Source organism: Variovorax sp. 22077, assembly GCF_052044195.1.
In the GTDB taxonomy this organism is placed as follows: Bacteria; Pseudomonadota; Gammaproteobacteria; order Burkholderiales; family Burkholderiaceae_C; genus Variovorax; species Variovorax atrisoli.
In genome coordinates this window covers 54,272-110,659 of sequence record NZ_JBQEQC010000012.1, presented here as the reverse complement: position 1 = coordinate 110,659, position 56,388 = coordinate 54,272, and the positions used below count along the sequence as shown (strand labels likewise).

Genomic DNA, 56,388 nt, shown 5'->3' with positions numbered 1-56,388 from the left:
TCGACCAGCTCGGCGGCGTGAAGACCGACATCCCGGTCACCATCCGCAAGCCCGATGGCACCGAGGAGCTGGCCCCGCCCGCGATGCGCGTGATCGACAAGGTCCGCCACGTCAAGGACATCCAGCTGGCCGACTTCCAGTACCTCAAGAGCCAGGTGTCCGCAGGCAACACGCCGAAGGTGACCATCCCCTCGCCGACCATGCTGCACTTCCGCGGCGGCCGCGCCGGCATCAGCAAGGACGCCTACCCCGAGCTCGACCCGGCCTTCTACGACGACGTGGCCAAGGCGTACGGCGACGAACTGCGCTCCCTGGCCGCCGCCGGCTGCACCTACGTGCAGATGGACGACACCAACCTCGCCTACCTGTGCGACGAGCACATGCGCGAAGCCGCCCGCAAGCGCGGCGACGACCCCAACGAGCTGCCCCACCGCTATGCCGCCTTCATCAACAAGGTGGTGGCGCAGAAGCCGCCGGGCATGCTGCTGGCCATGCACCTGTGCCGCGGCAACTTCAAGAGCACGCACGCCGCCGCCGGCAACTACGAGCCCGTGGCGGAAGCGCTGCTCAAGGAGATGGACCTCGACGCCTACTTCATGGAATACGACGACGCCCGCTCTGGCGATTTCAAGCCGCTGCGCTACCTGCCCAAGGGCAAGACCGTGGTGCTCGGCCTCGTGACCACCAAGTTCGGCGAGATGGAAGACAAGGACGAGCTCAAGCGCCGCATCGAGGACGCCGCCAAGTACGCCTCGCTCGACCAGCTCGCGCTGTCGCCGCAGTGCGGCTTCTCCAGCACCGTGCACGGCAACAACATCGCGGTGGAAGCGCAGCGCAACAAGCTGCGCCTGGTGGTCGAGACGGCGCAGGAGGTCTGGGGCTCGACCTGACCCGCCGTTTCTGTTGAAGTCGGGGGCATGAAAAGACTCACCCCCAGGCTTCGCGCACTTCGTGTCGCTTCGCCCACCCCCTCACCGGGGGCAACACCGGTGGCCCGGCAAAGCCGGTTCCACGGTGTTCCTCGAACAGGCCGGCAGGACTTCATGCGCAGCGGGTCAAGCGACGCAATGGAGGAAGCGCAATGACGCGAATCTATTCAGGCCCCCTCAGCATGTTCGGCGCCAAGGTCGAGATCGCGGCACGCGAGAAAGGCGTGCCGTTCGAGCTGGTCATGGTGCCCTTCATCGAAGGCGACCACTACGAGCCCAAGCACCCCGAGGTGCTTCGGGTCAATCCCGTCAAGCAGCAGGTGCCGGTGCTGGTCGACGACGAGGTCTCGCTCTTCGACTCGACGCAGATCTTCGAGTACCTGGAAGACCGCTATCCCAGCCCCGCGCTGTGGCCCCGGGGCATCGCGGAACGGGCCCGCGCGCGGCAGCTGGAGCAGAAGTCGGACGAGGTCTTCTTCCCGAACGTGATCAAGCTCTTCGGCCTGCAGGAGGCCATGCAGAGCGCCCCCGCGATCGCGGCCTGCGCCGGCTGCGCCCGCTTCTACGAAGAGATGGAAGGCCTGCTCGCCACGCGCGAGTACCTTGCGGGCCCCTACTCGTTCGCCGACATCGCCTTCTACATGGCCTGCATCTTCGCGGACCGCAAGGGCGCGGGCATGACCGATGCCACGCCCCGGCTGCTCGCATGGCGCACGCGCGTGGGCGACAGGCCCGCCGTGCGCGCGGTGGTCGAGCCGATGATGCGTTTCCTCGCCTCGCAGGGACGCGGCGTCCCCGCCTTCCTGCAACGCTGAAGGGCCACTGGGCGCGGCGCGTCCGTCGCTCAGGCATCATCGGTTCATGCCGACCAAAGAGTTCGACTGGCTGCCCACTCCCTCGCAGCACTTTCTCGTCGTCACTTTCGCCCTGCTGGTCTATGTGCTGACCACGCGCGCGCGCCGAGAGCAGCGCGCCCCCACCACCGCCATCGCCTGGGTCATGGGGCTGGTGCTGATGCCCTATTTCATCCTGCCGATGTACCTGCTGTTCGGCCAGCGCAAGCTGCGCCCGGCGGGCTCGCCGCGGCCGCCGCGCTCGGTGCCGCCGGGCCATTGGGCGGCCGACCTGATCGAGAGCTTCGGCCTCGCGCCGCCGGGGCCCTGCGCGATCCGCATGCATGCCGACGGCGAGGCCGCGCGCCAGGCGCTGATGGAGGTGATCGATGGCGCCCGCGAACGCATCGACGTATGCACCTTCATCATCGGCGACGACGTGCTGGGCCACTCGGTGCTCGAGCGGCTCGCGCAGCGCGCGCGAGAAGGCATCAAGGTGCGGGTGCTGCTCGACGGCTTCGGCGCGCTGTCGCTGCCGCGCCATCACTTCGACCGGCTGCGCTCGGCGGGCGGCGAAGTGGCGGTGTTCCGGCCCTTCTTCAGCCTGCGCCGCATGGGCCCGCGCAACCTGCGCAACCACCGCAAGTTCACCATCGCCGACGACGGCTGGCTGTGGTCGGGCGGACGCAACCTCGCGGGCGAGTACTTCACCGGCAACGACAGGCACCCGCAGGCCTGGCTCGATCTCTCCTTCGACCTGCGCGGCAGCGTGGCGGCCGCCGCGGCGCGCCAGTTCGACCACGACTGGGCCTCGGTGCGCAGCCGCAAGCCCCGCGCCATCACCGCGCCCGACGCGGAAGGCCCTGGCAGCGCCATGGCCCAGTTCCTGCCGAGCGGCCCCGACCAGACGGAGGACACGGCGCATGCGCTGCTGATCGACGCCTGCTTCCGCGCCGAGCACCGCATCCTCGCCATCACGCCCTACTTCGTGCCCGGCGACGGCCTGCGAGACGCCCTACGGCTGGCCGCGCGCCGCGGCGTGCAGGTGACCATCGCGATGCCCGCGCGCTCCAACCACCGGCTGGCCGACTTCGTGCGCGCACGCGCGATGCGCGACCTGGCGCGAGCGGGCGTGAGCTTTCGCATGCTGCCCTTCATGGCGCACGCCAAGGCGGTGGTGGTGGACGAGGAGCTCGCCATGTGCGGATCGATCAACCTCGACCTGCGCAGCCTGCTGCTCAACCACGAGGCTGCGGTCGTGTTCTACGGGCAGGACCACATCGACTGGCTGGCCGAGTGGATCGAGACCACCGCATCGGCCGGCGAGCCCTATCGCGCGCGGCGGCCGGGGCTGCTGCGCGACGTGGCCGAGGGGCTGCTGCTCACTGTTGCTTTCCAGCTCTAGGCGCCCGGTGCCAGTGCAGGTCTGTAATCCAGGATGTACAGATGCAACAGAATTGAAACCAATTGAACAAGCACACTAAAATACCTACCGGTTTCGGGGATTGACAAGCCTTCCCGCCTGACCGGCTCACCCCGGAATGGACGCTGACGGATCTCCCGGCACCCCCTGCCTGGCGGGGTAGCCCGCTCGGATGCGGCTTTTCACGAGGCCGACCCGGGCGCCGTTCGTTGGAGTCTTGCGCCCCGATCCCGGGGAAAACCGATGCGAGCTTTCTTCTCGCTGCGTGCCCTGGCGAATCTGGCAAATCCGGCGTTGCTGCTCTGGACAACGCTTTTCGCGCTTTCCGGAATGCCGGGTACCGCTTTCGCCGCCCTGGACGAGATCGGCCGCGCTCCCCCCAGCACCCACCGCCTGAAGTTCATCGTCGACCCCGAGCTGGCCGCCGACATCGGCCCGGCCGAAGCCGCCCGCCGGCTCGCGCAGTACGTGGCCGACGTCAACACCGTCTTCACGCGCGAGACGGTGCGCAGCTTCTCCTTCGACCCGGCCGCCGACCTGCAGCTGACAGCGCCCGCCAATGCGCCGCAGTGCAGCTACAACGGCCTGGTCAATGGCGAGGTGGTGGTCTGCGTCTCGAAATCCACGCGCGGCTACAGCCACGGCGGGCTCTCCACCAGCTGGACCTTTCCGCAGAAGGGCGTGGCCTGGAACCTGAACTGGATCGCCATCCACGACCCGCTGCGCCTGTCGCGCGCACCCACGCCGGGCGCGCCCGAGTCCACCGAGAAGGACTACCTCGCCCGCCAGCTCAAGACCCTGCTGCACGAGCTGGAGCATGTGTTCGGCGCGGGCTCCGGCGAGTACTACAACAGCGTCGCCGTGGCCGACACCACCGGCGTCGCACCCGTCACCGACCTCGCGCTCGCCAGCGACGGCGACCGCTACTGGTGGAGCCGCCAGCACTGGCGGCTCGACCCGCTGCTGGGCACCGTCTTCGAACAGCGCCGCGACCCGGCCGCCAACCGCGTGGCAACGCTGGAGATGATCCGCTTCACCGAAGGCACGCGGGCCAACATCAATACCGACTGGACCGACTGGCCCAAGCTCGGCAGTTCGAAGTTCATGGCGGGCACCACCGCCACCCAGGTGCGCGTGACCGACCGCGACACCGGCGCCGCCCTGGCCGGCGCGCAGGTCTCGGTGTGGCGCAACCCGGGACTCGGCAAGCCGCTGGTGATGCTGTCGACCGGCGTGGCCGACGCCTCGGGCCGCTACCAGTTCGACTGGGACTGCGGCTTCAGCTGCTTCGCCGTCGGCAAGACCACGCTGCTGGTGAAGGCGCGCGCAGCCAACCGTGCGCCCGGCGCGACCTGGTTCACCATCTTCGACGCCTTCGACCAGAAGGCGGTGCAGGGGCAGCCGATGTTCACCATCGACCTCGCGCTCGGCAGCCCCGACGCGACGCCGCCCACCGTGTCGGTGGCGGCCCCTTCGATGGCCACGGTGGGACAGCTCACCGTCATCGCGCCGGCGGTGGTCGACAACGTGGGCATCGTCGGCGTGAAGGTCGTCGGCCGCGACAGCATTCCGATCTGCACCTTCACCGCCCCGCCCTTCACCTGCAGCTGGACGCCCGGCGCCCCCGGCATGCAGACCATCCGCGTGATCGCGCTCGATGCGGCCGGCAACACGGCAGTGGCCGCGGCCAACGTGATCGTCAACCCGCCCTCGGACACCGTGCCGCCGGCGGTGGCCCTGACGGTGCCGGCGAGCGTGCCAGCGGGCACGGCTGCGCGGCTCGCCGCCAATGCATCCGACAACGCCGGCGTGGCCGAGGTGAAGTTCATCGTCGATGGCAGGACGGCCTGCGCCCTGCACGCCGCCCCTTACGTGTGCGCCTGGACGCCGAAGCGGCCCGGCGGGGCGAACGTCGAAGTTCGCGCGACGGACGCGGCGGGCAACGTGGCCAGCACGTCTGCCGCCATGCGCATCGAGGGTCTGCGTCCGGAAGACCTCTAGGCCATGGGCGGCGGCCGCCCGCTCGGTCGGCAGCTGCCGGTCGTTGCCTGCGTCAGTACCTGTTGGTGAAGCTCGCGTTACCCAGCCCGGTGCCGATGGTCAGCACGCCCCAGTGGCGCACGTCGCGCATGAAGGGCAGCTCGCTCAGGCCCTGCACCACTGCGTCGTTGTGCATCAGTACCAGCGTCGGGCCGGAGCCCATCATCGGCATGCGGCGCCACAGCTGGCTGGGCAGGTGGAAGGCATGGCCTTCCCAGTCGCCCGGCAGGTTCTGCGCGCCTCGCGCGATGGAGCCATCGGGCCGGATGAGGCCCGGACAGCCGATGCCGATGAAAGGAGCGAGCCGGATCTTCTTGCGCTCGCTGTAGAGGATCATGTCCTGCAGCATGTAGGCGATGTGATCGACCATGCCGCCGCGGTTGGGGCCCTCGTCGGCATGGCGCCACTTCTCGCGCCGCACCACCTTCGCGAGCGAGAAGTCGGGTGCCTTGCGGTGGCGCGTCTTCACGATGCCGCAGCGCACGTTGGTGCCGCCGATGTCGACCGCCAGGATCGCGTCGTGCCCCTTCAGCATGGCCGGCGGCACCAGGTGCACCCAGCCGATCAGGCCGCCGTCGTCCACGTCGTGCGACAGGCGCGCGATCTGCACGTGCAGGCCCATCTCCTCGAGGATGGCGCCGGTCTGCAGGATGGCGCGCTCGCCCACGTCGCTCTCGGGAAAGCCGCCGCCGATGACGATGCGCTCGACCTTCTTCCACGAGGGCTGGCGCATGAAGCGCTGGATCACGAAGGCCAGTTCCTGCGCGAATTCCTCGATGGCCACGTGCATCAGGTCGGTGGCTTCCGACGCCTTCTTCTCGCTCAGCGCGCGGTCGAGCACCTTCTTCGAGAGGTCGCGCGAGTGCGAACTCCCCAGCGGATCCTTGCCGTTCTTGCGGCGGCGCTTGCGCCAGCGTTCCAGCAGCTCGCGGAAGGCGGTCTGGCTGGCCTGGTCGCCGACGAAGCCGTCCTTGTCGCGCAACTGGAGGCTGTAGCCGTCCACCTGCAGGCCGGGCAGTTCGCGCAGGCCATGGACGTTGGGGCCGGGGAGGTTGTCGTCGCTCGCGGGTGGGGTCTTTTTCTTCATCGCTGGCCACTTTGGCCCCGGACGGCCGCCGGCCCCATCGGCACCGCACGCCAGGGTTTGTAGGAGATCGACGGGTACGCGCGACGAGGCGTTGTCTATACACTGGCCCGGATGCACCTGCCCCGCAGCTTACGCATCTTCGCGCGCGCCGCCCTGCTCATCGCCCTCGCGTGGCTTGCCGTCTGCGGCGCCGCGCGGGCGGCAGACGAGACGCTGCGCGTCGGCTCCAAGCGCTTCACCGAGTCGTACATCCTGGCCGAGTTGCTGGCGCAGACTGCCGCACCGCACACGGCCACGCCGCCGGTGGTTCGCCAAGGGCTGGGCAACACGGCCATCGTCTACGAGGCCCTGCGCTCGGGCGCCATCGACCTCTACGCCGAATACACCGGCACCATCGCACAGGAAATCCTCAAGGGCACACCCGCGGGCACGCGAGAGGAGATGAACGCCGCACTCGCGCCGATGGGCCTGGGCGTTGCGATTCCGCTGGGCTTCAACGACGGCTACGCGCTCGCGGTGCGCGCCGCCGATGCCGACCGGCTGGGCCTGCGCACGCTGAGCGACCTGGCGAAGCACCCCGAGCTGAAGTTCGGCCTCTCGAACGAATTCATCGGCCGTGCCGACGGCTGGAAGGGCCTGGCCGGGCGCTACGGCTTCACGCAGGCGCCCACCGGCCTCGACCACGGCCTGGCCTACGACGCGGTGGCCGCCAAGCAGATCGACGTGATCGACATCTACACCACCGACGCCAAGATCGACCACCTGGGCCTGCGCGTGCTGGAGGACGACAGGAAGTACTTCCCGCGCTACGACGCCGTGGTGCTCTACAAGCTCGACCTGCCCAGACGGCTGCCCAAGGCCTGGGCCGCGCTGCAGGCGCTGGAGGGCAAGGTCGACGAGCACGCCATGATCGCGATGAATGCGCGCGCCGAACTGCAAGGCGTGCCCTTCGACCAGATCGCACGCGACTTCATCTCCAGCACCTCCAGGGGCTCGGCAAATGCGCAGCCGCCGGAGGCACGCCGCGGCTTCGTCGCCAAGCTGTTCGGCCCCGACCTGTGGAAGCTCGCGCGGCAGCACCTGCTGCTGGTGGCGCTGTCGGTGGGCATCGCGATTCTCGTGGGCGTGCCGATCGCGATCCTGGTGTTTCCGCACGTGCGGCTGCGTGCCGTGGTGCTGGGCTTCGCGAGCCTGCTGCAGACCGTGCCCTCGCTGGCGCTGCTGGCCGTCCTGATCTCGATGCTGGGCGCCATCGGCGCGCTGCCGGCGCTGATCGCGCTCACCCTCTACTCGCTGCTGCCGATCATGCGCAACACGGTGACGGGCCTGGCCGAAGTGCCCAACGGCCTGCGCCTCGCCGGCACGGCCCTAGGCATGACACCGCCGCAGAGCCTTCGCCTGGTGCTGCTGCCGCTCGCGCTGCCCACCCTGCTGGCCGGCGTGCGCACCGCCACCGCGATCGCCATCGGCACCGCCACCATCGCCGCCTTCATCGGCGCAGGCGGCTTCGGAGAACGCATCGTCACGGGCCTGGCCCTCAACGACCGCGAACTGCTGGTGGCAGGCGCACTGCCGGCCGCGGCATTGGCGCTGTTGAGCGAAGGCGTCTTCGAACTCATCGAATACCTGATGCGCAGGCGCCGCCGGGCACCACCCTCTTCATCGCCGCCTTGATGCGGGAGCGGACAGCCGAACGCAGAGGAACCCCGAAACATCTCTTCGGGTATTCCTTCCGCGCCCTCTTCGTCCGGCAGCCCGTTACCGATACGCTGAAGCTCAGGCCAGCGTGTAGGCCGTCTTCACCGTCGTGAAGAACTCCTGCGCATAGCGGCCCTGCTCGCGCGGACCGTAGCTCGAGCCCTTGCGGCCGCCGAAAGGCACGTGGTAGTCCACGCCCGCCGTCGGCAGGTTGACCATCACCATGCCGGCCTGGCTGTGGCGCTTGAAGTGCGTGGCGTACTTCAGCGAGGTGGTGGCGATGCCGGCCGAGAGGCCGAACTCAGTGTCGTTGGCCGTGGCCAGTGCCTCCTCGTAGTTCTTCACGCGGATCACGCTGGCCACCGGGCCGAAGATCTCTTCCTTGTTGATGCGCATGGTGGCGGCCGATTCGCTGAAGAGGGCCGGCGACATGTAGTAGCCGTCGGTTTCCAGCTTCAGCAGCTCGCCGCCGGCCGCCAGCGTCGCGCCTTCGCTCTTGCCGATGGCGACGTATTCCATGTCCTGGTCGAGCTGCGACTTCGACGAGACCGGGCCCATGTCGGTGCCCTGCGCGAGCGCGTCACCCACCTTGATCTTCGCCATGCGTTCCTTCATGGCGTCGATGAACTTCGGATAGATGCCTTCGGTGACGATCAGCCGGCTCGACGCGGTGCAGCGCTGGCCGGTCGAGTAGAAGGCGCTCTGCACGCTCAGCTCCACGGCCTGTGCGAGGTCGGCATCGTCAAGAATCACCTGCGGGTTCTTGCCGCCCATCTCGAGCTGCACCTTCTTGTGGTTGGTGACGCACTGCACCGCGATGTTGCGGCCCACGCCCACCGAGCCGGTGAAGCTGATCGCGTGGATGCCCGGGTGGTTGACCAGCGCATTGCCGATCACGCTGCCGCGCCCCATCACCAGGTTGAACACGCCGGCCGGAATGCCCGAGCGGCTGATGATCTCCGCGATCGCCCAGGCGCTACCCGGCACGAGGTCGGCGGGCTTGAGCACTACGCAGTTGCCGAAGGCCAGCGCGGGCGCGATCTTCCAGGCCGGGATGGCGATCGGGAAGTTCCACGGCGTGATGAGACCGACCACGCCCACCGGCTCGCGCGTGATCTCCACGCCGATGTTCGGCCGCACCGAAGGCAGAACCTCGCCCGACAGGCGCAGGCACTCGCCCGCGAAGAACTTGAAGATGTAGCCCGCGCGCGCGGCCTCGCCGATGCCCTCGGCCTTGGTCTTGCCCTCTTCCCGCGAGAGCAGCGTGCCCAGTTCTTCCTTGCGCGCGAGGATCTCGTTGCCGATCTTGTCGAGCGCATCTGAGCGCGCCTGCACGCTGCCGGTGGCCCAGGCCGGGAAGGCTGCGGTGGCGGCGGCTACGGCCGCATCGACGTGCGAGGCATCGCCCTGCGTGTACCGGCCGATCACGTCGGACAGGTTGCTCGGATTGACGTTGGGGCTGTAGCCGGCGCCTGCACGCCATTCGCCGCCGATGAGGTTGTCGAAGTTCTGCATGTTGGGTCCTTTTTCAATACGGTTCGAAGAATCGCCAGTCATTACGGGAATACCGCGGAACCGGCTTTGCCGGGCCGCAGGTATTGCCCCCTGCAAGGGGGTTGGCGGCCACACGGAGTGGGCAAGCCTGGGGGTGATTCTCTACCTCACCATGCAGGGCTTCTTGTTGTCGAAGGTCCACCCCGGGATGAGGTACTGCATGGCCTGCGCATCGTTGCGCGCGCCCAGTCCGTGCTTCAGGTACAGCTGGTGCGCCTTCTCGACCTCGTCCATGTCGAGTTCCACGCCCAGGCCGCCGCGCGTGGGCACCTTCACGAAGCCGTCCTCGATGCGCAGCGGCGCCTTCGTCAGGCGCTGGCCGTCCTGCCAGATCCAGTGCGTGTCGATGGCCGTCACCTTGCCGGGGGCCGCGGCGGCCACGTGGGTGAACATCGCGAGCGACACGTCGAAGTGGTTGTTGGAGTGAGAACCCCAGGTCAGGCCCCAGGCCTGGCACAGCTGCGCCACGCGCACCGAGCCCTGCAAGGTCCAGAAATGCGGATCGGCCAGCGGGATGTCGACCGACTGCAGCGAGAGGCTGTGCACCATCTCGCGCCAGTCGGTGGCGACCATGTTGGTGGCGGTGGGCAGGCCGGTGGCGCGGCGGAACTCGGCCATCACCTCGCGGCCGGAGAACACGCCCTCGGCGCCGCATGGGTCCTCGGCGTACGCCATCACTCCATGCAGGTCGCGGCACAGGCGGATCGCGTCCTGCAGCAGCCAGCCGCCGTTGGGGTCGAGCGTGACGCGGGCCTTCGGAAAGCGCTCGTGCAGCGCACGGATCGCCTCGACCTCTTCCTCGCCGCGCAGCACGCCGCCCTTGAGCTTGAAGTCGGTGAAGCCGTAGCGCGCATGCGTGGCCTCGGCCAGGCGCACGATGGCCTCGGGCGTCATCGCCTCCTCGTGGCGCAGGCGGAACCAGTCGTTGTCGGCGCCGGGGTCGCTTTCGTACGGCAGATCGGTCTTGCTGCGGTCGCCCACGTAGAAGAGGTAGCCGAGCATCTGCACCGCATCGCGCTGCTGGCCCTCGCCGAGCAGGGCCGCCACGGGCACTTCGAGGAACTGGCCCAGCAGGTCGAGCAGCGCGGCCTCGACGGCCGTGACCGCGTGGATGGTCACGCGCAGGTCGAAGGTCTGCAGGCCGCGCCCGCCGCTGTCGCGGCCGGCGAAGGCGCTGCGCATGCTGTTGAGGACCGCGTTGTGCCGGCCGATCGGCTGGCCGACGATGAGCTCGCGCGCGTCCTCCAGCGTCTGGCGGATCTTCTCGCCGCCGGGCACTTCGCCCACGCCGGTGTGGCCGGCGCTGTCGGTCAGGATCAGCAGGTTGCGCGTGAAGAACGGCCCGTGGGCGCCGCTCAGGTTCATCAGCATGCTGTCGTGGCCCGCGACCGGGACCACGCGCATGCCGGTGACGACGGGAGCGCCCGAAGGCGACGAAGTGGAATCTGAAAGCGTCATCTTTTAATCAATCCAAAACCGGGCCGGTCCTTTCGGGGAACACCGAGGAACCGGCTTTGCCGGGCCTCAGGTGTTGCCCCCCGGCGAGGGGGTTGGCGAAGCGACACGAAGTGCGCGAAGCCTGGGGGAGAGCCAGTTATTCAGCGGTGATGTGGCGGGCGTCGATCAATGTCTTCCAACGCGTCCATTCGCGCAACTGGAAGGCGGTGAATTCCTCCGGCGTGCTGGCGACGATCTCCAGGCCCTGGTCGAGCATGCGCTTCTTCGTCTCCGGGTCCTGCATGGCGGCGACGACCGCGTCGCTCAGCTTCTTCTTCACGGCGGGCGGCAGGCCCTTGGGCGCGGCCATGCCCTGCCATGAATAGACCTCGGCGCCCTTCACGCCGGCCTCGGCCAGCGTGGGCACGTCGGGCAGCACCGGCGAGCGCTTGTCGCCCGTGACGGCGATGGCGCGCAGCTTGCCGCCGCGGATGTGCGGCAGCACCGCATTCACGTTCTGGAACGAGAAGTCGACCTGGTTGCCCAGCAGGTCGTTGATCGCGGGCGCACCGCCCTTGTAGGGCACGTGCACGCCTTCGGTCTTCGTCTGCTGCCAGAAGAGCTCGGCCGAGAGATGGTCGGACGAGCCGTTGCCCGAGCTCGCGAACGAGACCTTGCCCGGCGTCTTGCGCAGCAGCGCCAGCACGTCGTCCACCGTGCGCTCCGGCCGCGCGACATTCGCGACGAGCACGTTGGGTGCCTGCACGGGCACGCTGATGTAGTCGAAGTCTTTCGTCGCGTCGTAGGACACGCTCTTCTGCAGGTGCGGCGTGACGACGAAGGCGCCGAGCGAGGACACCAGCAGCGTGTAGCCATCGGGCGCTGCGCGCTTCACCTGGCCGGTGCCGATGGTGCCGGTGGCGCCGGGCCGGTTGTCGACGACGAAGCTGCCGCCGAGCTTCGTCTGCAGCTGCAGCGCGATGGTGCGGGCGACCATGTCGGTGGAACCGCCGGCAGGGAACGGCACGATGATCGTCACTGGCCTCTGCTGGGGCCACGCATCCGCTTGCGCGACGGCGGCCTGGGGCAGCAGCACGGCCGCGGCGGACGCGAAGGCCGCCGCAAGAAGGCTTCGCCTTTGCATGCGCGTCATCCGGTCAGATCCTCACGGCCTGCCGGGCCAGCAGCTTCCAGCTGCCGCCCTGCTTCTGCCAGACGCCGAGGATCTTCAGCGCCACCTTGCCGGGCTTGCCCGAGTCGTTGGTGTCGGCCGTGAGCGTGTGGCGCACGATGGCGGTGTTGCCGTCGACCACCTTGATGGCCTGGTCGGTGATGGCGATGGTCACGAAGTCGGACTTGCCGTCGAGCAGGTCGGCGATGAAGCTGGCCTTGGTGTCGACCTTGCCGCCCGAGTGGCCGTAGCTGAGGTCGTCGGCCACCAGCGCGCCCAAGGCCGGCGCGGTGGGATCGATCATCGCGATGCGCAGCCGCTCGGCGGCCGCGGCCACCTCGGGCGCTGCCGACGCGGCATTGCCCGCGGGCATCACCGAGCAGGCCGAGAAAAGGGCCGCCGAAGCGGCGATCAGGAAGAGCTTCTTGAGGAACATGGCGTCTTGTCTCCGTTGTTGTGATGGGTCTTGCGCCAGGAGCCGGCTTACTGGGGGCCGAGCGCGTCGATCAGCGCCTTGAGCTTTTCCATCTCCTCGGGCGTGAGGTCGGTGAGCGGTGCGCGCACGGGGCCGGCGTCGTGGCCGACGATCCTTGCGCCGGCCTTCACGATGCTCACCGCGTAGCCCGGCACGCGGTTGCGCAGCTCGAGGTAGGGCATGAAGAAGTTCTTCAGCAGGCGGTGCTGCGTCGGCAGGTCGTCGGCGGCGACGGCCTTGTAGAAGTCCATGGCGGTCTTCGGAATGAAGTTGAAGACGGCCGACGAATACACCGGCGTGCCCATCGCCTTGTAGGCGGCGGCGTAGACCTCCGCGGTGGGCAGGCCGCCCAGGTAGGCGAAGCGGTCGCCCATCTTCTGGTAGATGGCGACCATGGCCTCGATGTCGCCCACGCCGTCCTTGAAGCCGACGAGGTTGGGGTTGCGTTCGGCCAGTGCGGCCAGCGTGTCGGGCTTGAGGCGGCTGGTGGCGCGGTTGTAGACGATCACGCCGAACTTCACGCTCCTGCACACGGCCTCGACGTGCGCGGCCAGGCCTTCCTGGCCGGCTTCGGTGAGGTAGTGCGGCAGCAGCAGGATGCCGTGCGCGCCGGCCTTCTCTGCGGCCTGCGCGCACTGGATGGCGAAGCGCGTGGGGCCGCCTGCGCCCGCGATGATCGGCACCACGCCGCGGCAGGTGTCCACTGCCGTCTGGATGATTCCCGGGTACTCGTCGCCGGTCAGCGAGAAGAACTCACCGGTGCCGCCGGCCGCGAACAGCGCGCTCGCGCCGTAGGGGGCGAGCCATTCGAGGCGCTGCTGGTAGCCCTTCTTGTTGAAGTCGCCGTTGCTGTCGAAGTCGGTCAACGGGAACGAGAGCAGGCCGGAGCCCATGATGGTCTTGAGTTCTTGCGGGTTCATCGGGAAGAGTCCAGTGAAGATGAGGAAAAGGAGAAGGAAATGCTGCGGGCGATGCGGCCGCCGCCGGGCCGCCCCAAGGCGAGCCGCGCCTCCTCCTCGGGGGGTGGCGAATTGCACGGAGCGCAGCGAGTGAAAAGCCGGGGGTCGGGCATGACTAGTCGAGCCTGACGTTGGCTTCCTTGATGACCTGGGCCCAGCGCGCTCGCTCCTTGGCGAAGAACTGGTCCTGTTCGGGCGCGGTCATGGTCACGACCTCGGCGCCCTGGCCGGCGAGGCGGGCGCGGATGTCGGCGGTGCGGATGATGCGCACCAGCTCGCGATTGAGCCGATTGACGATCGCGTCAGGCACGCCGCGCGCGGCGACCATGCCCTGCCAGGTGCCCGACTCGTAGCCGGGGGCGCCCTGCTCCGCGATGGTCGGCACGCTGCCGATCAGCGGCATGCGGGTGGCCTTGGACACGGCGATCAGCTTGAGCTTGCCGGCCTGCACCTGCGGGTAGGTGGCGAGCATGCCGTTCATCAGCACCTGCGTCTGGCCCGACACGGTGTCGAGCACGGCCTGCACGCCACCCTTGTAGGGCACGTACTCCCACTTGGCGCCGATGCGGCGCTGCAGCTCGATGCCCGCGAGATGCGCGGTGCTGCCGCTGGCGGTGACGGCGAAGTTGAGATCGCTTTTCTTCGAGAGCTCGACCAGCTCCTTCAGCGTGCCGGCCTGAACCGACGGGTGCACCACCAGCAGGTGCGGCGAGTAGGCCAGCATGGCCACGCCGCGCAGGTCCTTCGACGGGTCGAAAGGCAGCTTGGGATACAGCGACGGGCTGATGGCCAGCGCGCCGAGGTCGCACAGCATCAGCGTGTAGCCGTCGGCCGGCGCCTTGGCCAGCAGGTCGGCGCCGAGGTTGCCGTTGGCGCCGGCCTTGTTGTCGATGACGACGGGCTGCCCGAGCGCCTCCGACAGCGGCTGGCTGATGGCGCGCGCAATGATGTCGGAAGAGCCGCCCGGCGGGTACGGAACGATGATGCGGATCGGCTTCGAGGGCCAGTTGCCTGTGCCGCCCTGCGCGCCTGCCGCGGCCTGCGCGAAGGAGCGCGCCGGCAAGCTGGCGGCCAGCGTGGTGGCGAGCGCGGCGCCGAGTGCGCCGCGTCGGGAGATGGTCATGCTGCCTCCTGTTGTTCGATGGTCGTCACTGCTTGCGCGCGATGAGCCGCACAAGTTATCAGTCATCGTACAACTAGGCAGACAACTTGTCCAGCAGGCCGGACAAGAAAAATGTCAGTGGGAGGAGGCGCCGTCGGACGATGGCGGGGACGCATCGCCCCCAGCAGTGGCGGCGGCATCGGCCTTCGCCTTCTGCTGCGCGGCCTCCTGCGCCATGCGCAGCCGCTCGCGGCTGTTGGTCAGGTGGATGCGCATGGCGGCGCGCGCCGATTCGGCGTCGCGCCGCGCGATGGCAGCGTAGATCTCTTCGTGCTCGCGATTGACGCGGCTCAGGTAAGGCGCCCCGCCCTCGTGCGTGCGGATGGCGCTGATGCGGGTGCGCGGGATGAGCGTGGTGCCCAGGTGCCGCATGATGTCCGCGAAGTAAGGATTGCCGGTCGACTCGGCGATCTGCAGGTGGAAGCGGAAGTCCGGCCCCACCGTGTCGCCCGCCACCACCACGTTGCGCTCGAAGTCGTCGAGCGCCTGCCGCATGGCGACCAGCTGTTCGTCGGTACGGCGGCTGGCGGCGAGGCCGGCAGACTCAGTCTCCAGGCTGATGCGCAGCTCCAGCACGGCGAGCACGTCGACGGAGGCGGCGATCTCGCCCGGATCGAGGCGGAACACCCCGCCCGTTCGCGGCTGCAGCACGAAGGTGCCCACGCCGTGCAGCGTCTCGACCAGCCCCGCGGCCTGCAGCTTCGACAGCGCCTCGCGCACCACGGTGCGGCTCACGCCATAGGCCTGCATGATGGCCGACTCGGTCGGCAGCTTGTCGCCAGGGCGCAGCGCCTGGCTGCGGATCTTCTCGCCCAGGTCTTCCACCAGCCCGTGCGCGAGTCCGCGCGCACGCTGCCGCGGACGCCCCACGAAAGACGGCGCCGAAGAAGCGGCCTCCGCCGGAGCGTCCGACACCAAGGGATTACCCGCAGTCGTCTGAACCATGGCCACGATGATAATCTCCAAACTAGTTGTACGACAACCGATAACCTATCACTCAACTCCCAAGCGTCGCGGGCGAATCCGCCGGCGGCCTGCGGTTTCCACGGCACCGAAATGCAGCGCCTTTTCGACCTCACGACCGACCTTGCTTGCACGGCATCGTACCGGCCGCTCCAGCGAAACCGCCGCAACGCTCACCCCTCGGAAACCATGACTCCTGCATGCAAGGACGAGCAGCCATGACAGACAACAACAAGATGAACCGCCTCCTGCTGACCGGCGCGGCCGGCGGCCTCGGCAAGGTGCTGCGCGAACGGCTCAAGCCGTATGCGAACGTGCTGCGGCTGTCGGACATCGCCGCGCTGGCGCCGGCTGCCGATGCGCACGAGGAAGTCGTGCCCTGCGACCTCGCCGACAAGGCCGCGGTGCACGCGCTGGTGGAAGGCTGCGACGCCATCGTCCACCTGGGCGGCGTGTCGGTGGAGCGGCCGTTCGAGGAGATCCTCGAGGCCAACATCAAGGGCGTGTTCCACATCTACGAGGCCGCGCGCCGCCATGGTGTGAAGCGCGTGGTGTTCGCGAGCTCCAACCACGTGATCGGCTTCTACAAGCAGAGCGAACGCATCGATGCCCACGCCGCGCGCCGGCCCGACGGCTACTACGGCCTGTCGAAGTCCTTCGGCGAGGACGTGGCGCAGTTCTACTTCGACCGCTGGGGCATCGAGACGGTGAGCATCCGCATCGGCTCGTCTTTCCCCGAGCCGGCCAACCGCCGGATGATGAGCACCTGGCTGAGCTACCGCGACCTGACTTCGCTGATCGAGAAGTCGCTCTTCACGCCCGACGTGAAGCACACCGTGGTCTACGGCATGTCGAACAACCGCGACGTGTGGTGGGACAACAGTGCGGCCGCGCACCTGGGCTTCGTGGCGCAGGACAGCTCCGAAGTGTTCCGCGACAAGGTCGAGCAGCAGCCCCCCGTCGCGCCCACCGACCCCAACGCCATCTACCAGGGCGGCGCCTTCACGGCACAGGGTCCGTTCGGTGATTCAGGCAATGCGCGCTGAGCTCGTCCTCGACGCACGCAACGGCACCGGCGAGAGCCCGGTGTGGCATGCCGCCGAGCAGGCGCTGTACTGGGTCGACATTCCCGCGCGTGCGCTGAACCGCTGGCACGCGAGCGAAGGCCACGCGCAGTGGAAGGCCGACGAGATGATCGCCTGCATCGCGCCGCGCGCCGACGCGCCCGGCGAGTGGATCGCCGGCATGGAAAGCGGCCTCTTCTCGCTGAAGCCGCAGGCCGACGGCACGCTGGCCGCCGCCGCGCTCGCCCGCGTCGAACACGCGGCGCCCGCCATGCGCTTCAACGACGGACGCTGCGACCGCCAGGGCCGCTTCTGGGCCGGCACCATGCTGCTCGACATGGCCGCAGGCGCGCGCGTCGGCCGCCTCTACAGCTACGGCAAGGGCGACCGCGGTGCCGCCCTTCGCCTCGACGACCTCATCGTGCCCAACGGCCTGGCCTTCAGCCCCGACGGCCGCACCATGTACCTCTCCGATTCGCACCCCACGGTGCAGGCCGTCTGGGCCTTCGACTACGACACCGCCACCGGCACGCCGAGCAACCGGCGACTCTTCGTCGACATGACGCCCCTGCCCGGCCGACCCGACGGCGCCGCGATCGACACAGACGGCTGCTACTGGATCTGCGGCAACGACGCGGGCCTGGTGCACCGCTTCACGCCCGATGGCCGGCTCGACCGATCTCTCGAAGTGCCGGTGAAGAAGCCCGCGATGTGCGCCTTCGGCGGCGCGGGCCTCGACACCCTGTTCGTCACCTCGATCCGCCCCGGCGGCATCGACCTGTCGGACCAGCCGCTCGCCGGGGGCGTCTTCGCGCTGCGGCCCGGCGCGCAGGGCGTCGCGGAACCGGCCTTCGGCAGCTGAACCCCTTTCAACAACCACCAAGCAAGAGGACGAGACAAATGAAATTCGCCAAGAAGACCCTGATCGCAATTTCCGCGTGCGCAGCAGCCGCGCTGACCACCATGGCTGCACACGCCACCGAGTTCCGTTCGGCCGACATCCACCCCGACGACTACCCCACCGTGACCGCGGTGAAGTTCATGAGCGAGCGCCTGAAGGCGCTGTCGGGCGGCAAGCACAGCATCAAGGTGTTCAACAACAGTGCGCTCGGCAGCGAGAAGGACACGATCGAGCAGACCAAGATCGGCGCGCTGCAGATGGTGCGCGTGAACATCGCGCCGATGAACAACATCTGCCCCGAGACGCAGGTGCCGACCATGCCCTTCCTGTTCCGCTCGGTCGACCACCTGCACAAGGTGCTCGACGGCCCGATCGGCGAGGAGATCCTGAAGTCGTGCGAGAAGCAGGGCTTCGTCGGCCTGGCCTACTACGACAGCGGCGCGCGCTCGATGTTCACCGCCAAGAAGCCGGTGCGCAGCTTCGCCGACATGAAGGGCCTGAAGGTGCGCGTGCAGCAGTCCGACCTGTGGGTGTCGATGCTCGAGGCCATGGGCGCCAACGCCACGCCGATGCCGATGGGCGAGGTGTACACGGGCCTGAAGACCGGTCTGATCGACGCCGCCGAGAACAACTACCCCACCTATGAGAGCGCCCGCGCCTTCGAGGTGGCCAAGTACTACAGCAAGACCGAGCACTCGATGGCGCCCGAGATGCTGCTGTTCTCCAAGCGCGCGTGGGACAAGCTCTCGGCCGAGGAGCAAGGCTGGATCCGCCAGGCCGCCAAGGAGTCGGTGCCCTACATGCGCAAGCAGTGGGAAGAGCGCGAAGTGAAGTCGCTGGCCACCGTGAAGGCCGGCGGCGCCGAGATCATCGAGGTGGACAAGGCGCCGTTCCAGGCGGCGATGAAGCCGGTGTACGACAAGTTCATCACGGACGCGAAGCTGAAGGACCTGGTCAAGCGCGTCCAGGACACGAAGTGAGCGAGCCGCGCTGCTGAACCAACTCCTTCCCCCTCTGGGGGAAGGCCGGGATGGGGGCACGACGGCGCTGGCATAGGGACGCCGCTAGCCCCCACCCCTGCCCTCCCCCAGAGGGGGAGGGAGAAAACAGAGAAGAAACTTCATGTACACCAAACTTTGCCGCACCCTCGCGCGTGCTTGCATGTGGTTGGGCATCCTCGGCCTCGTCGCGGTGATCTGCGCCGTGAGCTGGCAGGTGTTCGGCCGCTATGTGCTCAACAACACCCCCACCTGGGCCGAAAGCCTCGCACTGCTGCTGGTGCTCTACGTCACCATGCTCGGCGTGGCCGTGGGCGTGCGCGACGCGGGCCACATCGGGCTCGAATCCTTCCTCGTGCTCGCGCCGGACTGGCTGCGGCTGAAGATGGAATACCTCATCCACGCGCTGATCCTGCTGTTCGGCATTGCCATGGCCTGGAACTGCGCCTCGCTCGCCGAATCGGTGTGGGACTACAGATTGCCCACGCTCTGGATCTCCGAGGGCTGGAAGTACGTGCCCGCCGCCGCATCGGGCGTCCTCATCGTGATGTTCTCCATCGAACACATCATCGCGCTCGCCCAGGGCCGCGAAGTCGAACCTGCCTGGGGCTGAACCGCACCATGACGATCCCTCTGCTCATTCTCTGCCTCTCGTTCACGCTCTTCCTCCTGCTGGGCGTGCCGGTGGCTTTCTCCATCGGCCTGTCGGCCCTGGCCACGCTGCTGTATGAAGGCCTGCCGCTGGCGGTCGGCTTCCAGCAGATGACCTCGGGCATGGGCATCTTCTCGTTCCTCGCCATCCCGTTCTTCATCTTCGCCGGCGAGCTGATGCTCTACGGCGGCATCGCGGACCGCATCGTCAACCTGGCGCGCGACCTGGTGGGCCACGTGCGCGGCGGCCTGGGCATGTCGAACGTGGTGGCCTGCACGCTGTTCGGCGGCGTATCGGGTTCGCCCGTGGCGGACGTCTCGGCCATGGGCGCCGTGATGATCCCGATGATGAAGAAGGAGGGCTATCACGCCGACTACGCGGTCAACGTGACGACCCACGCGGCTCTGGTGGGCGCCCTGATGCCGACCAGCCACAACCTCATCATCTATTCGCTCGCGGCGGGCGGAAAGGTGTCGATCGCAGCGCTGATCCTGGCCGCGCTGCTGCCGGCCGCGGTGCTCACCCTCAGCAACCTCGCGGCCGCCTACCTGGTGGCGGTGAAGCGCGGCTACCCCGCGGGCACCTTCCCCGGCTGGGCCATCGTGGGCCGCTCGTTCGCGGCGGCGCTGCCGGGCCTGTTCGTGGTGCTGCTGATCCTGGGCGGCATCCTGTCGGGCATCTTCACCGCCACCGAATCGGCGGCGGTGGCGGTGCTCTACGCCCTGGCGCTCACCATCTTCGTCTACCGCACGCTGAAGTGGGAGCACTTCATCAAGGCCGCATCGAAGGCGGTGCGCACCACCGGCGTGATCCTGCTGCTGATCGGCATCTCCAGCACCTTCGGCTACCTCATCAGCCTGTACGGCGTGGCCGAGCTCACGGGCCAGATGCTGTCGCAGGTGACGAGCACGCCATGGGTGATCTTCCTGCTCATCAACATCATCCTGTTCGTGCTGGGCACCTTCCTGGACATGGCGGCCACCATCCTGCTGTGCACGCCGATCTTCCTGCCCATCGCCCAGCAATACGGCATGACCTCGGTGCAGTTCGGCATCGTGATGCTCATCAACTGCGCGCTGGGCCTGAACACGCCGCCCGTGGGCACGACGCAGTTCGTGGGCTGCGCGATCGGCGGGGTGTCGGTGGGAACGGTGATGCGCACCATCTGGCCGTTCTACGGAGCGCTGATCTTCGCGCTGGCGGTGGTCACCTTCGTACCCGCGTTCTCCACATGGCTTCCCAGCATGTTCATGGTGGTGAAGTGACGTACACCCCCAGTCTTCGCGCACTTCGTGTCGCGTGCGCCTTCCCCCCTGCAGGGGCAACACCTGCGGCCGGCAAGGCCGGTTCCGCGGTGTTCCACGAGAAGACCGCGATCCTCTTTGCCGTCCTTGAAACCTGATATGTCCGACGCCGCAAGACCTCCGCTCTACATCCGCATCCACGCGGCCGACAACGTGGCCATCGTCGCCAACGACGGCGGGCTGAAGGCCGGCGCGGAGTTCGCCGACGGCCTGCGGCTGGTGGACAACGTGCCCCAGGGCCACAAGGTCGCGCTGGTCGACCTGGCCGAAGGCGAGGCCATCCGCCGCTACGACGTGGTGATCGGCTACGCGCTGAAGGCGTTGCCGCGCGGCAGCTGGGTGCACGAGCGCGTGATGCGCATGCCGACCGCGCCCGAGCTCGACGGCCTGCCCATCGCCACGGTCAAGCCCCCTGCCCTGCCTCCGCTGGACGGCTACACCTTCGAGGGCTACCGCAACGCCGACGGCTCGGTGGGCACGCGCAACATCCTGGCCATCACGCAGACGGTGCAGTGCGTGGCGGGCGTCACCGAGTTCGCCGTGCAGCGCATCAAGGCCGAGCTGTTGCCGAAGTACCCGAACGTCGACGACGTGGTGGCGCTGGAACACACCTACGGCTGCGGCGTGGCCATCGACGCGCCGGACGCCATCGTGCCGATCCGCACGCTGCGCAACATCAGCCTCAACCCGAACTTCGGCGGCGAGGTGATGGTGGTGAGCCTGGGCTGCGAGAAGCTGCAGCCCGAGCGGCTGCTGCCGCCAGGGAGCATTCCGATCGCCGACCAGCGCGCGGGCACCGCCCCCGACGCCGCGCTCGACGTGGTCTGCCTGCAGGACGACGCCCACGTCGGCTTCATGTCGATGATCGATTCGGTCATGCGCCAGGCCGAGGAGCACCTCGCCCGGCTCGACGCGCGCAAACGCGAGACCGTGCCCGCCAGCGAACTGGTGGTGGGCGTGCAGTGCGGCGGCAGCGATGCCTTCTCGGGCGTCACCGCCAACCCTGCCGTGGGCTTCTGCACCGACCTGCTGGTGCGCGCGGGCGCCACCGTGATGTTCTCCGAGACCACCGAGGTGCGCGACGGCATCGACCAGCTCACCTCGCGCGCATCCACGCCCGAGGTGGCCGAGGCCATGATCCGCGAGATGGCCTGGTACGACGCCTACCTGAAGAAGGGCATGGTCGACCGCAGCGCCAACACCACGCCGGGCAACAAGAAGGGCGGGCTCTCCAACATCGTCGAGAAGGCGATGGGCTCCATCGTCAAGTCGGGCTCCGCCCCGATCAGCGGCGTGCTCGCGCCCGGCGAGAAGGCCGCGCAGAAGGGCCTGATCTACACCGCCACCCCCGCCAGCGACTTCATCTGCGGCACGCTGCAGCTGGCCGCCGGCATCAACCTGCATGTCTTCACCACCGGCCGCGGCACGCCCTACGGACTGGCCGAGGTGCCGGTGATCAAGGTCGCCACGCGCAGCGACCTCGCGCGCCGCTGGCACGACCTGATGGACGTGAACGCAGGCCGCATCGCCGACGGCGAGGCCAGCATCGAGGACGTGGGCTGGGAACTCTTCCGGCTGATGCTCGACGTGGCCAGCGGCCGCAGGAAGACCTGGGCCGAGCACTGGAAGCTGCACAACGCGCTGGTGCTGTTCAATCCCGCGCCGGTGACCTGAGCAGGGACGAGCGCGACGCGCGGGTTCACGTCTCTATCTCTGATCCCTTTTTCAGAACAGTCTCTTCATCAATGGAGTCCCACATGGAAGACCTCAAGGACAAGACAGCCCTCGTCACAGGCGCCAGCACCGGCATAGGCGCGGCGGTGGCCATCGCCTTTGCCGCGCGCGGCATGCGCGTGGCGGTGCACTACAACAGCTCCGCCGACGCGGCGAACCAGGTGGTCGACACCATCCTCGCGGCTGGCGGCACCGCCTTTGCGCTGAAGGCCGACGTGCGCGACACGGGCGCGATCCGCGAGTGCGTGAAGCAGGCTTCGTCGCAGTTCGGCGGCCGCATCGACGTGCTGGTGAACAACGCGGGCAGCCTGGTCAGGCGCGTGCCGATCGCGGAGTTCGACGACGCGCTATTCGACGAAGTGCTGCACATCAACGCGCGCTCGGTGCTCGCGTTCTGCCGCGAGGTGGTTCCGTTGATGCGCAAGAGCGGCGGCGGCAACATCATCAACGTGACCTCGGTCGCGGCGCGCACCGGCGGCGGGCCTTCGGCCTACCTGTACGCAGGCTCGAAGGGCTTCGTGAGCACGGCGACGCACGGGCTGGCGAAGGAGCTGGTGGGCGATCGCATCCGCGTGAACGCGGTGGCACCGGGCGTCATCCAGACCCCCTTCCAGGACCGCTTCTCCACGCCCGCGATGCTGGAGAACTTCCGCGCCAGCATTCCGATGGGCCGGCTCGGCGAGCCCGAGGAATGCGTGGGCGCGTTCCTCTATCTCGCCTCGGAACAGCTCTCGGGCTACGTCACCGGACAGGTGATCGAGGTGAATGGCGGGCAGTACATGCCCTGAGCCTCCGGCGCCCTCCCTTATTCGGCAATCAACGCAAACCACGACGGAGACAAAGAAGATGACGATCCCATTCCTGCGCAAGCTGGCGGCCCTCGCGGGCGCGGCCTGCATCGCCTTCGGTGCTGCAGCCCCCGCGGCCCATGCCGCCGGCAACGACTACCCCAACCATGTGGTCGAGCTGGTCGTTCCCTACCAGCCCGGCGGCGGCACCGACGCGCTCGCGCGCGCCTTCGCCGACGCGAGCCGCAAGTACATGTCCGAGAGCATCGTGATCGTGAACCGCCCCGGCGCGGGCGGCGCCATCGGCTGGAACGAGGTGATCCACGCCAAGCCCGACGGCTACAAGCTCGCGGTGCTCACGGTCGAGCTGCTCACGCTGCCGCACCTGGGCCTGGCGAAGTTCAACTACGACGACTTCCAGCCCATCGCGCAGCTCAACGCCGACCCGGCCGCCATCACGGTGAAGGCCGACTCGCCCTACAACACCATCGAGGAATTCGTCGCCGCCGCAAAGAAGAAGCCGGGCGAGATGGGCGTGGGCAATTCGGGCACGGGCTCGATCTGGCACCTGGCCGCCTCGGCACTCGAAGACAAGACCGGCGCCAAGTTCAACCACATCCCGTTCCAGGGCGCAAACCCCGCCGTGCTGGCGCTGCTGGGCGGCCACGTCGAGGCGGTGGCCGTGAGCCCGGCCGAGGTTTCCACCTACGTGCAGGCCGGCAAGCTCAAGATGCTGATGGTGATGGCCGACAAGCGCCTGCCCGCCTTCGACAAGGTGCCCACTGCGAAGGAGCGCGGCATCGACATCTCGATCGGCACCTGGCGCGGCCTCGGCGCGCCGAAGAACACGCCGCCCGAAGTGATGGCCAAGCTGCGCGACATCGCCGCCAAGACCGCGAAGGAGCCGGCGCTGCGCGAGGTGATGGACAAGCAGAACCTGGGCTACGTCTACACCGACGGCGCCGCCTTCAAGGAAACGCTGGCGAAGGACAACGAGTACTTCAAGCAGCTCATCACCAAGCTGGGCATCAAGCCCTGAGGGAGGCATCGCATGCAACGCCGCACACTCATCCGCACCGCCCTCGCCTCTTCGGTCGCCGCAGCGCTTCCGGCTGCCTTCGCGCAAGGCAGCGGCAACTGGCCCACCGGCAAGCCCATCACCTATCTCGTGCCCTTTCCGGCGGGCGGCACCACCGACGTGCTGGGCCGGCTGATCGGGCAGAAGCTGGGGCCGGCGCTGGGCACCACGGTGATCATCGACAACAAGGGCGGCGCCGGCGGAAGCGTGGGCTCCGAGATCGGCGCGCGGGCCGCGCCCGACGGCTTCACGCTGGTGGGCGGCACGATCAGCTCGCACGCGATCAACATCAGCCTGTATCCCAAGCTCGGCTACGACCCGCAGAAATCGTTCGCGCCGGTGACGCTGATCGGCACCAACCCGGTGGTGCTGGTGGTGAACCAGGCCAGCCCCTGCAAGACGCTGAAGGACGTGATCGAAGCCAGCAAGGCCAAGGCCGGCGGGCTCTCGTCGGCCTCGGCCGGCACGGGCACCTCGCAGCACCTGGCGCTGGAACTGCTGGCCTACAAGTCGGGCGTGAAATTCACGCACATCCCGTACAAGGGCAGCGGCCCGGCGATCCAGGACGTGATCGGAGGGCAGGTCGACATGATGTTCGACACCACCGTGGTGGCCGGCCCGCACATCCAGAGCGGCAAGCTGCGCGCGATCGCCGTCACCTCGGCGAAGCGGCTGGCCTCGATGCCCGACGTGCCGACGGTGGCGGAGTCGGGCGTGCCGGGGCTGCAGGACTTCGAGGTGGTGTCGTGGCAGGCGATCTTCGTGCCCGCGAACACGCCGGCGCCGGTGGTCGACCGGCTGCACGCCGAGATCCGCAAGATCCTCGCGACGCCCGAGATGCAGGACAAGCTCAAGGGTTTCGGCATGGAGCCGGCCGACCTGAGCACCACGCAGATCGCGGCCTTCCAGAAGGCCGAGGTCGAAAAGTGGGCGCAGGTGATCAAGGCGGCGGGCATCAAGCCCGACTGACCGGCTGATCGGCGGGGGCGGCCGCGGATGGCCGGGAACCAAGGGAAGCTTCCTACGCCCCGGGCGAAAAGCCCTTTATAGAATGCCCCTCCGATCCGCTTTCCAGATCACTGCCACGTGTCCGACCGCTCCGCCGTACTGCCCCAATACCTGTTTCCCAAGCAGGCCCTGACCAATTTCGCCGGCTGGGTTGCGGGCAAGGAGCGGGGCGCCGTCACGACGTGGATCATCCGGCGCTTCGTGGCCAAGTACGGCGTGGACATGGGCGAGGCGCTCGAGTCGGACATCAGCCACTACAAGAGCTTCAACCAGTTCTTCACGCGCGAGCTCAAGCCCGGCGCCCGGCCGATCGCCCAGGCCGACCTCGTGTGCCCGGTGGACGGCGCGATCAGCCAGTTCGGCGCCATCGAGGGCGACCAGATCTTCCAGGCCAAGGGCCACAACTACACGACCACCGCACTGGTGGGCGGCGACGCCACGCTGGCTGCCAAGTTCGCGCACGGCAGCTTCGCCACGCTCTACCTGAGCCCGCGCGACTACCACCGCATCCACATGCCCTGCGACGGGCGGCTGGTGCGCATGATCCACGTGCCGGGCGACCTGTTCTCGGTGAACCCGACGACGGCGCGCGGCGTGCCCGGCCTCTTCGCGCGCAACGAGCGCGTGGTGTGCGTCTTCGAATCGGCGCGCGGGCCCTTCGTGCTGGTGCTGGTGGGCGCCACCATCGTCGGCAGCATGGCCACCGTCTGGCACGGCGTGGTCAACCCGCCGCGCGTGGGCGAGCTGCGCGAGTGGCACTACGCCGATCAGCAGATCGACATCCGCAAGGGCGACGAGATGGGCCGGTTCTTGCTGGGCTCCACCGTCGTCATGCTCTTCCCGGCGCCTGCGCTGGCCTTCAACCCGCAATGGGCGCCGGGCCGCGCGATCCGGCTGGGCGAAGCCATGGCCGACTACACCAATTTGTGAGGCTTTGTCTCACAACCCGCATCCAGCTTGTACTTACAGCTACAAAACTAGTAGCATTCTCATCGATTGCGATATAGTCGCCGGCCAACGAGACGGTTCATAACCAACCACAAGAACGCGAGGCATCGCCCTGCCCCCGCCAGGTCGACGGCCCGCCCAGCTTCGAGGAGATGATGTCGATGAGTACCAAGGAAAACGCAGCCATCAGCCAGCTGCTCGCCCTGCTCGAAGCCCGCTACGCACTGCGTGTGCTCTGGGCCCTGCGCGACGGCCACGCGCAGACCTTCCGCCTGCTGCAGGACAGCGTCGGCGGCATCACTCCCAACACGCTCAACACCCGCATCAAGGAACTGCGCGAGGCCGGTCTCGTCGGCCACGGCAGCGACGGCTACAGCCTCACGCTCAGCGGGCAGGACCTGCTCAAGCGCCTGTCCGACCTGCAGGCCTTCGCCGGCAAATGGCAGCTCGGCCAGCAGAAGAAGGCTGCGGCGACTGCGCCTGCCGTGCCCGCCGCCGCGGCCCCGACCGCTCCCGCCGCGCCGGTCTCGGCCCCGGCTCCCCCGGTTTCGGATCCCTCCGCGGACCCCCTCGCATCGCCCGCTTCCACGCCCGCACCGTCCGGCGACGACACCAGCCACGGCTGACCGCGCCCCGGAGCCGCCTGCCGGGCATCGGTAAACTCCGCTCCTTCGATCCACGGATCTCACATTCGACGCAAGGAACGCTCCCCATGCCCACCACCCCCTCCGGCCTGCAATACGAAGACACCGAAGTCGGCACCGGCGCCGAAGCCAAGGCCGGCCATCACGTGCACGTGCACTACACCGGCTGGCTCTACAACGATGGCGTGCAGGGCGCCAAGTTCGACTCCAGCCGCGACCGCAACGACCCCTTCGCGTTCTCGCTGGGCGCCGGCCAGGTCATCAAGGGCTGGGACGAAGGCGTTGCCGGCATGAAGATCGGCGGCAAGCGCACGCTGATCATTCCCGCGTCGCTGGGTTACGGCGCGCGCGGCGCGGGCGGCGTGATCCCCCCGAACGCCACACTGAAGTTCGACGTCGAACTGCTCGACGCCCACTGAGCCCTCTGCCGACGCGGCGACAAGGCCCGGTTTCGGGCCTTTTTTGTGTCCCGAAGGCCGTTTCGACCCCATTTTTTCGCTTGAAAAGCCTCTGGCCAGCCCCAAGTGGCTGGCTATCGTTTGTTTTCCGGCGCCTGCCGGTTCTTTGAAAAATGTCTGACCCGCAACAATCCGCACAGAACTCTCAAATGCTGCAAGGCGAGCCAAGTCCCGAAGAACTGGAGGCGGCGCATGCCGCCAACGAGGCCGAGGCGCTCGACGCCCTGGCCGCCGCGCAGGCCGAACTCGCCGCGCTGCAGGCCAAGAATGCCGAACTGGCCGATCAGTACCTGCGCGCCCAGGCAGACGTGCAGAACGCCCGCCGCCGCGCCGACGAAGAAGTCAGCAAGGCCCGCAAGTTCGCCGTCGAGGCCTTCGCCGAAAGCCTGCTGCCCGTGACCGACAGCCTGGAAGCCGGCCTGGCCGTCAAGGACGCCACGCCAGAGCAGATCCGCGAAGGCGCCGAGGCCACGCTGCGCCAGCTCAAGAGCGCGCTCGAACGCAACAAGGTGATCGAGGTGGCGCCCGCCCCCGGCACCAAGTTCGATCCGCACCAGCACCAGGCCATCTCGATGGTGCCCGCCGACCAGGAACCCAACACGGTGGTGAGCGTGCTGCAGAAGGGCTACACCATCAACGACCGCGTGCTGCGCCCCGCTCTGGTCACCGTCAGCGCGCCCAAGTGACGCCGGACGCTCTGCAGTACACAAGATTCCCACAGGAAATCCCCGTTTCGTCCCTTGAATCGCAACGGGTTATCCACACGTTCATAACAACATAACTTTCAGGCTTTCAGGAGTAAGAACATGGCAAAGATCATCGGCATCGACCTCGGCACCACCAACTCGTGCGTGTCGATCATGGAAGGCAACACCACGCGTGTGATCGAGAACTCGGAAGGTGCGCGCACCACGCCGTCGATCGTCGCGTACCAGGAAGACGGTGAAGTGCTGGTCGGTGCCTCGGCCAAGCGCCAGGCCGTGACCAACCCCAAGAACACGCTGTACGCGATCAAGCGCCTGATCGGCCGCAAGTTCGAGGAAAAGGAAGTCCAGAAGGACATCGACCTGATGCCCTACACCATCGCCAAGGCCGACAACGGCGACGCGTGGGTGGAAGTGCGCGGCAAGAAGATCGCCCCGCAGCAGGTCAGCGCCGACATCCTGCGCAAGATGAAGAAGACCGCCGAAGACTACCTCGGCGAAACCGTCAGCGAAGCCGTGATCACGGTGCCCGCCTACTTCAACGACGCCCAGCGCCAGGCCACCAAGGATGCCGGCCGCATCGCGGGCCTCGACGTCAAGCGCATCATCAACGAGCCCACCGCCGCTGCCCTGGCCTTCGGCCTGGACAAGCAGGACAAGGCCGACCGCAAGATCGCCGTGTATGACCTCGGCGGCGGTACCTTCGACGTGTCGATCATCGAAATTGCCGACGTGGACGGCGAGAAGCAGTTCGAAGTGCTGTCGACCAACGGCGACACCTTCCTGGGCGGCGAAGACTTCGACCAGCGCATCATCGACTACATCATCGGCGAGTTCAAGAAGGAACAGGGCGTCGACCTGAGCAAGGACGTGCTGGCCCTGCAGCGCCTGAAGGAAGCCGCCGAGAAGGCCAAGATCGAGCTGTCGAACAGCGCGCAGACCGACATCAACCTGCCCTACATCACGGCCGATGCATCGGGTCCGAAGCACCTGAACATCAAGCTGACCCGCGCCAAGCTGGAAAGCCTGGTCGACGAGCTGATCGAGCGCACCATCGCTCCCTGCCGCCTGGCCATCAAGGACGCCGGCATCAGCGTGGGCGACATCAACGACGTGATCTTGGTCGGCGGCATGACCCGCATGCCCAAGGTGCAGGAGAAGGTGAAGGAATTCTTCGGCAAGGATCCGCGCAAGGACGTGAACCCCGACGAGGCCGTGGCCGTCGGCGCCGCCATCCAGGGCCAGGTGCTCTCGGGCGACCGCAAGGACGTCCTGCTGCTGGACGTGACCCCGCTGTCGCTGGGCATCGAGACCATGGGCGGCGTCATGACCAAGATGATCGCCAAGAACACCACGATCCCGACCAAGTTCGCACAGACCTTCTCGACCGCCGAGGACAACCAGCCGGCCGTGACCATCAAGGTGTTCCAGGGTGAACGCGACATCGCCGCGGGCAACAAGCTGCTGGGCGAATTCAATCTCGAAGGCATTCCGCCGGCAGCGCGCGGCACGCCGCAGATCGAGGTGAGCTTCGACATCGACGCCAACGGCATCCTGCACGTCGGCGCGAAGGACAAGGGCACCGGCAAGGAGAACAAGATCACCATCAAGGCGAGCTCGGGCCTGTCGGAAGACGAGATCCAGAAGATGGTGAAGGACGCCGAGCTCAACGCCGCCGACGACAAGAAGAAGCTCGAGATCGTGCAGGCGCGCAACCAGGGCGAAGCCATGGTCCACAGCGTGAAGAAGTCGCTGGGCGAACACGGCGCAAGCCTCGAGGCCCCGGAGAAGGACGCGATCGAGACCGCGATCAAGAACCTGGAAGAAGCCCTCAAGGGCGACGACAAGGCCGCGATCGAGGAAAAGACCAACGCCCTGATGACCGCGAGCCAGAAGCTCGGCGAGAAGATGTACGCCGAATCGCAGGCCGCGGCCGGCGCCTCGGCAGCAGCCGGCGCGGCTGGCGCGGAAGCTGCATCGCACGCACAGGCTGACGACAACGTGGTCGACGCCGAAGTGAAGGAAGTCAAGAAGGGCTGATCTCCAGCCCGCCGACCAAGGCTGGAACACCTGAGAGGGTGCTCCAGCCTTTCTCGCTTCAGTCACCCGAGCTCCCGCCGCTTCTCCTGATCTCCCGATCGACCTGCCATGGCCACCAAACGCGACTATTACGAAACCCTGGGCGTCCCCAAGAACGCCAGCGAGGAAGAAATCAAGAAGGCTTATCGCAAGCTCGCGATGAAGCACCACCCGGACCGCAACCACGGCGACACCGCGAAGGAGGCCGAGGCCAAGTTCAAGGAGGTCAAGGAAGCCTATGAAATGCTTTCCGACGGCCAGAAGCGCGCGGCCTACGACCAGTACGGCCACGCCGGCGTCGACCCGAACATGCGCGGCCCGGGCGCCGAAGGCTTCGGCGGCTTCGCGGAAGCCTTCGGCGACATCTTCGGCGACGTGTTCGGAGGCGGCGGCCGCCGCGGCGGCGGCCGGCAGGTCTTCCGCGGCAGCGACCTGAGCTACGCGATGGAGATCACCCTCGAGGAAGCGGCCGAGGGCAAGACCACCGAGATCCGCATCCCGACCTGGGACGAGTGCGAGACCTGCCACGGCTCGGGCGCGAAGCCCGGCACCAAGCCCATCACATGCACCACCTGCCACGGCGCGGGCGCGGTGCAGATGCGCCAGGGCTTCTTCAGCGTGCAGCAGACCTGCCCCACCTGCCACGGCAGCGGCAAGATCATTCCCGAGCCCTGCACCGCATGCCACGGCCAGGGCAAGATCAAGCGCAACAAGACGCTCGAAGTGAAGATCCGCGCGGGCATCGACGACGGCCAGCGCATGCGCGTGACCGGCAGCGGCGAGCCTGGCGTGAACGGCGGCCCACCGGGCGACCTGTACATAGAGATCCGCCTGAAGAAGCACGACATCTTCGAGCGCGACGGCGACAACCTGCACTGCGTGGTGCCGGTGAGCGTGACCACTGCCGCGCTCGGCGGCGAGATCAATGTGCCCACGCTCAAGGGTGCGGCGGCCATCGACATTCCCGAGGGCACGCAAAGCGGCAAGCAGTTCCGCCTGCGCGGCAAGGGCATCAAGGGCGTGAACTCGAGCTACCCGGGTGATCTGTACTGCCATGTGCGCGTCGAGACGCCGGTGAAGCTCACCGAGTACCAGCGCAAGCTGCTGAAGGACCTCGACGAGTCGCTCAAGAAGGGCGGCGAGAAGCACAGCCCCACCGACAAGGGCTGGTTCGACAAGGCGAAGGAATTCTTCAGCTGATCGTCCTGCACACGCCGGGCCTGCCGCTGCGCAGGAGACCGGCGCCGTGCTTCGGGCCGGCCGCAATGGCCGGCCTCGGCATGCTCAAGCCCTGCTGAAAGGCTGGCCCCTGTCCACTTGAGGTTGAACAGCGAACCGGGGCCGCTTCGCTGAACACGGGGCTGGAGAGCAGCCTCCCCGCTATCCCCACCTATCTCTGGAGCAGACCGGCCACCTTGAACTGGTGCACGGCCACTGCACCCCTGGTTGCACCGATGCGGTGCATCTGCACCAGGAGGAACACGCCGACCCCGCCCCGGGCGCGATACCGACACCGACTCACGCGAGCCACCTATCCGAAGGTGGCTCAGGGTTTGCTTTTATATTTTTTTGGGTTGAGCAATAAACCGAACGGCAGATCGCGCGTTATTGCAACAGGAACGCCTGTTTTTTGAGCCTCGCCGCTCAATAGGCGATTTTTTCCCGGAGAAAAGGCAAAAACGGACGACGGCCATTCGGCATAGGTGTTTTCACCCGGAGAGAATGAAGAAAGCGAGCCTTTGAATTTACCTGAAATCTGGAAATTTGTTCCTTGATTTTGGTGGAACTTTACTTGGCAGCGTGGTTCTGAATTAACAAATGATTTGCCGGGTTCAATCTTTGCTTTATGCTGATTGTTAGCAGATTGTTGTAGGGGAGTTTTCCACGGCATGCAGCCATGGGCAGGCACACCTTTAAATGTTGCGCAAGCCTTTGCTGCACGCTATCGGGCCAAAAGCCCAACGACCTGAAGGAGGCGTGACCATGGATGTGATCAGCAACTTTGCCGCCCGCTACGAGCGAACCCGCGAGGAAGTCATCTCGCTGCAGGATTACCTGGACATCTGCAAGCGGGATCCCATGGCCTATGCCACTGCCTCCGAGCGCATGCTCAAGGCCATCGGCGAGCCCCAGCTGGTCGACACCCGCAACGACCCCCGCCTGTCGCGGATCTTCGCGAACAAGGTCATCAAGATCTATCCGGCATTCAAGGAGTTCTATGGCATGGAAGATGCCATAGAGCAGGTGGTGTCCTATTTCCGCCACGCAGCCCAGGGGCTGGAGGAAAAGAAGCAGATCCTTTACCTGCTGGGCCCGGTGGGCGGCGGCAAGAGTTCGATCGCGGAACGCCTGAAGCAGCTCATGGAGCACGTTCCCTTCTACGCCATCCAGGGTTCGCCGGTCAACGAATCGCCGCTGGGCCTCTTCGATGCGGTCGAGGACGGCGAGATCCTTGAAAAGGAATACGGCATCCCGAGCCGCTACCTGAATCGAATTCTTTCTCCCTGGGCCGTCAAGCGGCTTGAGGAGTACGGCGGCGACATCCGCCAGTTCAAGGTCGTCAAGCGCTATCCGTCGGTACTGCGGCAGATCGCGGTCGCCAAGACCGAACCGGGCGACGAGAACAACCAGGACATCTCCTCGCTGGTCGGCAAGGTCGACATCCGCAAGCTCGAAACCTACGCCCAGGACGACCCCGACGCCTACTCCTACTCCGGCGGCCTGTGCCTGGCCAACCAGGGCCTGCTGGAGTTCGTGGAAATGTTCAAGGCGCCGATCAAGGTGCTGCACCCCCTGCTGACCGCCACGCAGGAAGGCAACTTCAAGGGCACGGAGGGCTTCGGCGCCATCCCCTTCGACGGCATCGTGCTCGCCCACAGCAACGAGAGCGAGTGGAAGGCCTTCCGCAACAACAAGAACAACGAGGCTTTCCTCGACCGGATCTACATCGTGAAGGTGCCCTACTGCCTGCGCGTCTCGGAGGAGATCAAGATCTACGAGAAGCTGGTGCGCAATTCCTCGCTGGCCCACGCCCCCTGCGCCCCGGGAACGCTGCGCATGATGGCCCAGCTCTCGGTGCTCACGCGCCTGAAGGAGCCCGAGAACTCCAGCACCTTCAGCAAGATGCAGGTCTACGACGGCGAGAACCTCAAGGACACCGACCCGAAGGCCAAGTCGATCCAGGAGTACCGCGACTACGCGGGCGTCGACGAGGGCATGAGCGGCGTTTCGACGCGCTTCGCCTTCAAGATCATCTCCAAGGTCTTCAACTTCGACAGCTCCGAGGTCGCCGCCAACCCGGTGCACCTGATGTACGTGCTCGAGCAGCAGATCGAGCGCGAGCAGTTCCAGCCGGAAGTCGAGCAGAAGTACATCAGCTACATCAAGGAGCTGCTGGCGCCGCGGTACGCCGAGTTCATCGGCAAGGAGATCCAGACCGCCTACCTAGAGAGCTACAGCGAGTACGGCCAGAACATCTTCGACCGCTACGTCACCTACGCCGACTACTGGATCCAGGATCAGGAGTTCCGCGACGTGGACACCGGCGAAGTCTTCGACCGCGCCTCGCTCAACGCCGAACTCGAGAAGATCGAGCGGCCCGCCGGCATCGGCAACCCGAAGGACTTCCGCAACGAGATCGTCAACTTCGTGCTGCGCGCTCGGGCCGGAAACGCGGGACGCAACCCGGCGTGGACCAGCTACGAGAAGCTGCGCTCGGTGATCGAGAAGAAGATGTTCTCCAACACCGAGGAGCTGCTGCCGGTGATCAGCTTCAACACCAAGAGCAGCGCCGACGAGCAGAAGAAGCACGAGGACTTCGTGACCCGCATGGTCGAGAAGGGCTATACGTCGAAGCAGGTGCGCCTGCTCTGCGAGTGGTATCTGCGTGTGCGCAAGAGCTCGTGATATGGCACACCCCCAGGCTCCGCGCACTTCGTGTCGCTTTTCCACCCCCTTGCAGGGGGCAACGCCAGCGGCCCGGCAAGGCCGGTTCCGCGGCGTTTCACGAAGGGACGCGGCCTGATCCGTCACCAAGGGAGCAGACACATCGTGGCCATCCTGCAGCAGATCATCGACCGCCGCCTGTCGGGCAAGAACAAGTCCATCGGCAACCGTGAGCGCTTCCTCAGGCGCTACAAGGGGCAGATCCAGGAGGCGGTGAGGCGCGCCGTCAGCGGCCGCAACATTCGCGAGCTGGAGCAGGGCGAAGATGTGACGCTGCCGCGCCACGACGTGTCCGAGCCCGTGTTCGGCCACGCTCGCGGTGGTGACCGCGAGTACGTGCATCCCGGCAACCAGGAGTACCTCAAGGGCGACCGCATCAAGCGGCCCGAAGGCGGCGGTGGAAGCGGCTCCGGCAGCGGAGAGGCCAGCGACAGCGGAGAAGGCGAGGACGACTTCGTCTTCCGCCTCACGCGCGAGGAGTTCATGCGCGTCTTCTTCGACGACCTCGCGCTGCCGCACCTCATCCGCACGCAGATCGCCGACGTGCCGGAATGGAAGAGCCACCGCGCCGGCTTCACCAGCGACGGCTCCCCCAACAACCTGCACGTGGTGCGCTCGATGCGCGGCGCCCTCGCCCGCCGCATCGCGCTGGGCGGAGAGCCGCGCAAGGAACTCAAGCGCCTGGAGGCCCACCTCGATAGCCTGCAGCGGCATCCTCAGGCCGACCAGCCCTTCATCCAGAAGGAGATCCGCGAGACCGAAGAGCGCATCGCCGAAGTGCGGCGCTCCATGCGGCACGTGCCCTACATCGATCCCATCGACCTGCGCTACCGCAACCGCGTGAAGACGCCCGTGCCCAGCGCCAAGGCCGTGATGTTCTGCCTGATGGACGTGTCGGGCTCGATGGACGAGGCGCGCAAGGACATGGCCAAGCGCTTCTTCATGCTGCTGTACATGTTCCTCACGCGGCACTACGAGAAGATCGACCTGGTCTTCCTGCGCCACCACACGCAGGCGCAGGAGGTGAGCGAGGAGGAGTTCTTCCATGCCACCGAGACCGGCGGCACGGTCGTATCGAGTGCGCTCGTGCTGATGGACGAGATCATCAAGGCGCGCTACCCCAGCGGCGAATGGAACGTCTACGGCGCGCAGGCCAGCGACGGCGACAACTGGCACCAGGACAGCGGCCGCTGCCGCGAGCTGCTGGTCGAGAACATCCTGCCGGCGGTGCGCTACTACGCCTACGTGCAGGTGGCCGAGACCGAACAGAACCTGTGGCAGGAATACCAGCAGCTCGAGGGCGTGGAGCCCAACTTCGCCATGCGCAAGGTGTCCGAGGCGCAGGACATCTACCCGGTCTTCCGCGACCTGTTCAAGAAGGAAGGTGTGACGTCATGAACAACACCATCTCCGCTCCTCCCCCCGCCACCAGCCTGCCGCGGCTGGAGCGCCTGCCCAGCCCTTCGGACTGGACCTTCGAGCTGATCGAGACCTACCACTCCGAGATCGCGAAGACCGCCCGGAGCTACGGCCTGGACGTGTACGCGAACCAGCTCGAGATCATCACCGCCGAGCAGATGATGGATGCCTACGCCAGCGTGGGCATGCCCATGATCTACCGCCACTGGTCGTACGGGAAGCAGTTCATCGCCACCGAGAAGAACTACCGCCGCGGGCACATGGGCCTGGCCTACGAGATCGTCATCAACTCCGATCCGTGCATCGCCTACCTGATGGAGGAGAACACCATGGCCATGCAGGCCCTGGTGATCGCCCACGCGGCCTACGGACACAACAGCTTCTTCAAGGGCAACTACCTGTTCCGGATGTGGACGGACGCCTCGTCCATCATCGACTACCTTGTCTACGCGCGGCACTACATCGCCGAGTGCGAGGAGCGCCACGGCCTCGATGCAGTCGAGGAGTTGCTCGATTCCTGCCATGCGCTGATGAACTACGGCGTCGACCGCTATCGCCGTCCGCAGAAGCGTTCGCTGGCGCAGGAGGCCGCCCAGCGCGCCGAGCGCGAGCGCCACATGCAGCAGCAGGTGAACGACCTCTGGCGCACGCTGCCGCGCAGGAGCGAGCAGGCGGCCGAGGCCGATGCCGCCAGGCGCTTCCCGGCGGAGCCACAGGAGAACCTGCTCTACTTCATCGAGAAGAACGCCGCGCTGCTGGAGCCGTGGCAGCGCGAGGTGGTGCGCATCGTGCGCAAGATCGCACAGTACTTCTACCCGCAGCGCCAGACCCAGGTCATGAACGAGGGCTGGGCCACCTTCTGGCACTACACGCTGCTCAACACCATGTACGACCGCGGCCAGCTCGCCGACGGCTTCATGATGGAATGGCTGAGTTCGCACACGGGCGTGATCTTCCAGCCGCCGGTGGGCCACCGCGCCTACAGCGGCATCAACCCCTATGCGCTGGGCTTCGCGATGTACACCGACCTGCGCCGCATCTGCGAGAAGCCGACGGAGGAAGACCGCCGCTGGTTCCCCGATTTCGCAGGCACCGACTGGCTGCGCACGCTCGACTATGCGATGCGCAACTTCAAGGACGAGAGCTTCATCGGCCAGTTCCTGAGCCCGAAGACGATGCGCGACTTCCGTCTCTTCGCGATCCGCGACTTCCAGAGCGAATCGGAGCTGGAGGTGTCGGCCATCCACGACGACAGCGGCTACCACGCGCTGCGCGAGTCGCTGTCACGCCAGTACGACATGGGCAGCCGCGAGCCGGACATCCAGGTATGGAACGTGGCCATGCGCGGCGACCGCTCGCTGACGCTTCGGCACACGCAGCGCAACAACCTGCCGCTGCACGACACGGCCGAAGAAGTGCTCAAGCACGTCGCGCGGCTCTGGGGCTTCGACGTGCATCTGGAGAGCATCGACAGCCAGGGCCGCATCAGCCGCAGCTGGAAGGCCTCGGCGCCGAAGCAGCTGTATTAGGCCAACCCCCAGGCTTCGCGCACTTCGTGTCGCGCGCGCCTTCCCCCTTGCAGGGGGCAGCAACACCTGCGGCCCGGCAAAGCCGGTTCCGCGGTGTTCCACGAAAAATTCCCGCTCAGGAGACCAACGCCGCAATAGCGAGGGTGTAGCCCTTCACGCCGAGCCCCACGATGATGCCCTTGGCTGCGGGCGAGATGTACGAGTGGTGGCGGAATTCCTCGCGCGCATGCACGTTCGAGATGTGCAGTTCGATCAGCGGCACGCTCGCGCCCTTGATGGCGTCGTGCAGCGCGATCGAGGTGTGGGTGTAGGCGCCGGGGTTCATCACCACGCCGATCATGTTGCCTGCCGCAACCTCGCGGCCGGCCTCCTGGATCCAGTCGATCAGCACGCCTTCGTGGTTCGACTGGCGGCATTCGATCTCCACGCCGTGCTTCGCACCCGTTTCCTTGCACAGGCGCTCGACGTCGGCCAGCGTGTCGCGTCCGTACTGTTCGGGCTCGCGCGTGCCGAGCAGGTTGAGGTTGGGGCCGTTGAGGACGAGGATCTTCTTCATGATGGTTGACGGAATCTGGCAAACGGACGCCGATTATGTTCTCGCGGCCGTCCTGCGCCCGCGCGCGGCGGTCGAGCCGACGTAGTAGTTGTACGAATCGATGTCGACCACGCAGCGCGCCATCAGTTCGACGAAGGAGCGCAGCTTCTGCCCCATGTAGCGCTGCCGCTGGTAGGCGCAGTAGATGCGCCGCGGCTCCGGCTGCCACTGCGGCAGCACCGGCGCGAGCACGCCCTGCTCCAGCTCGGGCCGCACGAAGAAGGCCGGCAGCAGCGCGATGCCCAGGCCGTCGATGCAGAAGGTCTTCATCACCCAGTGGTCGTTGGTTTCGAAGGCCGGCTCTGGCCTGAAGGCGAAGCTGGCAGTGCCCGATACCAGCAGCACCTGCGAGCGCCCGGCCGATTCCTTCATCACGATGGACTGGTGCGCCTCCAGTTCGTCGGGCGACGACGGCATGCCGTGCCGCGCGAGGTACTGCGGACTCGCGTACAGCCCGTAGTTCAGCCGCCCCAGCAACCGCGCCACGAGGTTCGGCGCATCGGGCGGCTCGGAGCACACGTAGCAATCGACGTCGGCGATGCGCGGCGCGTGGAAGCCGTTGGCCACGTCGAGCTGGCAGCGCACGTCCGGATGTGCCTCCAGGAACAGCTTGACCACGTGGCAGACGAAGGAGGTGCTGAACTGCGTGTCCGACAGCAGCGAGAGGCTGCCCGACACGCCCGTCGTCAGCGCATGGATCTCGGTGCTGGCCTCCTCGAGCCGGCCCTTCACCTCGTCGAGCAGCCCTTCGCCGCGTGCGAGAAAGGCGTGCCCGGCCTCGGTGAGCGAGATGCGGCGCGGGCTGCGCAGCAGCAGCTGCGCGCCCAGCAGCTCCTCCAGCCGCGTGAGCTGCCGGCTCAGGGTGGCCTTGGAGACGCCGGAGAGGCTCTCCGCCTTCGTCAGGCTGCCGCTGCGGGCGATCAGCACGAAAGCCTCGACCAGGGCGAGATCGATACGGCTCATGCGGTCCAGCGTTGCAGGAATGAAAAGCAGCGTCTCTTCATGTGACTTTCATCGGTGCGGCGGAAACGGTACGGTATCACCGGCGAACAGTTCGCTCCCCACGATCCATCCATGAACACTCCACAAGACACGGCCGCGTGGCACCCCGTCGCGCGCTCGGCCGACCTGCGCCCGGGCGCCAACATCGTCGCCGGCTTCGCCGAAGGCCTGGAACTCGCCCTCTGGCGCGCGGCCGACGGCACCGCCCAGGCCTGGGAGAACCGCTGCCCCCACCGGAGCGTGCGCTTCACGCTCGGACAGGTCGTCGACAACCGACTGGCCTGCGCGTACCACGGCTGGCAATACCAGGCGGGCAGCGGGCAGTGCACCAGCATTCCGGCGCACCCCGCCATGCAGGCGCCGCGCAACGTATGCGCGAAGACCTTCGGCACGGCGGAGGTGGCCGGGATGCTGTGGGTGAACCTTGCGCCCGAGGCTCACCCGGTTCCAGACGAACTGCGCGATGCCGTCCCTGGCGGCTGGCATTTCTGCCGCACGCTGACCGTGCGCGCGCCCGCCGCCACTGCGCGGGCGGCGCTCGTGCAGCACGGCATGGCGGCCGCCTCGCCAGGCTGGCGCGGCCGGCTCGGCGGCGCGGAAACCCTCACGCTCGTCCTCGACGCCCAGCCCGGCCTCACCTTCATCCACCTGTGGACCGAGGCGGCGCCCGGCTCGGCCGCCATGAAGGCCCTGCACGCGGCAGCCCGCCAGTTGCGCACCGACATCGAAGCCCTGTCCTGCGGCTGAAGAAAGAGAGATCCATGCCCTTCGCCACCAACGATCCCAACATGCTCGACGACTGGCTGGTCGTCGGCCCCGCGCCGGCGCCATCGGCCCCGCGCACCACCCGCCTGCTCGGCGAGACCGTGCAGTTGTCGACCGGCGCCGACGGCACGCCAAGCTGCAGGCTCGGTGACATGCCGCTCACTGTGCAGGGACGCTACGGCTATCTCTGGGTCTGCCCGAGCGGCCGCCCGGCCCGGCCGCTCTTCGACTTTCCCGAATACGACGAACCGGGCCGCCGCCGCGTCGACTGCGGCGGCATCGGCGTGGCGGTGTCGGGCCTGCGCGTGATCGAGAATTTCCTGGACATGGCGCACTTTCCGTTCGTGCATGCCGACTACCTCGGCAAGGTGCCGCACACCGAGGTGGCGCAGTACCAGGTGCAGGTGGAACCCGCCACCGGCGAGATCTGGGCCACCGACTGCCGCTTCTGGCAGCCGCGCGCCTCGGCCGCCCACGATTCTTCGGGCAGCGAGGTCATCTACAAGTACCGCGTGATGCAGCCCTTCTCGGCCATGCTCTACAAGAGCAGCTTCCGCGCGGGGGAGCTCGATGCGATCGGCATCTTCCTGCAGCCCGTCGACGAGGAACACGTGATCGCCCATACCCTGCTGGCCTGCTACGACGACCACTCCACCGACGCCGAGCTCATCGCCTTCCAGCACACCATCTTCGGGCAGGACAAGCCCATCCTGGAGAACCACGCCTTCAAGCGCATGCCGCTCGAAGGCCGCGCCGAGACGCCCACACGCGGCGACACCTCCTCCGTCACCTACCGGCGATGGCTGCGCGAGCGCGGCATGCGCTTCGGCGTGAGGGCTGCGGCATGACGACAGCAACGCTGAAGCTCTACGACTACCCGCTCTCGGGCAACTGCTTCAAGGTGCGGCAGATGCTGGCCTGGCTGGGCATGGCGTACCAGACGGTGCCGGTCGATTTCTTTCCAGGCCGCGAGCACAAGTCGGCCGCGTTCCTCGCCGACGTCAATCCGCTGGGCCAGCTGCCGGTGATCGACGACGCCGGCTTCGTGCTGCGCGACGCGCAGGCCATCCTGGTCTATCTCGCGAGCCGCTACGACGCAGGAGGCCGCTGGTATCCCGACAAGCCGAGCCTGCGCGGCGAAGTCGCCCAGTGGCTCGCCACCGCCGACGAGATCACCCGCACCGCCTCGGCCGCGCGGCTGCACGACGCCCTGGGCTATCACCACCTCGACATCGATGCCTGCCGCGCGGGCGCGCGCGCCGTGTTCCGCGTGCTGGACGACCACCTCGCCGAACGCGCCACCGAAGGCCTGCACTGGCTCGCGTCGGCGCCCGATGCGACCATTGCCGACCTCGCCTGCTTTCCCTACGTGGCGCTCGCGGGCGAAGGCGGCATCTCGCTCGACGAGTTTCCCGCGTTGCGAAACTGGGTCTGGGATTTCCGCCACCTGCCCGGGTTCATCGGCATGTCGGGTATCTTCCCTGCTGGCCCTGCCTGAGAATCCTCTTCCATCCCCCCGCTTCCGAGATCGAACATCATGAAGACCAAAGCCGCCGTCGCCTGGAAATCCGGCGCCCCGCTCACCATCGAAACCGTGGACCTCGAAGGCCCGAAATTCGGCGAAGTGCTCGTCGAGATCAAGGCCACCGGCATCTGCCACACCGACTACTACACCCTCTCGGGCGCCGACCCCGAGGGCATCTTCCCCGCCATCCTGGGCCATGAGGGCGCAGGCATCGTGGTGGACGTCGGCCCCGGCGTCACCACCCTGAAGAAGGGCGACCACGTCATTCCGCTGTACACGCCCGAATGCCGCCAGTGCAAGTTCTGCCTGAGCCGCAAGACCAACCTGTGCCAGCTCATCCGCGGCACGCAGGGCAAGGGCCTGATGCCCGACGGCACGAGCCGCTTCAGCCTCGACGGCAAGCCCATCGCCCACTACATGGGCACCAGCACCTTCAGCAACTACACCGTCGCGCCCGAGATCTCGCTGGCCAAGATCCGCGAGGACGCGCCCTTCGACAAGGTCTGCTACATCGGCTGCGGCGTGACCACCGGCATCGGCGCGGTGATCTTCACCGCCAAGGTGGAAGCCGGCGCCAACGTGGTGGTGTTCGGCCTCGGCGGCATCGGCCTGAACGTGATCCAGGGCGCCAAGATGGTGGGCGCCGACAAGATCATCGGCATCGACCTGAACCCCGCTCGCGAGGAGATGGCGCGCAAGTTCGGCATGACGCACTTCCTGAACCCGAAGGACCACGAGAACATCGTCGACGCGATCGTGCAGCTGACCGACGGCGGCGCGGACTACAGCTTCGAGTGCATCGGCAACACCAAGGTGATGCGCCAGGCGCTGGAGTGCACGCACAAGGGCTGGGGCCGCAGCATCATCATCGGCGTGGCCGAGGCCGGCGCCGAGATCAGCACCCGCCCGTTCCAGCTGGTCACCGGCCGCAAGTGGGAAGGCTCGGCCTTCGGCGGCGCGCGCGGGCGCACCGACGTGCCGAAGATCGTCGACTGGTACATGGAAGGAAAGATCGACATCGACAGCCTGATCACGCACACCATGCCGCTGGAGAAGATCAACGACGGCTTCGACCTCATGAAGCGCGGCGAGTCGATCCGCGGCGTGGTGATCTACTAACCCCCCAGGCTTCGCGCACTTCGTGTCGCTGCGCCAACCCCCTTGCAGGGGGCAACACCTGCGGCCCGGCGAAGCCGGTTCCGCGGTAGCCTCGGGCTCACCCCCAGGCTTCGCGCACTTCGTGTCGCTGCGCCAACCCCCTTGCAGGGGGCAACACCTGCGGCCCGGCGAAGCCGGTTCCGCGGTAGCCTCGGGCTCACCCCCAGGCTTCGCGCACTTCGTGTCGCTGCGCCAACCCCCTTGCAGGGGGCAACACCTGCGGCCCGGCGAAGCCGGTTCCGCGGTGTTCCTGGCAAAGGCATCTACTCATTCACTGGAGATGATCTCGTGACGGAAAGAATGGAACCCCTGCGCAGGATCGAGGCGGGCGTCCTCGAAGTGGCCTACTACGAAGCCGGCCCCGCCGACGGTCCGCCTGTGCTGCTGATGCACGGCTTTCCGTACGACATCCACACCTATGCCGAGGTCGCGCCGATGCTGGCCGACGCGGGCTGCCGGGTGATCGTGCCGTACCTGCGCGGCTACGGTCCCACCCGCTTCCTGAGCGAGGCGACACCGCGCTCGGGCGAGCAGGCTGCGCTGGGCGCCGACCTGCTTGCGCTGCTCGACGCGCTGAAGATCGAGCGTGCCGTGCTCGCCGGCTACGACTGGGGCGGCCGTGCGGCCTGCGTGGTCGCGGCGCTGTGGCCCGAGCGCTGCGCGGGGCTGGTGTCCCTCAACAGCTACAACATCCAGAACATCGCCAAGGCGATGGAGCCCGACACGCCCGAAAACGAGCACAGCCTCTGGTACCAGTACTACTTCCACAGCGAGCGCGGGCGCGCCGGCCTGCAGAAGGACCGCAGGGCGTTCACGAAGCTGCTGTGGAAGCTCTGGTCACCCACCTGGAAGTTCGACGACGCCACCTTCGAGCGCAGCGCCGCCGCCTTCGACCATCCCGACTTCGTGGACGTGGTGATCCAGTCGTACCGGCACCGCTTCGGCCTGGTGCCGGGTGATCCGGCGTACGCCGACATCGAGCGCCGCCTCGCGGCCCAGCCCACGATCACCGCGCCCGCCATCACCTTCGACGGCATCGACGACGGCGTGCGCCCGCCGGCCGATGCCTCCGCCCACGCCCACCGCTTCGGCGGCCCGCGCTCGCACCGGCTCGTGCCGGGCGCCGGCCACAACCTGCCGCAAGAAGCGCCCCGCACCTTCGCCGACGCCGTGCTCGAGCTCGTGCCGGCGCTGCGCGCCAACGACAAGAAACCTCAATGACCGACAACACCCCCAAGCTGCTCTCCGAGCACCGCGCCTTCGGCGGCCTGCAGCGCTTCGTCGAGCACCGTTCGCTCGAGATCGGCCTGCCGATGCGCTTCTCGGTCTACCTGCCGCCGCAGTCCGCGCACGAGCGCGTGCCGGCCCTGCTCTACCTCGCAGGCCTGACCTGCAACGAGGAGACCTTCGCCATCAAGGCCGGCGCGCAGCGCATGGCGGCCAGCCTGGGCATCGCGCTGATCGCACCCGACACCAGCCCGCGCGGCCCGGAAGTGGAAAGCATCCCGGGCGCCAAGGACAGCTGGGACTTCGGCATCGGCGCCGGCTTCTATCTCGACGCGCTGGCCGAACCGTGGGCCACGCACTGGCGCATGGAAAGCTGGATCGTGCAGGAGCTGCTGCCGCTGGTGGCCCGGCACTTTCCGATCGACGGCGAGCGCATCGGCATCTTCGGCCACTCGATGGGCGGCCACGGGGCGCTGACGCTGGCGCTGCGGCATCCGGGGCGCTTCAGGTCGCTGTCGGCCTTCGCGCCGATCTGCGCGCCCACCCAGTGCCCATGGGGCGAGAAGGCCTTCGCGGGCTACCTGGGCGAGCCCGGCGCCGACCGCGCGCAGTGGCTGGCGCACGATGCCAGCGCGCTCATGAAGTCGCAGGTCACGGCGCCCTACCCGCAGGGCATCCTCATCGACCAGGGGCTGGACGACAAATTCCTGGCCGAGCAGCTGCACCCCGAGATCTTCGAGGCCGCCTGCTTCGCCGCCGGCCAGCCGCTCACGCTGCGCCGTCACGCGGGCTACGACCACGGCTACTACTTCATCCAGAGCTTCATGGCCGACCACATCGCCCACCACGCGCAGACCTTGCGCGCCTGAGCGTTCGCAGGCCGCCTCATCGACCGCGGCGCCACCGCGCCGTATGATGAAACGCATCATGTCCGCCGCCCAGATTCCGGCTTTCCACCTGCGGTCGCGCAAAGGCGGCGCCGAGGAGAACATGGTGCTGGCAGGCATCTGGCGCCGCGCATGGATCGCGGCCAACCGCGACGTCGCGCACGTCGAGCCCATCGCCCACTGGCTGCATCGCGTGCACACCGAGTTCGGCCCGCCCGCCGAAGTGGTGGTGGCCGAGCGCGAAGGCCAGGTGCTGGCCTTCATGGTGCTGCTGGCTCGGCGCGAGTACGTGGCCCAGCTCTTCGTCGAGCCCCACCTGCGCAACCAGGGCCTGGGCAAGGCGCTGCTCGACGAAGCCTGCGTGCGCATTCCCAACGGCTGGCGGCTGCACGTGGCGGCCACCAACACATCGGCCCAGCGCTTCTACGAACGCTACGGGCTGGAGCGCGGCGCGGCCGACCGCCACCCCACCAGCGGGCGCGAACGCATCGCCTACCATTGGTCGCCCTCGCGCCCGCCATGGCGCATCGGCTGACGACAGGCCTCGGCCCCTCTCTCATTCCTCGCAGCACCATGCGCATCGACCACATCGCACTCTGGACCACTGACCTCGAACGCTGCAAGCGCTTCTACGTCGACTACTTCGGCGCCACCGCCGGCGCCGGCTACGTCAACCCAACCAAGGGCTTCGCCTCCTGCTTCCTGAGCCTGGGCGACGGCGCGCGCATCGAGGCCATGACCACCAGCACGCTCGCGCCCGTGCCGGCCGAACCCGGCGCCCAGCGCATGGGCTGGACGCACCTCGCGATCAGCGTGGGCTCCGACGCCGCCGTGGACGCGCTCACGCAGCGTCTGAAGGCCGACGGCTACCCGCTGCTCGACGGCCCGCGCCGCACCGGCGACGGCTACTACGAGAGCGTGGTGCTCGACCCGGATGGCAACCGCATCGAGATCACTGCATGAGCGCCGCGCCGTGTCGTCCCAGGCAAGTTCGCGCCATGGTGCGAAGCACGGAGGTACTCCGATGAGCGAGTTCGTCCAAAGCCTGCACGAAGTCTTCGAGCGCCTCGGCCGCATCGAGACGAAGCGCATGTTCGGCGGCCACGGCGTCTGGCACGAGGGCCGGATGATCGCGCTGGTCGCCGACGAGACGCTCTACCTCAAGTCCGACGCGGAAAGCGCCGTGCACTTCGACAGGCTGAACCTGCAGCCCTTCACCTACATGCGCCAGGGCAAGGCGATGCCGATGTCCTACCGGCTCGCCCCGGCCGACCTCTTCGAGGATCGCGAGGAGGCCGCGCGCTGGGGCCGGCTGGCCTACGAGGCGGCGCTGCGCTCGGGCCAGCCACCCAAGCCGAAAAAGCCCCGCAAGCCGGCTGCAAGGAAGGCCGCAGCCAAGAAGACAGCAGCGAAGAAAGCCCCCGTGAAGAAAAAGAAACCGACGGCGAAAGCGGCCTCCCGGTGAACGAGCGCCGCACCCATCCCACGCTCCCGCCCCTGCTCGAGCGCGAACAGATCGCGCTGCTCGATCCCTTCGAAAGCCTGACCACGGCGAACATCGTGGTCGTCTCCACGCTGCAGGAAGCGGAGCGCGCCGCCGCCACGCTGCTGGCGGCCGGCATCGCGGGCTTCGACACCGAATCGAAACCCACCTTCGCGAAGAACGAGGTGTCGGGCGGGCCGCACGTGGTGCAGTTCGCCACGCGCGATGCGGCCTGGCTGTTCCAGCTGCACCGCACCGAGTGCAACCCGGTAGTGGCCGCGCTGATCGCCTCGACCGAGCTGCGCAAGGTCGGCTTCGGCCTGTCGGGCGACCTCACGCTGATCCGCAACCGGCTGAACCTCGAGCCGAAGGCCGTGTTCGACATCGACGACGAGTTCCGCCGCCGCGGCTACCGCAGGTCGGTGGGCGTGAAGGCGGCGGTGGCGCTGGTGTTCGGCCGCCGCTTCGTCAAGTCGCGCAAGGCGACCACCTCGAACTGGGCCAACCGGCAGCTCACCGAGGCACAGGTCCGCTATGCGGCGAACGACGCCTGGGCGTCGATCCGGGTGTACGACGCGCTCTTCGGCGCCGGCTGATCCGGGGGGCTCAGTCGCGCCCGGCCTCGATGATCGCCTGCGCCAGCCGCTTGGGGTTCGAGAAGAACATCTCGTGGCTGCCCGGGCACTCCACCAGACGGAACAGGCCCAGCCGCTCCGACAGGCGCGGATGCCACGGCAGGCCGTGCGGCATCGCGGTGTCCTGCTGGCAGTTCAGGTACGACTTGCCCAGCGCCAGCGCCGCCAGCGGCTGGCTCAGGCGGATCTTGTCCGTGAAGGTGCGATACGGATGGGGGTTGAGCTTCTCGTAGGCGGCCTGGGCGGTCGCGAAGTCGGCGTCGTTGATGAAGGCCTCGCGCCAGATCTCGAAGGGCAGCGTCACCGCGTTGCCGTTGCCCGCGGCGACGGCGTCGAACAGCGTCACGTAGTGCGGCGGCACCATGTCGTTGAGCGATTCGCCGTCCAGCGGCACGAAGGCGTTGATGTAGACCAGCCGCTTGAGCCTGTGCGCGATGCGGTCGGCCACGCCCGAGATCACCATGCCGCCGTAGCTGTGGCCCACGAGGCGCACCTGCGTGAGGTCCTTTTCCTCGATGTAGCGCACGGCGGAGGCGATGGCGTCTTCGAGGCCGGTGCTGGAGCGGTCGTCGCCGGGGTTGTTGCCCGCCAGCGTGGGGCAGTACACGGTGTGGCCGGCCGCGCGCACGCCGTCGGCCACGGCTTCGATCTCGGCGCCGGTGTGCCACGCGCCGTGGACCAGGACATAGGTATCGGACATGGGAAGTCTCTTTCGTTGTTTCGATGCAGAGGGACTTTAGGAACGGGGCGATGCCGCGAATGGCCGATGCCTGCCACGCGGATGGCCGGTTCGCGCCAGTTCAGCGCCGGCGCCGCAGTTCGCCGGGTGTGGCGCCCAGGTGCGCACGGCATTGGCGAACAAAGTGTGAGGCATCGGCCAGTCCCACGCGATACCCGATTTGGGCGATGCCCAGACGGTCGAAACGTGCATCGGCCATGCATGCGGCGCGCGGCCGCCATGCGGAAACCCGCGAGCGCGGCGGCGAAGGTGGTGGGGCCCTCCTCGCTGCCCTCGCCGGCGGCCAGGCAGCGGTGCAGGCTGCGTTCGGAAATGCCCAGCCCGCGCGCCACGCTCGCCGCGGTGAGCCCGCACTCGGCGTGCCGCTCGCGCGTGGCGTCGAGCACGCGGCGGCGCAGCGCCGCCCTGCCCTTGCCCGGTGCATCCGCGCAGCCGCTGCCGGTGGCCAGGGCCAGCAGGCTGCCGAGCTGGTCGCTCAGCAGCTCGGCGGGCATCGGGGGTTTCGCCGCCAGCTCGGGCGTCAGCTGCCGAACGAAGCCGCTCAGCACGCCGCCCCAGCCCGATTGCCCGTCGATGCGCCGCGCCACCTGGTCGCCGGCATCGGGAATCCACGAGTCGACCCAGGCGGTCGGCAGCTCGATCGAGATGGTGTCGGCCGACTGCAGCAGGTGGAATTCGTAGAGCCGGCGCGAATCGACCAGCACCGCGTCGCCCGGGAGCAGCCGCGCCGAGCGGCCGTCCTGCACCGCCACCCAGGCCGAATCGGCCTTGCACAGCAGGTAGAAGTAGTTGCTGCGGCTGTGGGCGATGGCCCGGCGCGTGCGGTAGACGTCCTGCGCGCTGCCGCGCACCTGGTTGACCACGATGGGCCCCAGCGGCGCCGATTCGAGCGTGGCGCCGAAGCTGCCGGCCACGGGGCTGGTCACGTCCATTTCCAGGAAGCCCTCGCAGACGGCGCCCACCCAGTAGTCGAGCCGCTGCGGGAGCGGCACGGCGTCGGTGGACCAGCGGTGGATGGCGTCGTGGCTCATGGGGGCATGAACATAGCCAAGGCGGACCCGCTTGCCAATCGGGTTTAGACCACCTCCGACGCCCCACCGGGCGCCACATCGGCACAATGGCCCTCGAATCAAACCGGTGCGCCGGGCGCCGCCCCGCCCGCACACACACCAAGGAAGGACAACACAGGCCATGAGCAACAAGCAAAGCGACTTCGGACTGATCGGCCTGGCCGTGATGGGCCAGAACCTCGTTCTGAACGTGGAAAGCCGCGGCTTCCAGGTCAGCGTCTACAACCGCACCGAGGCCACCACCGAGGCCTTCATCGCCGCCAACCCAGGCAAGAAGCTGGTCGGCGCGAAGACGCTGGAAGAGTTCGTGCAGAGCCTGGCGAGGCCGCGCAAGATCCAGATCATGGTGAAGGCCGGCGCGCCGGTCGACCAGGTGATCGAGCAGCTCATTCCCCTGCTGGACAAGGACGACATCGTCATCGACGGCGGCAACAGCCTCTACACCGACACCGAGCGCCGCGACGCATACCTCGCGTCGAAGGGCCTGCGCTTCATCGGCGCGGGCGTGTCGGGCGGCGAGGAAGGCGCGCGCAAGGGCCCGTCGATCATGCCGGGCGGCCCGCTTTCCACCTGGGAGGTGATGAAGCCGATCTTCGAGAGCATCTCGGCCAAGGTGGACGGCGAGCCCTGCGTGATCCACATCGGCCCCGGCGGCGCGGGCCACTACGTGAAGATGGTGCACAACGGCATCGAGTACGGCGACATGCAGCTCATCTGCGAGGCCTACAGCCTGTTCAAGGCGGCCGGCTTCACCACCGACGAGATGGCCGCCATCTTCAACGAATGGAACGAGGGCGAGCTGCAGAGCTACCTGATCCAGATCACCGCCAAGGCGCTCGAGCAGAAAGACCCGGAGACGGGCAAGCCGATCGTCGACGTCATCCTCGACAAGGCTGGCCAGAAGGGCACGGGCCAGTGGACGCTGATCAACGCGGCCGAGAACGCGGTGGTCATCAGCACCATCAACGCCGCCGTGGAAGCGCGCGTGCTCTCGTCGCAGAAGAAGGCGCGCGTGGCGGCCAGCAAGCAGCTGCAGGGGCCGAAGATCGAACTGTCGGTCGAGAAGAAGGCGCTGGTGACCAAGGTGCACGACGCGCTCTACGCCTCGAAGGTCATCAGCTACACGCAGGGCTTCGACCTCATCAAGACCATGGGCGACAAGAAGAACTGGGGCCTCGACCTGGGCGGCATCGCCTCGATCTGGCGCGGCGGCTGCATCATCCGTGCGCGCTTCCTCAACCGCATCACCGACGCCTTCCGCACCGACCCGGCGCTGGCCAACCTGATGCTCGACCCGTTCTTCAAGGACCTGCTCAACCGCACCCAGCAGAACTGGCGCGAGATGGTGTCGCTGGCCGTGAGCAACGGCATCCCGGTGCCGGCCTTCAGCGCCTCGCTGGCCTACTACGACAGCTACCGCACCGAGCGCCTGCCGGCGAACCTGCTGCAGGCGCAGCGCGACTTCTTCGGCGCCCACACCTACGAACGCGTGGACAAGCCCGAAGGCCAGTTCTTCCACACCGACTGGCCCGAAGTGATCGGTTGAACCCCGTGTGATGCCATGCCGGCCCTCGACTATCCCAGCCACCTGGTCGAGGACTGGCAACTGCCCGACGGCACCCCGGTGCGCATCCGCCCGATCCGAGCCGAGGATCTGGCGATGCACACCGCCTTCGTGAACGGCCTCTCGAAGGAAACCGGCTACCGGCGCCTGCTCTCGCCGCGAACGCCGCAGCCCGACGAGCTCTGGCGCATTACGCACATCGACTACGACCGGGAACTGGCGCTGATCGCAACGACCGTGGTCGACGGCGCCGAACGGCAGATGGGCGTGGCGCGCTACGTTCGCGGCGACACGCCCGGCACGGCGCAGGTCGCCGAATTCGCCATCGTCATCGGCGACGCATGGCAGCACCATGGCCTGGCGTCCAAGCTCATGCGCAAGCTGATCGACGCCGCCAGGGCGGCCGGCGTGAGGCAGCTCGCCGACATCACCCTCTACGACAACACCGCCATGCTGGCGCTGGCGCGCAAGCTGGGCTTCAGCGTGCAGCGCGATCCGGGCAACCCGAACGTGACGCGGCTGCGGCTCGCCCTGGACCCGGCCGCCTGAGCTTCGGCCGGCCGGCGGCCGAACCGCTGCGCCCTTCTTCCTTCACCCGGCGCGCCGGCCCGTGGCCTGCCGCCGCCGGCACACACGCAGCCTTTTGGTAAAGCGCCACACCTCGTTCGAAGGCGCCTGCAAACCTAAATCTACTTCCTTATGATGCAAAACCTTTTTCCGCCGGAAGCAGAGAGCCTTCGCCATGGTCCAGCTCGCATTGCGTCGTCCGTACACATTCATCGTCATGGCGATGCTGATCGTGCTGGCCACGCCCTTCGTGCTGGCGCGAATGGCGACCGACATCTTCCCGGAGATCAACATCCCGGTGGTCAGCATCATCTGGAACTACACCGGCCTGCCGGCACAGGAGATGGGCCAGCGCATCTCGGGCCAGGTGGAGCGCGGGCTGACCACCACGGTGAGCGACATCGAGCACATCGAATCGCAGTCGCTGGCGGGCGTGGCCATCATCAAGGTGTTCTTCCAGCCCACGGCCAACATCGAGATGGCCATCTCGCAGGTGGTGGCCTCGATGCAGGCGCAGGTGCGGCAGCTGCCGCCGGGCATCACGCCGCCGCTGGTCATCAAGTACTCGGCCTCCAGCGTGCCGGTGATCCAGCTGGCGCTGTCGAGCCCCACGCGCTCGGAGAACTCCCTCTTCGACGCCACCGTCAACCAGCTGCGCCCGCAGCTCATCACGGTGCCGGGCGCTGCCATTCCCTTTCCCTACGGCGGCAAGAACCGGCTGATCTCGGTCGACCTCGACACCCGGGCGCTGCAGGCGCGCGGCCTCTCGCCGGCCGACGTGGTGAACGCGGTGAACACGCAGAACCTGATCCTTCCCTCGGGCACGGCCAAGTTCGGCGCCACCGAATACAACGTGAAGATGAACGGCTCGCCCGATGCCATCGCGGGCCTGAACGACCTGCCGATCCGCACGGTGAACGGCGCCACCACCTACCTGCGCGACGTGGCCTACGTGCGCGACGGCTTCTCCCCGCAGACCAACGTGGTGCGCCAGGACGGCGTGCGCGGCGTGCTGCTGTCGGTGCTGAAGAACGGCGGCGCCTCCACGCTGGACATCGTCTCGAACATCCGCGCGATGCTGCCCATCGCCGCCCAGACGATGCCGGAAGACATCAAGATCACGCCGCTGTTCGACCAGTCGGTGTTCGTGAAGGCCGCCGTCAAGGGCGTGGTGTTCGAGGCCATCCTGGCGGCCGCCCTCACGGCCGCGATGGTGCTGATCTTCCTGGGCAACTGGCGCAGCACGCTCATCATCGGGCTGACCATTCCGCTGTCGATCCTGGCGTCCATCCTGGTGCTCTACGCGCTGGGAGAGACGCTCAACCTCATGACGCTGGGCGGCCTGGCGCTGTCGGTGGGCATCCTGGTCGACCAGGCGATCGTGACCATCGAGAACATCGAGCGGCACCTGCACATGGGCACGCCGCTGAAGGAGGCCATCGAGATCGGCGCGGGCGAGATCGGCTCGGCGGCGTTCGTGTCCACGCTGTGCATCTGCATCGTGTTCGTGCCGATGTTCTTCCTCTCGGGCGTGGCGCGCTTCCTGTTCGTGCCGCTGGCCGAGGCGGTGGTGTTCGCCATGATCGCGTCCTACCTGCTGTCGCGCACGCTGGTGCCGACGCTGGTGATGCTGCTGATGGGCGGTTCGCATTCGGCGCAGCCGGCTCAACAGGTAGAGGGCGCGAAGCAGAGCGCCCTGCAGCGCCTGTACCGCGCCTTCGATCGCCGCTTCGAGCGTGTGCGCCGCGCCTACACGCTGGTGCTGTCGGCGGTGCTGTCGAAGCGCGCCGGCTTCATCGGCCTCTTCCTCGGCTTCTGCCTGCTGTCGTGCCTGCTCTACCCCGCGCTGGGCCGTGACTTCTTCCCGACGGTGGATGCCGGCCAGATCCGCCTGCACCTGCGCGCGCCCACCGGCACACGCATCGAGGAAACCGCCCGCCTCACCGACCGGGTGGAGGCCGCCATCCGCGAGCTGGTGCCGCCCGACCAGCTGGAGACCATCCTCGACAACCTGGGCGTGCCCAACAGCGGCATCAACCTGTCTTACAGCAACGCCGGCACCATCGGCACTTTCGACGGCGAGCTGCTGCTGTCGCTGAAGGAGGGCCACAAGCCCACCGAACAGTTCGTGTCGCTGCTGCGGGCCGAGCTGCCCAAGCGCTTTCCGGGCATCGAGTTCTTCTTCCAGCCGGCGGACATCGTCACGCAGATCCTGAACTTCGGCCTGCCGGCGGCCATCGACGTGCAGTTCAGCGGCAACGACATGGCCGGCAACGCGGCGCGCGCGGCCGAGCTGACCAAGGCGATCCGCCAGATTCCCGGCGCGGTCGACGCCCACGTGCACCAGCGCCTGGACGGCCCCGCGCTGAGCCTGCAGATGGACCGCACGCGGCTGCAGCAGTACGGCCTGACCGCCTCCAACGTGGGGCAGAACGTGCTCATCGCGCTGTCGGGCAGCTCGCAGACGGCGCCCGCCTTCTGGCTGAACCCGGCCAACGGCGTGGTCTACAGCATCGCGGTGCAGTCGCCGCAGTACGTGGTCGACTCGCTGGATTCGCTGCTCAACATCCCGGTGGGCGCCAGCGGCACGCCGGCGGCGGCAGGCGTAGGCTCGCAACAGCTGCTGGGCAACCTGGTCGACGCGCAGGCCGCGCGCCAGCCGGCCGTGATGTCGCGCTACAACATCGCGCCGGTGATCGACGTCTACGTGAGCGTGCAGGGCACCGACCTCGCCAGCGTGGCCTCGAAGGTGCAGAAGCTGGTCGACGAGATGCGGCCCACGCTGCCGCGCGGCAGCCGCGTCGACATCCGCGGGCAGGTGCAGACGATGCAGTCGTCGTTCATCGGCCTGGGCGTGGGTCTGGCGATGGCGATCGTGCTGGTCTACCTGCTGATCGTGGTCACCTTCCAGTCGTGGCTGGACGCGGCCATCATCATCACCGCCCTGCCTGCGGCGCTCGCGGGCATCGCATGGATGCTGTTCATCACCGGCACCACGCTGAGCGTGCCGGCGCTCACGGGCGCGATCATGACGATGGGCGTGGCCACGGCCAACTCCATCCTGCTGGTGTCCTTCGCGCGCGAGCGGCTGGCCGCGGGCATTCCGCCACTGTCGGCCGCACTGGAAGCCGGCGCCACCCGCATCCGGCCGGTGCTGATGACGGCGCTGGCGATGATCATCGGCATGATCCCGATGGCGCTGGGCCTGGGCGAAGGCGCCGAGCAGAACGCGCCGCTGGGCCGCGCGGTGATCGGCGGCCTGGTCTTCGCCACGGTGTCGACATTGTTTTTCGTGCCTGCCGTGTTCGCGGGCGTGCACAGTCGGCTTGCGCACCGCCGTGCGGCGCGCGAGGCGCAGCATCAACCCCTCGCAGGCCCCGCGCCTCAGGAGAACTGAAACCTGATGACCCCCACGCTCATTCACTTCGTGTATTCGCTGCCCCCCGAGGGGGCCGCAGCTCGCCTTGGGAGCGGCCCGGCGCCGATGATGGCCCCCACGCTCATTCACTTCGTGTATTCGCTGCCCCCCGGGGGGGCCGCAGCTCGCCTTGGGAGCGGCCCGGCGCCGAGCTGGCCATGACGGAGCAACGCCATTCGGCATTGGCCATCCACCCCATCGCGGCCGAGGAAGGCGACGGCGAGCAGCTGCTGCGCCGCCGGCAGATCGTGCGGCGCACGCGCTGGCTGGTGCTGATCGTCCTGGTGCTGCTGGCGCTGGGCGCGGCGCGCACGGTGTTCGTGCGCATCGCCAACGCCCGCGCGCTGGAAGCCGGCACCGCCGAGCGCGCGAAGCAGTACGTGCAGACCGCCCTGCCCCGCGTGCCCACGGCGGGCCAGACGCTGTCGCTGCCGGGCACGCTGCAGGGCTTCGTGCAGTCGCCCATCTCGGCGCGCGCCAGCGGCTACCTCAAGCGCTGGACCAGGGACATCGGCAGCCGCGTCGAGAAGGGCGAGCTGCTCGCCGAGATCGAGACGCCCGAGATCGACCAGCAACTCTCGCAGGCCGTGGCCGCGCGCGCGCAGGCGGCCTCGGGGCTGGAGCTGGCGCGCAGCACCGCCGAGCGCTGGGAGGCGCTGCGCAAGAAGGACGTGGTTTCGCAGCAGGACCTGGACGAGCGCCGCAGCGCCGTCGCGCAGGCCACCTCCAACGTGGCCGCAGCCGATGCCAACGTGCAGCGGCTCAGGCAGACCGAGGGCTTCAAGCGCGTGGTGGCGCCGTTCGCGGGCGTGATCACGCGGCGCAACGTCGACGTGGGCGACCTGATCGACGCCGGCGCGGGCGGCGGCGCCGGGCGTGCGCTCTTCATGCTGGCTCAGACCGACCCGCTGCGCGTGTACATCAATGTGCCGCAGGCCTACGCGCAGCTGGTGAAGGCCGGCCAGCCGGTGGCGGTGACGCAGGCCGAACTGCGCGGCCAGACCTTCAAGGGCGAGGTGGCGCGCACCTCGGGCGCCATCGACACGACCACGCGGATGATGCAGGTCGAAGTCTCGCTGGCCAACAAGGACGGCGCGCTGCTGCCCGGCGCCTACGTGCAGGTGTCGCTGCCGCTGGCCGCGAGCCGCACGCTCACCGTGCCGGCGAACGCGCTGCTGTTCCGCGCCGAGGGCACGCGCATCGCGGTGGTCGATGCGCAAGGCCGTGTCGCCCTGCGCGCGGTGACGCTGGGGCGCAACTACGGCGAGAACGTGGAAGTGATCGACGGGCTCGAGGCCACCGATCGCATGGTGCTCAACCCCTCCGACTCGCTGGCCGACGGCGACATCGTGGCTGTCGCGCATGACCAGCCACCTGCCAAGGCGGCGCCTGCCGGGGCGAAGAAGGAGCCGGCGTGACGCTGGCGCGATTGCCCTGCGCGGCCGCCTGCACCGCACTGCTCATGCTCGCAGCCGGCTGCGCCGTCGGCCCCGACTACAGGAAGCCCGACGCCCCCCTGCCCGTGAGCTGGAAGCTCGAGGAGCCCTGGCGCCTGAGCACGCCCAGCGACAGCGCCGACAAGGGCCCGTGGTGGAAGCGTTTCGACGACGCCACGCTCGACACCCTGCAGGCGCAGGCCATGGCCGGCAGCCCCACGCTGGCCATCGCCAACGCGCGGCTGGCGCAGGCGCGCGCCACACTGGCGGCCACGTCGGCGAGCCGCTATCCGCAGCTGGGCCTGGGCGCGCGCGCCTCGCGCCTGAAGATCTCGGCCAACCGGCCGCTCACCAACTACGCCACCGCCAATTCATCGACGGTGCAGAACGACTTCGCCCTCTCGCTGAACGCGAGCTACGAGATCGACCTCGCGGGCCGCGTGCAGCGTACCGTCGAGGGTGCGGCCGCCTCCGCCGAGCAATCAGCCGCCGATCTCGCCAACACCCGGCTGCTGCTGAGCGCCGAACTCGCCAGCAACTACTTCAACCTGCGCTCCACCGACATCGAGCTCGACGTGCTCTCGCGCTCCATCGGCCTGCAGCGCCGCGCGCTGGAGCTGGTCACGGCGCGTCACGACCTGGGCGCGGTGTCGGGCCTCGACGTCGCGCAGCAGCAGGCGCTGCTCGAAACCACGCTCACGCAGGTCGACGTGCTGAAGAAGCAGCGCGCGCAGTACGAACACGCGCTGGCCACGCTCACGGGCACGCCGGCACCCAGCTTCTCGCTGCCGGTGGACCTGCGCGAGATCAGGCCGCCCGCGGTGCCGCTGGGCGTGCGTTCGGAAATTCTCCAGCGCCGCCCCGACGTGGCTTCGGCAGAGCGCGCCATGGCCGCGGCCAACGCGCAGATCGGCGTGGCGACGGCCGCCTTCTACCCGAGCTTCGTCATCTCGCCCACGGTGGGCGTGGACAGCCGCATGATCGAGACGCTCTTCAACGGCCCCAGCCTGCTGTGGTCGGTGGGCGTGTCGGCCACGCAGGTGCTGTTCGACGGCGGGCGCATCCGCGCGAACGTCGACTTCGCGAAGGCCGGCTACGACGCCACCGTCGGCAACTACCGCCGCACCGTGCTGACGGCGATGCAGGAAGTGGAAGACGGCATCACAGGCCTCTCGGCGCTCGACAGCGCCACCACGCAGGCCCAGTCGGCGGTGGCGGCGGCGCGGCGCGTGCTCGACATGGCGACCAGCCGCTACGAAGGCGGCGCATCGACGTATCTCGACGTGATCACCGCGCAGCAGTCGTTGCTGACGGTGGAGCGGCAGGCCGCGCA

General features: G+C 67.8%; 50 protein-coding genes and 1 pseudogene (2 of these 51 only partly in view). 38 read left to right on the top strand and 13 right to left on the bottom strand.

Features of this window, described 5'->3' with window-relative positions:
- The 4 genes from ACTJLF_RS18620 to ACTJLF_RS18605 form a co-directional block, all read left to right on the top strand.
- Positions 1-890 carry the 3' portion of a 5-methyltetrahydropteroyltriglutamate--homocysteine S-methyltransferase gene (locus tag ACTJLF_RS18620; RefSeq protein WP_132751703.1) on the top strand. The gene continues 232 nt to the left of window position 1, outside the view, so the window shows 890 of its 1,122 coding nt (coding positions 233-1,122); the start codon falls outside the window, past its left edge; its stop codon occupies positions 888-890.
- A 191-nt stretch (positions 891-1,081) separates the two neighbouring features.
- Positions 1,082-1,744 (top strand): glutathione S-transferase family protein, encoded by a 663-nt coding sequence (locus ACTJLF_RS18615; RefSeq protein ID WP_019655839.1) that lies wholly within the window; start codon positions 1,082-1,084, stop codon positions 1,742-1,744.
- Positions 1,745-1,790: 46 nt separating this feature from the next.
- A complete protein-coding gene (locus ACTJLF_RS18610; protein WP_019655838.1) occupies positions 1,791-3,167 on the top strand; it encodes a phospholipase D-like domain-containing protein in 1,377 nt (458 codons plus the stop codon).
- 348 nt (positions 3,168-3,515) lie between these two features.
- Positions 3,516-5,186, top strand: coding sequence for an Ig-like domain-containing protein (locus tag ACTJLF_RS18605; protein ID WP_440883671.1), 1,671 nt, complete (start codon positions 3,516-3,518; stop codon positions 5,184-5,186).
- A 52-nt stretch (positions 5,187-5,238) separates the two neighbouring features.
- On the opposite strand, the gene ACTJLF_RS18600 is transcribed toward ACTJLF_RS18605, so the two are convergent.
- Positions 5,239-6,312, bottom strand: coding sequence for an ROK family protein (locus ACTJLF_RS18600; protein ID WP_132751705.1), 1,074 nt, complete (start codon positions 6,310-6,312; stop codon positions 5,239-5,241).
- 111 nt (positions 6,313-6,423) lie between these two features.
- Between ACTJLF_RS18600 and ACTJLF_RS18595 the strand changes: the two genes are divergently transcribed.
- Positions 6,424-7,986, top strand: coding sequence for an ABC transporter permease/substrate-binding protein (locus tag ACTJLF_RS18595; RefSeq protein ID WP_132751706.1), 1,563 nt, complete (start codon positions 6,424-6,426; stop codon positions 7,984-7,986).
- 102 nt (positions 7,987-8,088) lie between these two features.
- On the opposite strand, the gene ACTJLF_RS18590 is transcribed toward ACTJLF_RS18595, so the two are convergent.
- The 7 genes from ACTJLF_RS18590 to ACTJLF_RS18560 form a co-directional block, all read right to left on the bottom strand.
- Positions 8,089-9,525: an aldehyde dehydrogenase family protein gene (locus ACTJLF_RS18590; protein ID WP_132751707.1), complete on the bottom strand. Its 1,437-nt coding sequence runs from the start codon at positions 9,523-9,525 to the stop codon at positions 8,089-8,091.
- 141 nt (positions 9,526-9,666) lie between these two features.
- Positions 9,667-11,022 carry a glucarate dehydratase gene (gene gudD / locus ACTJLF_RS18585; RefSeq protein ID WP_019655833.1) on the bottom strand — a complete coding sequence of 452 codons (1,356 nt, stop codon included), beginning with the start codon at positions 11,020-11,022 and terminating at the stop codon, positions 9,667-9,669.
- Between the two features lie 136 nt (positions 11,023-11,158).
- Positions 11,159-12,145, bottom strand: a complete 987-nt coding sequence (locus tag ACTJLF_RS18580) for a tripartite tricarboxylate transporter substrate binding protein (RefSeq protein ID WP_207902183.1) — start codon at positions 12,143-12,145, stop codon at positions 11,159-11,161.
- Positions 12,146-12,158: 13 nt separating this feature from the next.
- Positions 12,159-12,608 (bottom strand): nuclear transport factor 2 family protein, encoded by a 450-nt coding sequence (locus ACTJLF_RS18575; protein WP_132751708.1) that lies wholly within the window; start codon positions 12,606-12,608, stop codon positions 12,159-12,161.
- A gap of 47 nt (positions 12,609-12,655) precedes the next feature.
- Entirely contained in the window at positions 12,656-13,567 is a 912-nt protein-coding gene (gene kdgD / locus ACTJLF_RS18570) for a 5-dehydro-4-deoxyglucarate dehydratase (RefSeq protein ID WP_019655830.1), read from the bottom strand.
- A 154-nt stretch (positions 13,568-13,721) separates the two neighbouring features.
- Positions 13,722-14,729, bottom strand: coding sequence for a tripartite tricarboxylate transporter substrate binding protein (locus ACTJLF_RS18565; RefSeq protein ID WP_132751709.1), 1,008 nt, complete (start codon positions 14,727-14,729; stop codon positions 13,722-13,724).
- A gap of 114 nt (positions 14,730-14,843) precedes the next feature.
- Positions 14,844-15,713: a FadR/GntR family transcriptional regulator gene (locus ACTJLF_RS18560; RefSeq protein ID WP_132751710.1), complete on the bottom strand. Its 870-nt coding sequence runs from the start codon at positions 15,711-15,713 to the stop codon at positions 14,844-14,846.
- 236 nt (positions 15,714-15,949) lie between these two features.
- Between ACTJLF_RS18560 and ACTJLF_RS18555 the strand changes: the two genes are divergently transcribed.
- The 15 genes from ACTJLF_RS18555 (at position 15,950) to dnaJ (ending at position 31,291) form a co-directional block, all read left to right on the top strand.
- Entirely contained in the window at positions 15,950-16,777 is an 828-nt protein-coding gene (locus tag ACTJLF_RS18555; RefSeq protein WP_354324289.1) for an NAD-dependent epimerase/dehydratase family protein, read from the top strand.
- Positions 16,767-17,657 (top strand): SMP-30/gluconolactonase/LRE family protein, encoded by an 891-nt coding sequence (locus tag ACTJLF_RS18550; protein ID WP_440883670.1) that lies wholly within the window; start codon positions 16,767-16,769, stop codon positions 17,655-17,657. Before ACTJLF_RS18555 ends, ACTJLF_RS18550 begins: the two co-directional genes overlap by 11 nt.
- Positions 17,658-17,695: 38 nt before the next feature.
- Positions 17,696-18,676 (top strand): TRAP transporter substrate-binding protein, encoded by a 981-nt coding sequence (locus ACTJLF_RS18545; protein ID WP_019655825.1) that lies wholly within the window; start codon positions 17,696-17,698, stop codon positions 18,674-18,676.
- A gap of 142 nt (positions 18,677-18,818) precedes the next feature.
- The gene (locus tag ACTJLF_RS18540) at positions 18,819-19,307 is read left to right on the top strand and encodes a TRAP transporter small permease (protein ID WP_019655824.1); all 489 of its coding nucleotides are present in this window, start codon (positions 18,819-18,821) and stop codon (positions 19,305-19,307) included.
- An 8-nt stretch (positions 19,308-19,315) separates the two neighbouring features.
- Positions 19,316-20,611 (top strand): TRAP transporter large permease, encoded by a 1,296-nt coding sequence (locus ACTJLF_RS18535; RefSeq protein ID WP_354410105.1) that lies wholly within the window; start codon positions 19,316-19,318, stop codon positions 20,609-20,611.
- 138 nt (positions 20,612-20,749) lie between these two features.
- Positions 20,750-22,324 carry a galactarate dehydratase gene (garD, locus tag ACTJLF_RS18530; RefSeq protein ID WP_354422151.1) on the top strand — a complete coding sequence of 525 codons (1,575 nt, stop codon included), beginning with the start codon at positions 20,750-20,752 and terminating at the stop codon, positions 22,322-22,324.
- An 83-nt stretch (positions 22,325-22,407) separates the two neighbouring features.
- Positions 22,408-23,172 carry an SDR family NAD(P)-dependent oxidoreductase gene (locus ACTJLF_RS18525; protein ID WP_354422153.1) on the top strand — a complete coding sequence of 255 codons (765 nt, stop codon included), beginning with the start codon at positions 22,408-22,410 and terminating at the stop codon, positions 23,170-23,172.
- Positions 23,173-23,230: 58 nt separating this feature from the next.
- Positions 23,231-24,211 (top strand): tripartite tricarboxylate transporter substrate binding protein, encoded by a 981-nt coding sequence (locus tag ACTJLF_RS18520; protein ID WP_126185019.1) that lies wholly within the window; start codon positions 23,231-23,233, stop codon positions 24,209-24,211.
- Positions 24,212-24,223: 12 nt separating this feature from the next.
- Positions 24,224-25,219: a Bug family tripartite tricarboxylate transporter substrate binding protein gene (locus ACTJLF_RS18515; RefSeq protein ID WP_126185020.1), complete on the top strand. Its 996-nt coding sequence runs from the start codon at positions 24,224-24,226 to the stop codon at positions 25,217-25,219.
- A gap of 117 nt (positions 25,220-25,336) precedes the next feature.
- A complete protein-coding gene (asd, locus tag ACTJLF_RS18510) occupies positions 25,337-26,188 on the top strand; it encodes an archaetidylserine decarboxylase (RefSeq protein ID WP_019655818.1) in 852 nt (283 codons plus the stop codon).
- Positions 26,189-26,367: 179 nt separating this feature from the next.
- Complete coding sequence (locus ACTJLF_RS18505; RefSeq protein ID WP_440883669.1) at positions 26,368-26,832, top strand: winged helix-turn-helix transcriptional regulator; 465 nt, start codon at positions 26,368-26,370, stop codon at positions 26,830-26,832.
- 86 nt (positions 26,833-26,918) lie between these two features.
- Entirely contained in the window at positions 26,919-27,269 is a 351-nt protein-coding gene (locus ACTJLF_RS18500; protein WP_019655816.1) for an FKBP-type peptidyl-prolyl cis-trans isomerase, read from the top strand.
- Positions 27,270-27,421: 152 nt separating this feature from the next.
- A complete protein-coding gene (gene grpE, locus ACTJLF_RS18495; protein WP_440883668.1) occupies positions 27,422-27,994 on the top strand; it encodes a nucleotide exchange factor GrpE in 573 nt (190 codons plus the stop codon).
- A 120-nt stretch (positions 27,995-28,114) separates the two neighbouring features.
- The gene (gene dnaK, locus ACTJLF_RS18490) at positions 28,115-30,052 is read left to right on the top strand and encodes a molecular chaperone DnaK (RefSeq protein WP_440883667.1); all 1,938 of its coding nucleotides are present in this window, start codon (positions 28,115-28,117) and stop codon (positions 30,050-30,052) included.
- A 108-nt stretch (positions 30,053-30,160) separates the two neighbouring features.
- Positions 30,161-31,291, top strand: a complete 1,131-nt coding sequence (dnaJ, locus tag ACTJLF_RS18485; protein ID WP_019655813.1) for a molecular chaperone DnaJ — start codon at positions 30,161-30,163, stop codon at positions 31,289-31,291.
- Positions 31,292-31,637: 346 nt separating this feature from the next.
- Here dnaJ and ACTJLF_RS18480 read toward each other — a convergent pair whose 3' ends face one another.
- Positions 31,638-32,000 (bottom strand): hypothetical protein, encoded by a 363-nt coding sequence (locus tag ACTJLF_RS18480; RefSeq protein ID WP_440883666.1) that lies wholly within the window; start codon positions 31,998-32,000, stop codon positions 31,638-31,640.
- Between the two features lie 74 nt (positions 32,001-32,074).
- On the opposite strand from ACTJLF_RS18480, the gene ACTJLF_RS18475 reads away from it, so the two are divergent.
- From ACTJLF_RS18475 to ACTJLF_RS18465, 3 genes are all read left to right on the top strand, one after another.
- Entirely contained in the window at positions 32,075-33,997 is a 1,923-nt protein-coding gene (locus ACTJLF_RS18475) for a PrkA family serine protein kinase (RefSeq protein ID WP_020723179.1), read from the top strand.
- A gap of 144 nt (positions 33,998-34,141) precedes the next feature.
- Positions 34,142-35,434 (top strand): YeaH/YhbH family protein, encoded by a 1,293-nt coding sequence (locus tag ACTJLF_RS18470; RefSeq protein ID WP_354410119.1) that lies wholly within the window; start codon positions 34,142-34,144, stop codon positions 35,432-35,434.
- Positions 35,431-36,984 (top strand): SpoVR family protein, encoded by a 1,554-nt coding sequence (locus ACTJLF_RS18465; RefSeq protein ID WP_019655810.1) that lies wholly within the window; start codon positions 35,431-35,433, stop codon positions 36,982-36,984. Before ACTJLF_RS18470 ends, ACTJLF_RS18465 begins: the two co-directional genes overlap by 4 nt.
- A gap of 115 nt (positions 36,985-37,099) precedes the next feature.
- Here the strand turns inward: ACTJLF_RS18465 and aroQ are convergent, their stop codons facing one another.
- Together aroQ and ACTJLF_RS18455 are read right to left on the bottom strand one after the other, a co-directional pair.
- Positions 37,100-37,540 carry a type II 3-dehydroquinate dehydratase gene (gene aroQ, locus ACTJLF_RS18460; RefSeq protein WP_019655809.1) on the bottom strand — a complete coding sequence of 147 codons (441 nt, stop codon included), beginning with the start codon at positions 37,538-37,540 and terminating at the stop codon, positions 37,100-37,102.
- Between the two features lie 33 nt (positions 37,541-37,573).
- The gene (locus tag ACTJLF_RS18455) at positions 37,574-38,542 is read right to left on the bottom strand and encodes a LysR family transcriptional regulator (protein ID WP_354422162.1); all 969 of its coding nucleotides are present in this window, start codon (positions 38,540-38,542) and stop codon (positions 37,574-37,576) included.
- A 111-nt stretch (positions 38,543-38,653) separates the two neighbouring features.
- Between ACTJLF_RS18455 and ACTJLF_RS18450 the strand changes: the two genes are divergently transcribed.
- The 10 genes from ACTJLF_RS18450 (at position 38,654) to ACTJLF_RS18405 (ending at position 46,222) form a co-directional block, all read left to right on the top strand.
- Entirely contained in the window at positions 38,654-39,328 is a 675-nt protein-coding gene (locus ACTJLF_RS18450) for a Rieske 2Fe-2S domain-containing protein (protein ID WP_440883665.1), read from the top strand.
- 14 nt (positions 39,329-39,342) lie between these two features.
- Positions 39,343-40,194 carry an aromatic ring-hydroxylating dioxygenase subunit alpha gene (locus ACTJLF_RS18445; protein ID WP_440883664.1) on the top strand — a complete coding sequence of 284 codons (852 nt, stop codon included), beginning with the start codon at positions 39,343-39,345 and terminating at the stop codon, positions 40,192-40,194.
- Positions 40,191-40,844 carry a glutathione S-transferase family protein gene (locus ACTJLF_RS18440; RefSeq protein ID WP_440883663.1) on the top strand — a complete coding sequence of 218 codons (654 nt, stop codon included), beginning with the start codon at positions 40,191-40,193 and terminating at the stop codon, positions 40,842-40,844. Before ACTJLF_RS18445 ends, ACTJLF_RS18440 begins: the two co-directional genes overlap by 4 nt.
- A 39-nt stretch (positions 40,845-40,883) precedes the next feature.
- Positions 40,884-41,990, top strand: coding sequence for an S-(hydroxymethyl)glutathione dehydrogenase/class III alcohol dehydrogenase (locus ACTJLF_RS18435; RefSeq protein WP_019655804.1), 1,107 nt, complete (start codon positions 40,884-40,886; stop codon positions 41,988-41,990).
- A gap of 339 nt (positions 41,991-42,329) precedes the next feature.
- A complete protein-coding gene (locus tag ACTJLF_RS18430) occupies positions 42,330-43,250 on the top strand; it encodes an alpha/beta fold hydrolase (protein ID WP_132751825.1) in 921 nt (306 codons plus the stop codon).
- Positions 43,247-44,125, top strand: a complete 879-nt coding sequence (fghA, locus tag ACTJLF_RS18425; RefSeq protein WP_354324309.1) for an S-formylglutathione hydrolase — start codon at positions 43,247-43,249, stop codon at positions 44,123-44,125. Before ACTJLF_RS18430 ends, fghA begins: the two co-directional genes overlap by 4 nt.
- A 58-nt stretch (positions 44,126-44,183) precedes the next feature.
- The gene (locus ACTJLF_RS18420) at positions 44,184-44,678 is read left to right on the top strand and encodes a GNAT family N-acetyltransferase (protein ID WP_240650077.1); all 495 of its coding nucleotides are present in this window, start codon (positions 44,184-44,186) and stop codon (positions 44,676-44,678) included.
- Positions 44,679-44,716: 38 nt separating this feature from the next.
- Positions 44,717-45,106 carry a VOC family protein gene (locus tag ACTJLF_RS18415; protein WP_145758940.1) on the top strand — a complete coding sequence of 130 codons (390 nt, stop codon included), beginning with the start codon at positions 44,717-44,719 and terminating at the stop codon, positions 45,104-45,106.
- Positions 45,107-45,167: 61 nt separating this feature from the next.
- Positions 45,168-45,608, top strand: coding sequence for a TfoX/Sxy family protein (locus tag ACTJLF_RS18410; protein WP_019655799.1), 441 nt, complete (start codon positions 45,168-45,170; stop codon positions 45,606-45,608).
- Positions 45,605-46,222, top strand: a complete 618-nt coding sequence (locus ACTJLF_RS18405) for a 3'-5' exonuclease (protein WP_440883662.1) — start codon at positions 45,605-45,607, stop codon at positions 46,220-46,222. The genes ACTJLF_RS18410 and ACTJLF_RS18405 overlap by 4 nt, the downstream gene beginning before the upstream one ends.
- Positions 46,223-46,232: 10 nt before the next feature.
- Here the strand turns inward: ACTJLF_RS18405 and ACTJLF_RS18400 are convergent, their stop codons facing one another.
- Together ACTJLF_RS18400 and ACTJLF_RS18395 are read right to left on the bottom strand one after the other, a co-directional pair.
- On the bottom strand, positions 46,233-46,961 hold the full coding sequence (locus ACTJLF_RS18400; protein ID WP_019655797.1) for an alpha/beta fold hydrolase: 729 nt from the start codon (positions 46,959-46,961) through the stop codon (positions 46,233-46,235).
- A gap of 545 nt (positions 46,962-47,506) precedes the next feature.
- Positions 47,507-47,932, bottom strand: a pseudogene (locus ACTJLF_RS18395) (helix-turn-helix domain-containing protein); the annotation flags it as partial.
- Positions 47,933-48,191: 259 nt separating this feature from the next.
- Between ACTJLF_RS18395 and gnd the strand changes: the two are divergent.
- From gnd to ACTJLF_RS18370, 5 genes are all read left to right on the top strand, one after another.
- A complete protein-coding gene (gene gnd, locus ACTJLF_RS18390; RefSeq protein ID WP_440883661.1) occupies positions 48,192-49,616 on the top strand; it encodes a decarboxylating NADP(+)-dependent phosphogluconate dehydrogenase in 1,425 nt (474 codons plus the stop codon).
- A gap of 15 nt (positions 49,617-49,631) precedes the next feature.
- Entirely contained in the window at positions 49,632-50,183 is a 552-nt protein-coding gene (locus tag ACTJLF_RS18385) for an N-acetyltransferase family protein (RefSeq protein ID WP_440883660.1), read from the top strand.
- A 193-nt stretch (positions 50,184-50,376) separates the two neighbouring features.
- Positions 50,377-53,598 carry an efflux RND transporter permease subunit gene (locus ACTJLF_RS18380; RefSeq protein ID WP_440883659.1) on the top strand — a complete coding sequence of 1,074 codons (3,222 nt, stop codon included), beginning with the start codon at positions 50,377-50,379 and terminating at the stop codon, positions 53,596-53,598.
- A 179-nt stretch (positions 53,599-53,777) separates the two neighbouring features.
- Positions 53,778-55,037 carry an efflux RND transporter periplasmic adaptor subunit gene (locus ACTJLF_RS18375; protein WP_440883658.1) on the top strand — a complete coding sequence of 420 codons (1,260 nt, stop codon included), beginning with the start codon at positions 53,778-53,780 and terminating at the stop codon, positions 55,035-55,037.
- 44 nt (positions 55,038-55,081) lie between these two features.
- A protein-coding gene (locus tag ACTJLF_RS18370; protein ID WP_440883702.1) for an efflux transporter outer membrane subunit crosses the window boundary here: on the top strand, positions 55,082-56,388 show its 5' portion. Its footprint extends 136 nt past the window's final position; 1,307 of the gene's 1,443 nt are visible here — the first part of the coding sequence; the start codon lies at positions 55,082-55,084; its stop codon lies beyond the right edge, outside the window.

What these genes read in the sequence shown, in the direction of transcription:
- ACTJLF_RS18515 (WP_126185020.1), top strand. Translation starts at nt 24,224, where the DNA reads ATGCAACGCCGCACACTCATCCGCACCGCCCTCGCCTCTTCGGTCGCC.
- ACTJLF_RS18550 (WP_440883670.1), top strand. Translation starts at nt 16,767, where the DNA reads ATGCGCGCTGAGCTCGTCCTCGACGCACGCAACGGCACCGGCGAGAGC.
- ACTJLF_RS18500 (WP_019655816.1), top strand. Translation starts at nt 26,919, where the DNA reads ATGCCCACCACCCCCTCCGGCCTGCAATACGAAGACACCGAAGTCGGC.
- fghA (WP_354324309.1), top strand. Translation starts at nt 43,247, where the DNA reads ATGACCGACAACACCCCCAAGCTGCTCTCCGAGCACCGCGCCTTCGGC.
- ACTJLF_RS18605 (WP_440883671.1), top strand. Translation starts at nt 3,516, where the DNA reads ATGCCGGGTACCGCTTTCGCCGCCCTGGACGAGATCGGCCGCGCTCCC.
- ACTJLF_RS18430 (WP_132751825.1), top strand. Translation starts at nt 42,330, where the DNA reads ATGGAACCCCTGCGCAGGATCGAGGCGGGCGTCCTCGAAGTGGCCTAC.
- aroQ (WP_019655809.1), bottom strand. Translation starts at nt 37,540, where the DNA reads ATGAAGAAGATCCTCGTCCTCAACGGCCCCAACCTCAACCTGCTCGGC.
- ACTJLF_RS18410 (WP_019655799.1), top strand. Translation starts at nt 45,168, where the DNA reads ATGAGCGAGTTCGTCCAAAGCCTGCACGAAGTCTTCGAGCGCCTCGGC.
- ACTJLF_RS18400 (WP_019655797.1), bottom strand. Translation starts at nt 46,961, where the DNA reads ATGTCCGATACCTATGTCCTGGTCCACGGCGCGTGGCACACCGGCGCC.
- dnaJ (WP_019655813.1), top strand. Translation starts at nt 30,161, where the DNA reads ATGGCCACCAAACGCGACTATTACGAAACCCTGGGCGTCCCCAAGAAC.
- dnaK (WP_440883667.1), top strand. Translation starts at nt 28,115, where the DNA reads ATGGCAAAGATCATCGGCATCGACCTCGGCACCACCAACTCGTGCGTG.
- ACTJLF_RS18580 (WP_207902183.1), bottom strand. Translation starts at nt 12,145, where the DNA reads ATGCAAAGGCGAAGCCTTCTTGCGGCGGCCTTCGCGTCCGCCGCGGCC.
- ACTJLF_RS18375 (WP_440883658.1), top strand. Translation starts at nt 53,778, where the DNA reads ATGACGGAGCAACGCCATTCGGCATTGGCCATCCACCCCATCGCGGCC.
- ACTJLF_RS18440 (WP_440883663.1), top strand. Translation starts at nt 40,191, where the DNA reads ATGACGACAGCAACGCTGAAGCTCTACGACTACCCGCTCTCGGGCAAC.
- ACTJLF_RS18535 (WP_354410105.1), top strand. Translation starts at nt 19,316, where the DNA reads ATGACGATCCCTCTGCTCATTCTCTGCCTCTCGTTCACGCTCTTCCTC.
- ACTJLF_RS18545 (WP_019655825.1), top strand. Translation starts at nt 17,696, where the DNA reads ATGAAATTCGCCAAGAAGACCCTGATCGCAATTTCCGCGTGCGCAGCA.
- ACTJLF_RS18595 (WP_132751706.1), top strand. Translation starts at nt 6,424, where the DNA reads ATGCACCTGCCCCGCAGCTTACGCATCTTCGCGCGCGCCGCCCTGCTC.
- ACTJLF_RS18380 (WP_440883659.1), top strand. Translation starts at nt 50,377, where the DNA reads ATGGTCCAGCTCGCATTGCGTCGTCCGTACACATTCATCGTCATGGCG.
- ACTJLF_RS18525 (WP_354422153.1), top strand. Translation starts at nt 22,408, where the DNA reads ATGGAAGACCTCAAGGACAAGACAGCCCTCGTCACAGGCGCCAGCACC.
- garD (WP_354422151.1), top strand. Translation starts at nt 20,750, where the DNA reads ATGTCCGACGCCGCAAGACCTCCGCTCTACATCCGCATCCACGCGGCC.
- kdgD (WP_019655830.1), bottom strand. Translation starts at nt 13,567, where the DNA reads ATGAACCCGCAAGAACTCAAGACCATCATGGGCTCCGGCCTGCTCTCG.
- ACTJLF_RS18385 (WP_440883660.1), top strand. Translation starts at nt 49,632, where the DNA reads ATGCCGGCCCTCGACTATCCCAGCCACCTGGTCGAGGACTGGCAACTG.
- ACTJLF_RS18415 (WP_145758940.1), top strand. Translation starts at nt 44,717, where the DNA reads ATGCGCATCGACCACATCGCACTCTGGACCACTGACCTCGAACGCTGC.
- ACTJLF_RS18610 (WP_019655838.1), top strand. Translation starts at nt 1,791, where the DNA reads ATGCCGACCAAAGAGTTCGACTGGCTGCCCACTCCCTCGCAGCACTTT.
- ACTJLF_RS18615 (WP_019655839.1), top strand. Translation starts at nt 1,082, where the DNA reads ATGACGCGAATCTATTCAGGCCCCCTCAGCATGTTCGGCGCCAAGGTC.
- ACTJLF_RS18445 (WP_440883664.1), top strand. Translation starts at nt 39,343, where the DNA reads ATGCCCTTCGCCACCAACGATCCCAACATGCTCGACGACTGGCTGGTC.
- ACTJLF_RS18450 (WP_440883665.1), top strand. Translation starts at nt 38,654, where the DNA reads ATGAACACTCCACAAGACACGGCCGCGTGGCACCCCGTCGCGCGCTCG.
- ACTJLF_RS18520 (WP_126185019.1), top strand. Translation starts at nt 23,231, where the DNA reads ATGACGATCCCATTCCTGCGCAAGCTGGCGGCCCTCGCGGGCGCGGCC.
- ACTJLF_RS18555 (WP_354324289.1), top strand. Translation starts at nt 15,950, where the DNA reads ATGACAGACAACAACAAGATGAACCGCCTCCTGCTGACCGGCGCGGCC.
- ACTJLF_RS18505 (WP_440883669.1), top strand. Translation starts at nt 26,368, where the DNA reads ATGAGTACCAAGGAAAACGCAGCCATCAGCCAGCTGCTCGCCCTGCTC.
- ACTJLF_RS18560 (WP_132751710.1), bottom strand. Translation starts at nt 15,713, where the DNA reads ATGGTTCAGACGACTGCGGGTAATCCCTTGGTGTCGGACGCTCCGGCG.
- ACTJLF_RS18465 (WP_019655810.1), top strand. Translation starts at nt 35,431, where the DNA reads ATGAACAACACCATCTCCGCTCCTCCCCCCGCCACCAGCCTGCCGCGG.
- ACTJLF_RS18435 (WP_019655804.1), top strand. Translation starts at nt 40,884, where the DNA reads ATGAAGACCAAAGCCGCCGTCGCCTGGAAATCCGGCGCCCCGCTCACC.
- ACTJLF_RS18420 (WP_240650077.1), top strand. Translation starts at nt 44,184, where the DNA reads ATGTCCGCCGCCCAGATTCCGGCTTTCCACCTGCGGTCGCGCAAAGGC.
- ACTJLF_RS18600 (WP_132751705.1), bottom strand. Translation starts at nt 6,312, where the DNA reads ATGAAGAAAAAGACCCCACCCGCGAGCGACGACAACCTCCCCGGCCCC.
- ACTJLF_RS18590 (WP_132751707.1), bottom strand. Translation starts at nt 9,525, where the DNA reads ATGCAGAACTTCGACAACCTCATCGGCGGCGAATGGCGTGCAGGCGCC.
- ACTJLF_RS18575 (WP_132751708.1), bottom strand. Translation starts at nt 12,608, where the DNA reads ATGTTCCTCAAGAAGCTCTTCCTGATCGCCGCTTCGGCGGCCCTTTTC.
- grpE (WP_440883668.1), top strand. Translation starts at nt 27,422, where the DNA reads ATGTCTGACCCGCAACAATCCGCACAGAACTCTCAAATGCTGCAAGGC.
- ACTJLF_RS18455 (WP_354422162.1), bottom strand. Translation starts at nt 38,542, where the DNA reads ATGAGCCGTATCGATCTCGCCCTGGTCGAGGCTTTCGTGCTGATCGCC.
- ACTJLF_RS18540 (WP_019655824.1), top strand. Translation starts at nt 18,819, where the DNA reads ATGTACACCAAACTTTGCCGCACCCTCGCGCGTGCTTGCATGTGGTTG.
- gnd (WP_440883661.1), top strand. Translation starts at nt 48,192, where the DNA reads ATGAGCAACAAGCAAAGCGACTTCGGACTGATCGGCCTGGCCGTGATG.
- gudD (WP_019655833.1), bottom strand. Translation starts at nt 11,022, where the DNA reads ATGACGCTTTCAGATTCCACTTCGTCGCCTTCGGGCGCTCCCGTCGTC.
- ACTJLF_RS18565 (WP_132751709.1), bottom strand. Translation starts at nt 14,729, where the DNA reads ATGACCATCTCCCGACGCGGCGCACTCGGCGCCGCGCTCGCCACCACG.
- ACTJLF_RS18475 (WP_020723179.1), top strand. Translation starts at nt 32,075, where the DNA reads ATGGATGTGATCAGCAACTTTGCCGCCCGCTACGAGCGAACCCGCGAG.